Origin of the sequence: Sphingomonas sp. (genome assembly GCF_029239295.1) — a bacterium.
Lineage (GTDB): Bacteria > Pseudomonadota > Alphaproteobacteria > Sphingomonadales > Sphingomonadaceae > Sphingomonas.
The window spans coordinates 1-57671 of sequence record NZ_JAQZBC010000002.1 but is presented as its reverse complement, the minus strand read 5'-3'; the positions used below and the strand labels follow the sequence as shown (position 1 = coordinate 57671).

Below are 57671 nucleotides of genomic sequence, written 5' to 3'. Positions count from 1 at the left end.
AGGACACGCTGGGCGTCGTTCTGTTTCGCCGTACGACCAAGGGGCTGGAACTGACGCCCGAGGGCGAAGCCGGCCTGTCTGCCCTGCGCCACGGCTTTCTCCAGTTCGAGGAAGCGGTGCGGGCGATGCAGGCGGGGCAATCGTCCAAGTCGCTGACCATCGCCGCGCCGCGCGACCTGACGGAGAAGTGGCTGCTGCCGCGGCTGGCGACGATCGCCGAGCGCGACAGCGACCTGCGTTTCGTGCTGGTGACCGCCGACGTGGCGCCCGATTTCACCGAGGCCAATCTGGATATGGCGATCACCTGGGGCGAGGGCCCCGGCCTGCACGAAGGCGAGGCGATCGAGAGCGAGGGGATGGTGACGGTCGAGCGTCCCGGCGGCGGCGCGTCGGCGATCATTGCCTGGCCGGGCGACGGCATGGATGATGCGGCCGCACTGGTCCGGGTAGGCGACGCTGGGCTGGCGCTGGACGCCGCGGCGCGTGGACTGGGCCGGGCAACGGTGCCCGAGCTGCTCGCGTCGAGTGATATTGCATCGGGCAGGGTGGCATTGGTGGGTGAGCCGCGGCCGTCGCGATTGGGATATTGGCTGGTTGCCCCGCTGCCGCAGTGGCGGCAGCAAAAGGTCCAGACGCTGGTCGAGGCGCTGGCAGGTTGACCGACGGGATGAGGGCCGATCCGTTCGAGAGCGAGCGCCTGCTGATGCGGGCGCCGACGCATGACGACGCGCCCGCGCTGTACGAGGCATATCGCGACCAGGGTGTCATGCGCTTCTGGTCCAGCCCGCCGCATGAATCGGTGGCGGACACGATCGCTTATGTGACCCCGCACGTCGACGACCAGTGGCGCCAGTGGGTGATCGAGGAGCGTTCGAGCGGTCGCGCGATCGGTACGCTGGCGGCTGGCGAGCGGCGCCGCGGCGTGATGGAAATCGGCTACCTGCTGGCGCCGATTGCATCGGGCAAGGGATATGGCCGCGAGGCAGTCGGCGCGCTGATCGACCTGTTGTTCGCAGAAGGCGCACGGCGGGTGTTCGCCGATACCGATCCCGACAACAAGCGTTCGATCGCGCTGTTGCAGGACCTGGGTTTCCAGCGCGAGGGGCTGCTGCGCGCGGAATGGCACACCCATATTGGCGTGCGCGACAGCGTGATCTGGGGCCTGCTACGCGACGAGTGGCGGCCGTCTGCGTCGAGGAACACCGGGCGGGGGTGATCCCGCTACCCTGATGGCGTCAGGGGAGGGGCGGCTGACAGTCACCCAATGATGCGAGATGTCATTGTGCCGGCTCGCCGCGCCAGATCTACGTCACGGTCGTTCGGCGCACGCGCTGCGGTAATTTTGAGCCCCGACCCGCAGTCCCGTCTTGGACACTTCAGTCATAGTCGTCGCGCTGGAGCTGCCGGGTAGCCGTGCTGGGCATAGGCAATCACGACGGTCCGCGCCCGGCGTGGGCAGCCATGGGCCTCACCCAGCGCATTGTGCGAGCCGTGTTCTCACCGAGATAGCTGTGATCGAGCTGCGCGAACCGGCGCGTCCGGCTGGTTATGGTGGACGATGGTTCTTCGTCTGCTGGCGCTCTGCAAACGTCTGCGCAGGGTTGGCCTCGCCCGCCTGTCCAACAAAAAGCCCCGCCGGATCGCTCCGGCGGGGCTGATTGCATCAGGTTGATCGCGAGGATCAGTCGTTCAGATACTCGCCAGCAGCCTCGTCGCTGCCGTCGCCCGACGGGACGACGGTGGCGAGCGGATCGTCGCCGGTGCCGACGTCTTCACGCGGGCTACGCGCCTTTTCGGCGGCACGCAGCTCGTCCGCGCTCGACGGCGCAACGATCATCGCATCGGCCAGCTTCTTCTGCTGGGCACGAAGCGCCGCGTCGCGCGAGGAAGCCGCCACGCGCAGGCGGTTCATGCCGGCCCCAGTGCCTGCCGGGATGAGCCGGCCGACGATGACGTTTTCCTTCAGGCCCATCAGCGTGTCCTGCTTGCCCTGGACCGCCGCCTCGGTGAGGACGCGGGTGGTCTCCTGGAACGACGCGGCCGAGATGAACGACCGGGTCTGCAGCGACGCCTTGGTGATGCCGAGCAGGATCGGCTTGCCCTGGGCGGGCGCCTCGTTCTTGCCGAGCTTCGCGTTAACCTCGTCCATCTCCGCACGGTCCACCTGCTCGCCGGGGAGCAGGGTGGTGTCGCCGGCTTCGGTGATCTCAACCTTCTGCAGCATCTGACGAACGATCGTCTCGATGTGCTTGTCGTTGATCTTCACGCCCTGCAGTCGATAGACTTCCTGGATTTCCGACACGAGATATTCCGCGAGCGGCTCGATACCGAGCACCTCGAGAATGTCGTGCGGATCCGGGCTGCCGCCGATCAGGTTGTCGCCACGCTTGACGTAGTCGCCTTCCTGAACGTCGATCACCTTCGACTTCGGAATGAGGTATTCCACCACCTCGCCGCCGTCCTCGGGCTGGATGCCGATCTTGCGCTTCGCCTTATAGTCCTTGCCGAACACCACGCGGCCAGAGACCTTCGCGATGATCGCATTTTCCTTCGGCTTGCGCGCTTCGAACAGCTCCGCGACGCGCGGCAGACCGCCGGTGATGTCGCGGGTCTTGGCGGACTCGCGCGCAACACGGGCAACCACGTCGCCGGCATAGACAGTCGAATTGTCGTCCACCGAAAGCACTGCGCCCGGCGCCAGCATGTAGCGGGCGGATTCACCCGAACCCTCGTCGAGCAGAGTGATGCGCGGACGCAGATCCTCCTTCGACCGGCCAGCTGCACGATATTCGATCACGACGCGCTGGGCGATGCCCGTTGCCTCGTCGACCTGCTCGGTCAGCGTCTTGCCCTCGATGAGGTCCTGATACTTCACGGTGCCGCCGGTTTCCGTGATCACCGGCATGGTGAACGGATCCCATTCGGCGATGCGATCGCCAGCGCTGATGATGTGCCCGTCGTCGCACAGCACGTTCGCGCCGTACGGGATCTTGTGCACCGCCAGCTCGCGGCCATCCATGTCGACGATCGCGACTTCGCCCGAACGGCTGAGCACCACGCGGCGACCACGCTGGTCGACGATGATGCGCAGATCGCGATACTCGATCGTGCCGTCGACCGGCGCTTCGAGGTTCGACTGCTCGTTCAGCTGCGCCGCGCCGCCGATGTGGAAGGTACGCATCGTCAGCTGCGTGCCCGGCTCACCGATCGACTGCGCCGCGATGACGCCGACGGCCTCACCGATGTTCACCGGCGTACCGCGAGCGAGATCACGCCCGTAGCACTTGCCGCAGACGCCGATCTTGCTTTCGCAGACCAGCGGCGAGCGGATCTTGACGGCCTGAACACCAGTCGCCTCGATCTGCGCCACCATCGGCTCGTCGAGCAGGGTGCCGATCGGGATCACGACCTCGCCCGTCTTCGCCTCAACGATGTCCTCCGCGGTCGTACGACCAAGGATACGCTCGCCAAGCGACGCGATGACCGAGCCGCCCTGAACGATCGCCTTCATCTCCAGCGCGCGCTCGGTGCCGCAATCGTCCTCGACGATGACGCAATCCTGCGACACGTCGACGAGACGGCGGGTGAGGTAGCCCGAGTTCGCCGTCTTCAACGCCGTATCCGCGAGGCCCTTACGAGCGCCGTGGGTGGAGTTGAAGTATTCAAGGACGGTCAGGCCTTCCTTGAAGTTCGAGATGATCGGCGTTTCGATGATCTCGCCCGACGGCTTGGCCATCAGGCCGCGCATGCCCGCAAGCTGCTTGATCTGCGCCTGCGAACCACGCGCACCGGAGTGCGCCATCATGTAGATCGAGTTGATCGGCTTCTCACGGCCGGTCTCCTCGTCGATGCGAACGGCCTTGATCTCGTTCATCATCGAGTTCGCCACCTGATCACCGCAACGGCTCCAGGCGTCGATCACCTTGTTGTACTTCTCCTGCTGCGTGATCAGGCCGTCCTGATACTGCTGCTCGAAGTCCTTCACCTGATCGCGCGTTTCATCGACCAGCTTGGTCTTGTCCGGCGCAATGATCATGTCGTCCTTGCCGAACGAGATGCCGGCCTTGAACGCGTGACGGAAGCCCAGCGCCATGATCGCGTCGGCGAACAGCACCGTCTCCTTCTGACCGGTGTGACGATACACCTCGTCGATGACGTCGGTGACGTCCTTCTTGGTCAGCAGACGGTTGACGACGTCGAACGGCACCTTGTGGCTCTTCGGCAGGCACTCGCCGAGCAGCATGCGGCCCGGCGTGGTCTCGAAGCGCTTGAGGTACTGGTTGCCGTCCTCGTCGGTCTGCGGAACGCGGCTGATGATCTTGGTGTGCAGCGTCACCGAACCGGCGTTCAGCGCCTGGTGAACTTCCGACATGTCGGAAATCAGCATGCCCTGGCCCGGCTCGTTTTCCTTGAGCATCGACAGGTAATAGAGACCCAGCACCATGTCCTGCGACGGCACGATGATCGGCTTGCCGTTCGCGGGGCTGAGGATGTTGTTGGTCGACATCATCAGCACGCGTGCTTCCAGCTGCGCCTCAAGGCTAAGCGGTACGTGCACGGCCATCTGGTCACCGTCGAAGTCGGCGTTGAAGGCCGAGCAGACCAGCGGGTGAAGCTGGATCGCCTTGCCCTCGATCAGCACCGGCTCGAACGCCTGGATGCCCAGACGGTGAAGCGTCGGCGCGCGGTTCAGCAGAACCGGGTGCTCGCGGATCACCTCGTCCAGGATGTCCCAGACTTCCTTGCGCTCCTTCTCGACCCACTTCTTCGCCTGCTTCAGGGTCATGGACAGACCCTTGGCGTCGAGACGGGCGTAGATGAACGGCTTGAACAGCTCGAGCGCCATCTTCTTCGGCAGGCCGCACTGGTGCAGCTTGAGCTCCGGACCGGTCACGATGACCGAACGGCCCGAATAGTCGACGCGCTTGCCGAGCAGGTTCTGACGGAAGCGGCCCTGCTTACCCTTCAGCATGTCGGACAGCGACTTCAGCGGACGCTTGTTGGCGCCCGTGATCGTGCGACCGCGACGGCCGTTGTCGAACAAGGCGTCGACGGCTTCCTGCAGCATGCGCTTTTCGTTGCGGACGATGATGTCCGGCGCACGCAGCTCCATCAGCCGCTTCAGACGGTTGTTACGGTTGATGACGCGGCGATACAGATCGTTCAGATCCGACGTCGCGAAACGGCCACCGTCGAGCGGCACCAGCGGGCGAAGCTCGGGCGGGATGACCGGCACGACCTCGAGGATCATCCACTCCGGACGGTTGCCCGATTCCAGGAAGCTCTCGACGACCTTCAGCCGCTTGATGATCTTCTTGGGCTTCAGCTCGGACTTGGTGACGGCGAGCTCTTCGAGCAGCGCGGTCTTCTCGCCTTCGAGGTCCAGGCTCTCGAGCATGATGCGCACCGCCTCAGCGCCGATGCCGGCGGAGAAAGCGTCTTCACCATATTCGTCCTGCGCCTCGAGGAGTTCGTCCTCGGTCAGCAGCTGGAACTTCTCGAGCGGGGTCAGGCCCGGTTCGATGACGATATACGCCTCGAAGTACAACACGCGCTCGAGCTGCTTGAGCTGCATGTCGAGCAGCAGGCCGATGCGCGACGGCAGCGACTTCAGGAACCAGATGTGCGCGACCGGGGCGGCGAGCTCGATGTGGCCCATCCGCTCACGACGGACCTTCGAGACGGTAACCTCGACGCCGCACTTTTCGCAGACAATGCCCTTGTACTTCATGCGCTTGTACTTGCCGCACAAGCATTCGTAATCCTTGATCGGACCGAAGATGCGCGCGCAGAACAGGCCGTCACGCTCAGGCTTGAACGTGCGATAGTTGATCGTCTCGGGCTTCTTGATCTCGCCGAACGACCAGGAGCGGATACGGTCCGGGGACGCGATGCCGATCTGGATCTGGTCGAAGGTCTCCGTCTTGGCGACCGGATTCGCGAAATTCGTAAGTTCGTTCATTTTTCTACCTCTTCCCCCTCCAGCTCAGGCGGGAGGGGCTAGGGGAGGGATGGTCGATCGTCGGAGGTAGGTGGTTACTCGGCCGCTTCGGCCAGGTCGCCATCCTCCGCCTCTTCCATGCTCTTCAGCTCGACGTTGAGGCCCAGCGAACGCATTTCCTTGACGAGCACGTTGAAGCTCTCCGGAATGCCTGCCTCGAACGTGTCGTCGCCCTTGACGATCGCCTCGTAGACCTTGGTACGGCCGACCACGTCGTCCGACTTCACCGTCAGCATTTCCTGGAGCGTGTACGCAGCACCATAAGCCTGCAGCGCCCACACCTCCATTTCGCCGAAGCGCTGACCGCCGAACTGCGCCTTACCGCCCAGCGGCTGCTGGGTGACGAGGCTGTACGGGCCGATCGAACGCGCGTGGATCTTGTCGTCCACAAGGTGGTGCAGCTTGAGCATGTAGATGATGCCCACCGTCACCTTGCGGTCGAACTGATCGCCGGTACGCCCGTCGAACAGATCCGACTGACCCGACGGATCGAGACCCGCCAGCTCCAGCATCGCCGAAACGTCTGCCTCGACCGCGCCGTCGAACACCGGGGTGCCCATCGGGATGCCCGGCTTCAGGTTGTTCGCCAGCTCGATGATGCCCTGCGCATCCCGTGCGTCGATCTCGTCGACATAATGCTCGCCGTAGATCGTCTTCAGCCGCTCCTTGACCGCCTCGGGCATGGTGCCCGCGGTGGCATCCGGATTGGCCTCACGCCAGTCCTCGAGCTGCTGCGCGATCTGCTGACCCAGGCCGCGAGCGGCCCAGCCAAGGTGAGTCTCGAAGATCTGACCGACGTTCATGCGCGACGGCACGCCCAGCGGGTTCAGCACGAGATCGACCGGCGTCCCGTCGGCGAGGAACGGCATGTCCTCGACCGGCAGGATGCGGCTGATGACGCCCTTGTTGCCGTGACGGCCGGCCATCTTGTCGCCCGGCTGCAGCTTGCGCTTCACCGCGACGAACACCTTGACCATCTTCAGCACGCCCGGCGGCAGCTCGTCGCCACGCTCGAGCTTCTCGCGCCGATCCTCGAACTTCTCGCGGATCAGCTTGGCAGCCTCGTCATACTGCGTCTTCACCGCTTCGAGATCCGACTGGACCTTGTCGTCGGCGACCGCGAACTTCCACCATTCGTGACGGTCAACGCTGTCGAGCGTGTCCTGATCGATCACGGCACCCTTCTTGGGGCCGCCCTTCGGCACCGCGGTCGCGGTCTGGCCGATCAGCATGTCACGCAGGCGCGACCAGGTGGCACGATTGAGGATCGTGCGCTCGTCGTCCGAGTCCTTCTTCAGGCGCTCGATCTCTTCGCGCTCGATCGCCATCGCACGCTCGTCCTTGTCGATGCCGTGACGGTTGAAGACGCGAACGTCGACAATCGTACCGGCAACGCCCGGCGGAAGGCGAAGCGAGGTGTCACGCACATCGCTGGCCTTTTCACCGAAGATCGCGCGCAGCAGCTTTTCCTCCGGCGTCATCGGGCTTTCGCCCTTTGGCGTGATCTTGCCGACGAGAATGTCGCCCGGCTCAACCTCGGCACCGACGTACACGATGCCCGCTTCGTCGAGGTTGCGAAGCGCTTCCTCGCCGACGTTCGGGATATCGCGGGTGATGTCCTCCGGTCCCAGCTTCGTGTCACGAGCCATCACCTCGAACTCGTCGATGTGGATCGACGTGAACACGTCGTCCTTCACGATCCGCTCGGAGATGAGGATCGAGTCCTCGTAGTTGTAGCCATTCCACGGCATGAACGCGACGAGCGCGTTGCGGCCGAGTGCCAGCTCGCCGAACTCGGTCGACGGACCATCAGCGAGGATGTCGCCGGCGTTGACCACATCGCCCACCTTCACCAGCGGACGCTGGTTGATGCAGGTCGACTGGTTGGAACGCTGGAACTTCATCAGCGAGTAGATGTCGACGCCCGACTTGCCGGCATCGACCTCACCCGTGGCGCGGATCACGATACGGCTGGCGTCGACCTGGTCGACGATGCCGGCGCGACGTGCGGAGATCGCAGCGCCCGAATCGCGTGCCACCGTCTCTTCCATGCCGGTGCCGACGAACGGCGCTTCCGCCTTCACCAGCGGCACGGCCTGACGCTGCATGTTCGAGCCCATCAGCGCGCGGTTGGCGTCATCGTTTTCCAGGAACGGAATGAGCGATGCGGCGACCGAAACCAGCTGCTTCGGCGACACGTCCATGAGCGTGATCGTCTCAGGCAACGCCATGAGGAATTCGCCGGCCTGACGGGCGGAGATCAGTTCCTCAGTGAAACGGCCTTCGCCGTCGAGCTCTGCGTTCGCCTGCGCGACCGTGTGCTTCTGCTCTTCCATTGCGGAAAGGTACACGACCTCGCCGGTGACCTTGCCGTCGACGACGCGGCGGTACGGCGTCTCGATGAAGCCGTACTTGTTGACGCGAGCGAAGGTCGACAGCGAGTTGATCAGACCGATGTTCGGGCCTTCCGGCGTCTCGATCGGGCAGATACGGCCATAGTGCGTCGGGTGAACGTCGCGGACTTCGAAGCCCGCACGCTCACGCGTCAGACCGCCCGGCCCGAGCGCCGAAACACGACGCTTGTGCGTCACTTCGGAGAGCGGGTTCGTCTGATCCATGAACTGCGACAGCTGCGACGAGCCGAAGAATTCGCGGACCGCGGCGACGGCCGGCTTCGCGTTGATGAGGTCGTTCGGCATGACGGTGGACACGTCCACCGAGCTCATGCGCTCCTTCACGGCGCGCTCCATGCGGAGCAGGCCGACGCGATACTGGTTCTCGAGCAGCTCGCCCACCGAACGCACGCGACGGTTGCCGAGGTTGTCGATGTCGTCGATCTCGCCCTTGCCGTCCTTCAGGTCGACGAGGGTCTTCACGACCGCCAGAATGTCCTCGGTGCGCAGCGTCGTCACCGTGTCCTCGGCATCGAGGTCAAGGCGCATGTTGAGCTTCACGCGGCCAACCGCCGACAGATCGTAGCGATCCGGATCGAAGAACAGGCCGGCGAACAGCGATTCCGCCGTTTCGAGCGTGGGCGGCTCGCCAGGACGCATCACGCGGTAGATGTCCGACAGGGCCTGCTCGCGCTCTTCGGCCTTGTCGGCCTTCAGCGTGTTGCGGATCCACGGACCGGTGGTGACGTGATCGATGTCGAGCAGTTCGATCCGGTCGATGCCGGCGCGATCCAGCTTCTCGAGATTGTCCGGGCCGACTTCATCACCGGCCTCGACGTAGATCTCGCCCGTGCTCTCGTTGATGAGGTCATAGGCCGAATAGCGGCCGTAGATTTCCTCGGTCGGGATGAGGAGATCGGTCAGGCCGTCCTTGGCCGCCTTGTTGGCAGCGCGCGGCGTGACCTTGGTGCCCATCGGGAACACCACTTCGCCCGAGTTCGCATCGACGAGGTCGAACGTCGGCTTCACGCCGCGCCAGTTCTCGGCCGCGAACGGAATGCGCCAGCCACCCTCACCGCGCACATAGGTGACGCGGTTGTAGAAGTGGTTGAGGATTTCCTCGCTGTTGAGGCCCAGCGCATAGAGCAGCGCCGTGACCGGCAGCTTGCGCTTGCGGTCGATACGGACGTTGACGATGTCCTTGGCGTCGAACTCGAAATCGAGCCACGAACCGCGATACGGGATCACGCGCGCGGCGAAGAGATACTTGCCCGAAGCGTGGGTCTTGCCGCGGTCATGATCGAAGAGGACGCCCGGCGAACGGTGCATCTGGCTGACGATCACGCGCTCCGTGCCGTTGATGAAGAACGTGCCGTTCTCCGTCATCAGCGGCATGTCGCCCATGTAGACGTCCTGCTCCTTGATATCGAGCACCGAGCGGGTTTCCGTCTCGGGATCCACCTCGAACACGATGAGGCGAAGCGTCACGCGCATCGGGGCGGCATAGGTGATGCCACGCTGGCGGCATTCCTCGACGTCGAACTTCGGCGGTTCGAGTTCGTAGTTCACGAAATCGAGCTCTGCCGTGCCGGCGAAGTCGCGGATCGGGAACACGCTGCGCAGCGTCTTCTCGAGACCCGAGACGTAGCCGATCGACGGATCGGACCGCAGGAACTGTTCGTAGCTTTCGCGCTGCACCTCGATCAGGTTCGGCATCTGAACCACTTCGTGGATGTTGCCGAAAACCTTGCGGATGCGGCGCTTTGCGGTGCCGCCTTCGATCGCCTTGGTTGCCATGTAGCTGTCTGCCTTGGTCTAACTTGTCCGGGCGCAGGACAAGACGCGAAAAGGCCGCGCGTCATGTTCCGGCATCGGAACAAACGGCAGCCTTACAGCGTCTTATGAACCCACCTGCTCCAATCCGTTCGACATAGTGCGCGACGCCATGTCATTTCCCGAAGCTGTGGTAACCGCCCGGATATAGGTGGCGGGTCATTCTCCGTCAACCACCGCGCCACGGATCAGGGCGTTTCAGGCGAGTGCGCATGAGCGTCACCGCTGCAGGTGACGTCGTGTTCACCCGGCCTTGGCGTGAACTGGAAGAAGCCCATGCGACGCAGGGCTGCGGCGGCCTGCGCGCACGCTCGTTTGGCTAGCGGTCGTCTCCGACGTACAGGCGCAGGCGGGACAGTGATTCAGTTGCCCCGGGTTCAGGGTTGAAACGATAGCGCGATGAAGATGGCAGGGACGATGAAGAGGGGGCGCCTGGCGCTGGTGGCTAGCGCCTGGCTCGCCGGAGCGGCCGGCGTAGCGGTCGCTCAGGAGGTGCCACCCGGCACGGCGGACCTGGGTAACTTCAGCCTGCCCCCGTCGCGGCCGACGCCGACGCCCACCGTGGTGCCGGTCGGCCCAGCGAATGACGCGCCGCCGACCAATGCGCCCATCCCGGTCGTGCGCCCCGCGCCTCCAGCGCCGCGCGCCACGCCCACTGCGGCGCCGACCGCGCGAGCGACGCCCGCGCCCGTGCCGACTGCCACACCGACGCCGCGGACGAGTCCCAGCCCGCGGGCGACGCCGACCCCGACCGAGACGCCGACCGCCGCGCCGGTCCGCCAGAGCGATGAGCAGCCGGCCGCCCTCCCGACTCCTGACCCGATCGACGAAGCTTCACCTGCCGCGATCGCGACCACCACGTCTGAGCCATTGCCCGACGGACCTGTCGAGAATGCGGATCTGCCGGCGGCGGAGGAGCCAGCGCGCGTGCCATGGTTGTGGCCGGTACTGATCGGCCTGGGACTGCTGGCGATCGCGGCACTGTACCTGCGCCGCCGGCGATCCAAGGGGGAGGAAGCGGCCGTGGTCGACCGGGCCGGCGTTTTGCCTGCGCCTGAACCGGTTCAGCCAGCCGCGCCGAGTACGGCCCCAACCCCGGATGCCACTGCGGCGCCCGTCGCGGTGTCACCGCGGTTCCTGGATCGCGCGCAGGATGCTCCGCCGCCTCCCGCGCCGGCGCCGGCCGCGCGGCTCGACCTGGAAGTGCCGACGGTCAGCCGCGCAGGGCTCAACATGGTCACCGCCACTGCCGACGTGACGGTGGAGGTGCGCAACGTGTCGGACGTGCCTGCGCGCGGAGTTGCCGTGGAGATCCGCTTGACCAGTGCGCAGCCCGGCCAGGACGCCGTGCTCGCGGCGATGTTCGCCGAACCCATCGGCCGCCCTGCCGTGCCGCCGTTCGACCTGATGCCCGGCGAGTCGCGTCGGGTCCGCGCCGTCGCCACCATGCCCCGTGACGGCATCACCGTGCTGCAGGCGGGCGATCGTCCGATGTTCGTGCCGGTTGTCGCGATCCGGGCAGTTCATGGCGGAGGGCAGACGACGTCGGTTCACGCGCTGGGCATCGAGCGCGCCGGTCAGGCGAAGCTCGGCCCGTTCTGGCTCGATCAGCCGTCGCGCATGTTCGACACGATCGGCGTGCGGCCCCACACCGGCCGGTAAATGGGGCGCCGCCGGCCGCCGCTGACCTCAGCGGCGCTCGCGCGCTTCAGCTAAGCCAGGCAAAAGAAAAGGCGGCTTCCTTTGCAGGAGCCGCCTTTTCTTTGTGGTCGATCGCGGCAGGCTGGCCTGCCCGAGATCGGCCGACGGAGGTGCAGGCCGCGTGGCCCGCACCCCCGCGTTCGATTACTTAACCTCGACGGTCGCGCCAGCTTCTTCAAGCTGCTTCTTGACCTTCTCGGCCTCGTCCTTCGAGACGCCTTCCTTGATCGCCTTCGGAGCCGACTCAACGAGGGTCTTCGCTTCGGTCAGGCCCAGGCCCGTGATCGCGCGGACTTCCTTGATGACGTTGATCTTCTTGCCACCGTCGCCGGTGAGGATCACGTCGAACTCGGTCTTCTCTTCAGCGGCCGGAGCGGCGGCGCCGCCAGCTGCCGGAGCTGCTGCAACCGCTGCTGCGGCCGAGACGCCCCACTTCTCTTCGAGGAGCTTCGAGAGCTCAGCCGCCTCGAGGACGGTCAGTTCGGACAGCTGGTCAACCAGCGCGTTCAGGTCTGCCATGATATACTTCCTTTGAAACGTTCGAATGAAACGATGCTGCCTGAAGGATCAGGCGGCTTCCTTTTCCGAGTAAGCTGCAAGCACGCGCGCGATCTGCGCGGCGGGCGCCTGGGTGATGGTCGCGATCTTGGTGGCCGGGGCCACGATAAGACCGACGATCTTCGCCCGGAGCTCGTCGAGCGACGGCATCGTGGCGAGCGCCTTCACGCCCTCCACGTCGAGCTTGGTCGCACCCATGCCGCCACCGACGATCTCGAACTTGTCGGTCGTCTTGGCGAAGTCCACGGCCACCTTGGCAGCCGCAACGGGGTCGACCGAAGTCGCGAGACCGACCGGACCGGTGAAATATTCACCCAGACCGTCATAGTCGGTGCCATCGAGCGCGATCTTGGCAAGCTTGTTCTTCGAGACCTTGTAGACGGCGCCGGCCTCACGCATCTTCGTCCTCAGCTGCGTCGACTGCGCAACGGTGAGGCCGAGGTTGCGGGTGACGACCACCACGCCGACCTCGGAGAAGGTCTGCTTGAGTTCGGCGACGGCTGCGGCCTTTTGAGCACGATCCATGCCATTCTCCACACTTTGACCGCGGCCCGAAGGCTGCGGCCGGTTACGATCCGTCCGCACGAAACCGCGCGAACGGGTTGTCCAGCGAAGGGGAATGGGAAGCAGTCGCACGGCCCGGGATGATCCCGTGGGCGATGCGGCAAACCGAAGCACCGGGGCGCTGCGGCAAAATCCTGTCCCCGTCTCGGCGGGGAATTAAGGGCGCTGGGGCCCTCCCGCTGTCTCGGACGGCGTCACAGCCATCAAGGCCATGACAAGCGGCGGTCCCTAGCGGAAAACGCGCGCTGGTCAAGTGTCGTCAAACTACCATCGAAGTGCAATGGATCAGACGCGGTGGCGCCACGGGCGCGTCATCCATCCCCGGCAGAGGCACGGAAACGATCATGCCTTTGAGGGGAAGCAGAAGATGACCGATTCGCGTTTCGTCTATGATGACGGTGACATCGATACGAACGGCAGTGCCAACCAGCATCTCAACGACTTGATCGCGCGCCGCTATTCGCGCCGGCAGACGCTGCGCGGTGGCCTCACCGCAATGACCACGGCGGTATTCGGCGGCGTGTTGCTGGCAGGCTGCGACGACGACAGCGATCTGACGCGCGAGACGATCACCGTTTCGGCCGGGCAGGCGGCAACGACGAGCGCGGGCAAGACGGTTACGCTGCAGCGGACCGCCAGCAGCACGGCACAGTCGGTGCGGTGGACTCAGGTGAGCGGACCGCAAGTGACGCTGAACAACGCCGCCAGCGCGACGGCCACCTTCACCGCGCCAGCCGTCAGCGCCGCGACCCCGCTGGTGTTCCGCTTCACCGGCGCGACCGGGATCGGGGATACGGCGACCGCGGACACGACGATTACGGTCACACCCGCGACGCTGGACTTCGTGGCGGTGGCCAAGAACCGCAACGACCTGGTCACCGTCCCCACAGGCTATCTGGTCACCGTGCTGTATCGCATGGGCGATCCGATCAACGCCGCGACCCCGGCCTATGCCAATGACGGCACTGACGCCGATTTCGCCGCCCGTGCGGGGGATCACCACGACGGCATGAGCTTCTTCGGATTGGGAGCCACCGGGGCCGCGCGCGATGCGTCGGGGAGCACGCGCGGTCTGCTGGTGCTCAACCACGAGAATATCACCGAAAGCTACCTCCATCCGCGTGGCCAGACGACCACCGGCGGCGTCCGGCCCGAGCCAGAAGCGATCAAGGAGATCGAGGCACATGGCGTGTCGGTGATCGAAGTGACCCGCGGCGCCTCCGCCTGGAGCTATGTCCAGTCCTCGGCGCTCAACCGCCGTATCACGCCCAATACGCCGATGACGTTCAACGGCCCGGCGCGGGGCAACGCGCTGCTGCGAACCGTTTATTCCAAGGACGGAACGCAGGGACGCGGCACGATCAACAATTGTGCCAATGGCACGATGCCGTGGGGCACCTATGCCACCGCGGAGGAGAATTGGGCGGGCTATTTCCGCCGCGACCGGGGCGACGCAGCGGCGCGTACTGCGGCGGGGCGGACAAAGGAGAATGCCAGCCTGTCGCGCTATGGGATCAGCGAAGGACGCGCCGGCAATTACGGCTGGACCACGGTGACGCCGGCTGACCCGAGCAGCACCATCTTCCGCAAGTGGAATGCGACCGCCGTTGCCGATGCGGCGGCCGATGGTACGGCCGACTTCCGCCACGAGCCCTTCCAATATGGCTGGATCGTCGAGATTGATCCGTATGATCCGCGTTCGACGCCGCGCAAGCGCACGGCGCTGGGCCGCATGAACCATGAGGGTGTCGAGCCGAGCCGTATGATCGCTGGCGTCAAGCCCGCCTTCTACATGGGAGACGATGCGCAGAACGAATATATCTACAAGTTCGTGTCGAGCACGCCCTGGTCGGCCACCGACGCCAATGCCGCTGATCGGCTGGCGGTGGGCGACAAGTATCTCGACGCCGGCACGCTCTATGTCGCGAAGTTCAACGCCGATGGCAGGGGCCAGTGGCTGCCGCTGACCTTCGGATCGGGACCGCTGACCAGCGGCAATGCGACCTATCCATTCGCGGATCAGGCGGACGTGCTGATCAATGCGCGCCTTGCCGCGGATCTCCTGGGCGCAACGCCGATGGATCGGCCGGAATGGACCGCGGTGAACCCGGCGAATGGCGAGATGTATTGCACGCTCACCAACAATTCCTCGCGCAGCCCGTCGCGCACTGACGCGGCCAACCCGCGATCCTATGTCGATCCGCGCACCGACGGGCGCAGCAACAGCGCGGGCAACGTCAACGGCCATGTCATCCGCCTGCGCGAGAATGGCGACACGTCCGAAGCAACGGCTTTCACCTGGGACGTTTATGCCTTTGGTGCGGGCAGCGACCTGAACAAGGATACCATCAACCTGTCCGGGCTGGACGACAGCAACGACTTCTCCTCGCCCGACGGCCTGTGGTTCAGCCTGCCGTCCAATGTCGCGGGACAGGGGACGAGCCCAGTCATGTGGCTGCAGACGGACGACGGGGCCTTCACCGATGTTACGAACAACCAGATGCTGGCCGCGATCCCGGGCCGGGTGGGTGACGGCGGCGTAAAGACGGTGAACAACGCGACGCCGGCCGGCACCAGCACGGCGAGCACGCGGATCGGCAAGGCGCCGGGTGCGACGCTGAAGCGCTTCCTGGTCGGCCCGAAGGAGTGCGAGATCACCGGCATCACCTCGACGCCCGACGGTAAGGCGCTGTTCGTCAACATCCAGCATCCGGGTGAGAATGGCGGACCCGACAATATCACCTCGAGCTGGCCGGCCACGCAGAGCGGCACGGCGGCAGCGGCCAGCCGGCCGCGTTCGGCGACCATCGTGATCACACGCCAGGACGGCGGGCTAGTGGGGATCTGAGCCTTGGCGCCGCCCGCCCGGACGGGGCGGGCGGTCGCCGGTCGGCCTCGGCGGTCAGCGGTCCGTGCGGATCGCGCCGGCCTCGCGAACGGCGGCGAGTGTCGGCCAGCCATTGACGGCCATCAACAGATCCGCCTCTGCAAGGAGGCACTTCAGGACGTGGGCGCAGCCCTCTGCGCCGCCCAGTGCAAGCCCGTAGGAGTACGGCCGGCCCACCCCGACCGCATCGGCGCCGAGCGCGATTGCCTTGACCACATCAGTACCGGAGCGGATGCCCGAGTCGAACAACACCGGCACCCGGCCGGCGACAGCCCGGGCGACTTCGGGCAGCATGTCGATCGCCGCGATCCCGCCATTCGCCTGCCGCCCGCCGTGATTGGAAACATAGATGCCGTCGGCGCCGCTATCGATCGCGCGGCGCGCGTCCTCGGGATGACAGATGCCCTTCAGCACGATCGGCAGCTTCGTGATCGACTTCAGCCAGGCCATGTCGTCCCACGTCAGCACCTTGCCGAACGTCGCGCCCCAGGTGCCGATCGCGGTGCGCAGATCCTCCTCGGGCGCCTTGCCGCCGAGCATCTGGCGAAAGCGCGGATCGACGAAGTAATTCTGCAGCACATGGCCGCGAAGCTGCGGGAAGTTCGACGGGTTGAGATCGCGCGGCCGCCAGCCGGTGACCCAGGTATCGAGCGTGACGACGATCGCCTTGTACCCGGCGGCCTCCGCGCGCCCGACCAGGCTCTCCGCCAGTTCCTTGTCGCGCGGCGTGTAGAGCTGGAAGAAGGCCGGGGTCTCGCCGCAGGCGGCCTTCACGTCCTCCAGGGGATCGTTCGACAGTGTCGAGGCGGTCAGCGGCACGCCGGTGGCCGCCGAGGCCTGCGCCGCGGCCACGTCGCCATGCTGGTCCTGCGTCATCATGCCGGTGACGCCGATCGGCGCCATGAACAGCGGGGAGGGGAGCGTCAGCCCGAACAGCTCGATTGACAGGTCGCGGTGCGTCGCGTCCACCATCATCCGCGGCACCATCCCCCAATGGCGGAAGGCGCGTGCATTCTCGTCCTGCGTATATTCGTCTCCGCAGCCACCCTGGACATAGGTCAGCACATGCGGGGGCAGCGCAGATTGCGCGCGTTTTTCCAGCGTTGCGAAATCGACCGGATAGGTGGGGACGATGCCGGACAGGCCGGCGCCATAGATCTGGGTTTGCAGGTCGCCGTAATGCGGCATGGGCTACGCTCTCCTTTGGCCGCATTGTCGCGACCCAAAGGGCCGTTGTCACGCCTTGCCGGGAGAAAAGCGGTTAGCCGATAAGCTGCCGATATAGCCTTATGTAATCGTCCGCCATGCGCTCGACGCTGAACCGTTCGGCGACGTGGGCGCGGCAGGCGGCGCGATCGATCTCGCCGATCCGCTCGATTGCCTCGACCGCTTCGTCCACCGTATCGACGAGGAAGCCGGTGACGCCATGTTCGATCAATTCGGGCATCGAGCCGCGGTTGAACGCGATGACGGGGGTGCCGCAGGCCATTGCCTCCACCACGGAAAGGCCGAAGGGTTCGTCGAAGCCGATGAGGTGGAGGAGGGCGCTGGCCTGGCCGAGGGTGCGGATGCGTTCGTCGCCGCCGACGACGCCGCGGAAGACGACGCGGTCATCGTCGATGTGCGGCGCGACGTCGCGTTCGTGATAGTCGTGGTCCTGCACGAGGCCCGCCATGACCAGCCGCCTACCGGCCGCTTTTGCAGCGGCAATGGCCGCGTGCGGGCCTTTATCCGGGTGAATTCGGCCAAAAAAGAGCAGGTCCTGGCCACCAGCCGCGTCAAAGGGAAAATCGTCGAGCGGAATGCCGTGATGGATCGTCGCGGCATAGCTCAGCGACGGGTGGCGATCGGCGTCGCTGATCGAGACGTAGTGAACGTGATCGTCATAGCGCTGGTACACTGGCACGATCCGCTCGGAGGAAAAGCCGTGGATCGTCGTCAGCATCGGCGTGTCGATCAGCCGGGACCAGGCGAGCGGCATGAAATCGGCCTGGTTGTGGATGAGGTCGAAGTCGCCCGCGCGCTCAATGCAGTGTGCGATGTGCATCGCCTCCCACACCTTGGCGTCAAGGTGCGGCGGCTCCGAATAGCCGCGCGGCGCCACGCCCTCCATCTTTCCGGCAGTGTGCGAATTCTGCGTGGCGAAGAGCGTGACATCGACACCGCGCGCGACCAGCGCCTCGGTCAGCAGGCTCGTCACCAATTCCCACGGGCCATAGCCGGTCGGCGGCGTCGCCCAGGAGATCGACGACAACATGGCAATGCGCATCAGGTCAGCAGCTCCACGACATATCCTTCATCAGCATCGAGCGTGCCATCGAACGCGTCGCGCGTGCCGGTGGCGACGATGATCCGCCCCGCGCGCGCACCGGCGGGCAGCACGATGTCTTGCTGCCGGGCGCCAAGGTTGAGCACCACGAACACGCGCTCATCGCCCAGCCGCCGCTCATAGGCGAGCACGTCGGAGGGCGCCTCGTGCAGCGCCATGGCGCCGAGCGACAGTGCGCCGCTGGCACGACGCGCTGCGAGCAGGCGACGGTAGAGCCACAGCATCGAGGCCGGATCAGCCTCCTGCGCGGCGACATTACGGGTTGGCCAGTCCGGATGGAGCGGCAGCCATGGTTCAGCCGTCGAAAAGCCCGCGTGCGGGGAGGCGTCCCAGGCCATCGGCGTTCGCGAGCGGTCGCGGCCAAGGCCCATGCCGGGCTGGCGAAGATCCTGCGGATCGCGCACCCGTTCCGGGGGGATGTCGACCTTCCCGATGCCGATCTCATCGCCCTGATAAAGGGTCGGCGTGCCGCGCAGGGTGAGCAGCAGCATGGCAGCGACGCGCGCCTGCGCTTCCCCGATGCGGGCAGCGATACGCGGCGCATCGTGGCTGCCGATCACCCAATTGGGCCAGCCGTGTTCGGGGATCGCCGCGTCGTAGCTGGCGATCAGCGCGGCGAGCGTGTCGCGATCCCAGCGGTTCTCGATCAACTCGAAGTTGAAGGGGAGCTGCACATAGGGCTGATCCGGCGTGCCGTACCAACGCATCAGGCGATCGAGCGGAAGGAAGATTTCACCGACCAGCACAGTATCACCATAGCTGTCGGCAAGCTCGCGGAAGTGGCGCGCGATGGCATAGGCCTCGGGCTGGTCGGTCGAGTTGAGCTGGATGAGGCGAAGCTTCTCGGCCATCCCTTCGCGCCAATCGGGGTTGGGCGGATTGTCGGGCAGCCCCTCGGCCTTCACCAGGTGCCACAGCACATCGATGCGGAAGCCGTCGACACCGCGGTCAAGCCAGAAGCGCAGCACATCAGTCATCGCCTGCGCGACATCAGGGTTGCGCCAGTTGAGGTCGGCCTGTTCCTTCAGGAAGGTGTGGAGATAATATTGGCCAGTGGTGCGGTCGAGCTCCCATGCGGGGCCGCCCATGTCGCTGATCCAGTTGTTGGGCGGGCCGCCGCCGGGCGCCGGATCGCGCCAGAAATACCAGTCCCGCTTCGGATTGTCGCGGCTGGAGCGGCTCTCGACAAACCAGGGATGCTGGGTCGAGGAATGGTTGGGGACGAAATCGAGCAGCAGCTTGAGCCCGCGTGCATGGACCGCGGCGAGCAGGCGATCGAAGGCGGCGAGATCGCCGAACATCGGCTCGACGCCGGTATAGTCGGCCACGTCATAGCCGAAGTCCGCCATCGGCGAAGGGAAGATCGGCGAGAGCCAGATTGCGTCGACGCCGAGCGACGCGATGTGATCGAGATGCGCCTCGATCCCGGCGAGATCACCAATGCCGTCACCATCGCTGTCCGCAAAGGAGCGCGGATAGACCTGGTAGATGACGCCGCGCTTCCACCAGGGCGCAGCGGGGGTGCCCTCGCTCATGCCGGTCGTAACGCCCCGGCAATGGATGGGTTCACGCGGGCGATGCCGACGGCGGCAGCGGGCAACAAAAAAGGCCGGGGTTGCCCCCGGCCTCCTTTGTTACGCAAACTGAAAAGCCCGGATCAGGCCGAGGCGACTTCCGCCACGTCGATCTTGATGCCGGCACCCATGGTGCTGGAGATCGCGACCTTGCGGACGTACTTGCCCTTGGCGCCAGCCGGCTTTGCCTTGACCACCGCATCGACCAGCGCGTCGAAGTTCGCGCGCAGATCTTCGGCCGGGAAGCTTGCCTTGCCGATGCCGGAATGGATGATACCGGCCTTCTCGACGCGATACTCAACCTGACCGCCCTTGGCAGCCTTCACCGCCTCGGCGACGTTCATCGTCACAGTGCCGAGCTTTGGGTTCGGCATCAGGCCCTTCGGACCCAGAACCTTACCGAGACGGCCGACGATGCCCATCATGTCCGGGGTCGCGATGCAGCGATCGAAGTCGATCTTGCCGCCCTGGATGGTTTCCATCAGGTCTTCCGCACCGACGACGTCGGCGCCGGCAGCCAAAGCCTCTTCAGCCTTTGCGCCGCGAGCGAACACGCCGACGCGAACGGTCTTGCCGGTGCCCTTGGGCAGGGTGACGACGCCGCGGACCATCTGGTCAGCGTGACGCGGATCAACGCCGAGGTTCAGCGCGACTTCGATCGTCTCGTCGAACTTCGAGGTCGCACCCGACTTTGCGAGGCTGATCGCCTCGTCAACGCCGTGCAGCTTCTCGCGGTCGACCGTGATCGACTTCTGCTTCTTCGTGAGCTTCGCCATGTTCTTAGCCCTCCACAACCTGGAGGCCCATCGCGCGAGCGGAGCCTTCGATGATCTTCGTTGCTGCTTCGATGTCGTTGGCGTTCAGGTCCTTCATCTTGGCCTGAGCGATTTCCGACAGCTGCGAGCGCTTGATGGTGCCGGCCGAGGTCTTGCCCGGCTCCTTCGAACCCGACTTCAGGTTCAGCGCCTTCTTGATGAGGAAGGTCGCCGGCGGCGTCTTCGTCTCGAAGCTGAACGAGCGGTCAGCGTACACGGTGATGACGGTGGGGAGGGGCGAACCCTTTTCCATGTCAGCCGTCTGCGCGTTGAACGCCTTGCAGAACTCCATGATGTTCACGCCGCGCTGACCCAGCGCCGGGCCGATCGGCGGCGACGGGTTTGCAGCGCCGGCAGGCACCTGCAGCTTGATATAGCCTGTGATTTTCTTCGCCATGTCACTCTCTTTAAGTTTAGCGGTGGTCGCGGGCGCGTTGCCGCACCCTCCCGCAAGCGTTCCAGGGAATTACCTGGAAGAGCGCGCGCATAGCGGGATCGCGGGGGAAAAGCTAGACCCGCCGGGCCCCGCCATGCGCGCGCTTCCGGCGATCGATCAGGTCATCGCCATGAGGCTGGCATTGCCGCCCGCGGCGGTGGTGTTGATCGAGGTGGAGACCTCCTCCACCAGCCATTCGAGCCGATAATTGTTCGCCTGGGTGAGAACGATCGGCCCGTCGAGCGTGGCGATGCGCTGTTGCAGATCGCGGACGCGCGCCGCGTCTCCCTCGATCAGCGCACCGGCATAGGGGCCGTCCTTGCTCCAATCGTCGCTCCAGCGAACCCGGGCAGCGATGGGCGCGGGCAGATCGGTGCGCCGCGCGGCGTCCACCACCAGATCGTTACCGGTGGCGAGCGCGGCGGCGAGCTGCGCCATGAGTCCGGCGCTGGTTTGGGGCAGCAGCAGGATGCGGCCGCGCGGATGCAGCGCATAGAGGTTGCGCTCACCCACAGGGCCATCGAGTTCTGTCTCGAGCCCCAATGGGGAGGCGGCGGCGATCTCGCGCGCACGATCCGCTTCCGCCCCGTTCCCGCGACCCTCCAGCCACAGCGCCAGGTCACGCGTGGCGGCATCGGCAATGGTCGAGGTGCCGGCCGGCGCCTCGATCGGGCCGCGCACCAGCCGGCCGAGATACAGCGGCCCGCCGGCCTTTGGCCCGGTACCCGAAAGGCCACGTCCGCCGAACGGCTGCACCCCGACGATCGCACCGATGACGTTGCGGTTGATGTAGAGATTGCCCGCCTTCACCCGTGCGGTGACATGGGCGATCGTCTCGTCCAGCCGGGTGTGGAGGCCGAAGGTGAGGCCATAGCCAGTGGCGTTGATCCGGTCGATCAGCGCGTCGAGGCCGCTGCGCTTGTACCGGACGACGTGGAGCACCGGCCCGAACACCTCGCGCTGCAGCTCGGCGATGTCGGACAGTTCGATGATCGTCGGCGCGACGAAGGTGCCATGGGCGGTCTCGTCGGTTAGCGGCAGCGAATCCACCTTGTGGCCGCGGCTGCGCATTGCCTCGATATGGCGCGTGATGTTGGCTTGCGCCTCGGCAGTGATGACGGGTCCGATGTCCACTGCCAACCGATCGGTACGGCCGAGGCGCAGCTCCTGAAGCGCACCGCGCAGCATCGTGAGGATGCGGTCGGCGACTTCTTCCTGCAGGCACAGGACGCGCAGCGCCGAGCAGCGCTGGCCGGCGCTGTCGAAGGCGGAGGCAATGACGTCTGCCACCACCTGTTCGGCGAGCGCGGAGCTGTCGACGATCATCGCATTCTGGCCGCCGGTCTCGGCGATCAGCGGGATCGGGGTGCCCTCAGCCGAGAGGCGGGTGGCGAGTTCGCGCTGAATAAGGCGCGCGACTTCGGTGGAGCCGGTAAACATCACCGCCGCCGTTTCCGGCGCAGCGACCAGCGCGGCGCCGATCGAACCGTCACCGGGAACGAGCTGAAGCACGTCGGCCGGAACGCCTGCCTCATGCAGGATGGCGACGCCCTGCGCGGCGATCAGCGGGGTTTCCTCGGCAGGCTTGGCCAGCACGGTGTTGCCGGCGACCAGCGCGGCGGCGACCTGACCGGTGAAGATCGCCAGCGGGAAGTTCCACGGGCTGATGCAGGTCACGGTGCCGAGCGGCTGGTGCGCAGGGCCGAAGCTGCGCCGCGCCTGATCGGCGTAATAGCGCAGGAAATCGATCGCCTCGCGCACCTCACCGATCGCATTGGGGATCGACTTGCCGGCCTCGCGCACGGTCAGCCCGATGAGGTCGGCCATGCGCGTCTGCATTGTGTCGGCGGCGCGATCGAGGATCGCCGCCCGCTCGGCGGGGAGAACGGCGGCCCAGGCCGGGGCGGCGGCCGCTGCCGTGCGGGCGGCAGCGGTGGCTTGCGCGGCGCTCGCCTCTACGACGGTGCCGACGGTGTCGCGGTGGTCGGCAGGGTTCAGCACGGGGCGAGCGGTGCCCTGACCATCATTGGGGGCGGCGCGCCAGTCGCTGTGCGCGCCGGCCTGCATCGTTGCGGCAAGCGCCGCGAGCGCGCGTTCGTCGGCGAGGTCGAGGCCGTCTGAATTGCGGCGGCGGGGGTAGAGATCAGCCGGCAGCGCGATGGCGGCATGCTTCTGACCCGGCGTATCGCTGGCGCGGACGATCGCGACGGGGTCGGCGACGAGGTCGGCGATCGACACCTCCGGATCGGCGATGCGGTTCACGAACGACGAATTCGCGCCATTTTCCAGCAGGCGGCGGACGAGATAGGCGAGCAATGTCTCATGCGTGCCGACGGGGGCGTAGATGCGGCAGGGGCGGTTCAATTTGTCCGCGCCGACCACCTCGTCATACAGCGGTTCGCCCATGCCGTGGAGGCACTGAAACTCGTAATCGCCGATGGTGAAGTCCGGCCCGGCCATGGCGTGGACGGTCGCCAGCGTCTGCGCATTGTGGGTGGCGAATTGCGGGAACACGGCGTCGCGGTTCGCGAGCAGGCGGCGGGCGCAGGCGATGTAGGATACGTCGGTGTGGATCTTGCGCGTATAGACGGGGAAATCCACCTGGCCATCGACCTGCGCGCGCTTGATCTCGGCGTCCCAATAGGCGCCCTTGACCAGCCGGACCATGATCCGGCGGTTCGAGCGGCGAGCTAGGTCGACGATCCAGTCGATCACGAACGGGCAGCGCTTGCCATAGGCCTGGATGACGAAGCCGAGGCCGTTCCAGCCGGCGAGTGCGGGATCGAGCGACAGGCTTTCCAGCAGGTCGAGCGAGAGTTCGAGGCGGTCAGCCTCCTCCGCGTCGATGTTGAAGCCGATGTCATAGCCCTTGGCGATCAGTGCGAGGTCGCGGACCTTGGGCAGCAGTTCTGCCATGACCCGGTCGGCCTGGGCGCGGGCATAGCGGGGGTGGAGGGCGGAGAGCTTGATCGAGATACCGGGGCCGGCATAGACGCCGCGGCCGGCCGACGCCTTGCCGATCGCGTGGACCGCCGTTTCGTAATCGCGATAGTAGCGGTCGGCGTCGGCGGCGGTGGTCGCCGCCTCGCCGAGCATGTCGTAGCTGTAGCCGAAACCGCGCGTTTCGAGCGGACGGGCGCGTTTCAGCGCCTCGCCGATCGTCTCGCCGGTGACGAACTGTTCGCCCATCATGCGCATCGCCATATCAACGCCGCGGCGGATGACCGGCTCGCCCGCGCGGGCAATCAGGCGGGTGAGGGCAGCGGCAAGGCCGCGATCGTTGACGCTGCTGGTGAGCTTGCCGGTGACCACGAGGCCCCAGGTAGCGGCATTGACGAACAGCGAGCGGCCGTCGCCCATGTGGCTGCGCCAATCGCCGCCGGCGATCTTGTCCCGGATCAGCGCGTCGCGCGTGTCGTCGTCGGGGATGCGCAGCAGGGCTTCGGCGAGGCACATCAAGGCGACGCCTTCCTGGCTGGACAGGGCATATTCCTGCACCAGACCCTCGACGCCGGTGCCCTTGTGCTTGGCCCGCAGCGCCGTGATCAGCTTGGTCGCGGTGGCGAGGGCCTGCGCCTTCAGCGATTCCGGCAAGGACGCCTCATCGAGCAACGGGGCGAGCGCCTCGGGCTCCGACCGGCGGGTGGCAGCGGTGATGGCCGCGCGCAACGGGGTGGCGGGGCGGATCGGCGGGGCGAAATCGGCAAACAGCGGGGGGAGATCGGCCATGGTCTCAGTCCGGGAAGTTGAGGCCATAATATAGCGATGCGTCGTCGGGCGATCTGACTTATGATGGGCCATGCCGCAGGTCAGACGGTTTGTAGTTGAGGCACTTCATGGACGTTTCGCCTTCCGATCCCAATGAACTGGACCAGTTCGACCGAAAGATCATCCAGGTGCTGCGGGAGGACGGGCGGCTGTCCGTCACCGAACTGGCGAAGCGCGTGGGCCTGTCAAAGACGCCGTGCCAGGTTCGCCTGGGCCGACTGACCGATCGCAAGATCATTCGAGGGTTCCGGGCAGTGATCGATCCGGCCCGGCTGGGGCAGGGGCATGTCGCGTTCACCGAAGTGAAGCTGTCCGACACGCGCGAGGCGGCGCTGGAGGAGTTCCGCCGCGGTGTGCTGGCGATTCCCGAGGTGGAGGAGTGCCACATGATCGCCAGCCATTTCGATTATCTGCTGAAGGTGCGGACGGCCGACATCCGCAGCTATCGCGCGGTGCTGGGCGAGCGCATTTCGACGCTGCCGCATGTGGCGAGCACGTCGACCTATGTGGTGATGGAAACGATCCGCGACGCGAGCGGATAAGGCACCCGAAGGGCGGTGTTCAGGATGCCAGCTTCGCGGGCACCAGGCCCAGCACCGACATCAGCTTGTCCAGCGAATAGGGTTTGCGCAGCAGCGGGAAGCCGTGGTTTCCTTCTTCCGCCAGCACGTGGCTGTAGCCACTGGTCAGCACCACGCGGCAATGCGGCCAGCGGTGTTCCACTTCCTTCGCCAGATCGATCCCGCTCATGCCCGGCATCACGACGTCGGTGAATAGCAGGTCGAAGGCGCCGTCCGCCTCCTCCAGCAAGCGAAGCGCGGACTCGCCATTGGTGGCCCAGGTGGTCGACTGGCCCAGTTCCTCGAGCAGCGTGCGCGCGAAGCGACCAACCACTTCATTGTCCTCCACCATCAGGACACGCTGCGTCGGCAACGCATGACGCAGCGCGGCAGGCGTCAGTGGCTCCCGCGCCGGCGCCACGGCGGCGGCGCGAGGCAGGTAGATGGTGAAGGTGCTGCCCTGGCCCGGGCGGCTGCACACGCTGATCTCGCCACCCGATTGCTTGGCAAAGCCGTACGCCTGGCTGAGGCCGAGGCCAGTGCCACGCCCGATCGCCTTGGTCGTGAAGAACGGTTCGAAGATGCGGCCCTGTGTCTCCGCATCCATGCCGGTGCCGCTGTCGCTGATGTCGACGGCGACAAAATCACCCTCCACCGCGGCATGGCGGCGCACCGATGGGACATGGGTCGTATTGCGCGCGGTGATCCGCAGCACGCCGCCATCGGGCATCGCGTCTCGAGCATTGATCGCGATGTTGAGCACGGCGGACTCGAACTGATTGGGATCGGCGGTCACGCAGCCGACATCACCGGCGATCGTCACCTCCACCTTAACCGGGGATCCGACGGTGGTGGTGATCAGCCGCTCCAGGCCGAGCACGCGGTCACCTACCACGAAGGTCTCGGGTTCCAGCGGCTGGCGGCGCGCAAAGGCGAGCAATTGACCGGTCAGTTGCGCCGCGCGGTCGGCGGTCTCGGCAATGGCAGCGATATAGCGCTGCCGCTTTTCCTCGCTCTGATTGGGTAATTGCAGCAGATCGGCGGAGGATCGGATCACGGTGAGCAGATTGTTGAAATCATGCGCCACCCCGCCGGTCAGCCGGCCGATCGCCTCCATCTTTTGGCTTTGCGCCAGTGCCTCGCGCGCAGTGTCCAGTTCTTCCTGGGCATGGCGACGCTCCGTCACGTCGCGGGTGATTTTGGTGAAGCCGGTCAGCACGCCGGCATCGTCGTAGATCGGATCAATGACGACATGCGCCCAGAAGGTGCTGCCGTCCTTGCGCAGCCGCAGCGCCTCCTTCTCGAAGGTGCCGTGGGTCAGCGCGGCGCGCAGCGCCTTGGCCGGTTCTCCCTTCTCCCGGTCTTCGGGCGTGTAGAAGCGGGAGAAATGCGCGCCGATGATCTCGTCCGCGGTATAGCCCTTGATCGCCTGCGCCCCGGCGTTCCAGCTGGAGACGTTGCCGTCGGGATCGAGCATGTAGATGGCGTAATCGCGTACGCCCTGCACCAGCAGGCGGAATTGCTGCTCGCTGTTGAACAGCGCGCGTTCCGCGTCCTTCTTGTCGCTGATGTCGCGCGTGACCTTGGCATAGCCGATGATCGTGCCATCATCGTTGTGGACCGGATCGATGACGACGCTGGCCCAGAAGCGCGTTCCATCCTTTCGCATCCGCCAGCCCTCGGCCTCGAACTTCCCCTCGGTCGCGGCGGTCTGCAGCGCGCGCGCGGGCAGCCCGGTCGCGCGGTCTTCCGGCGTGTAGAAGCGGGAGAAATGCTCGCCGATGATCTCGTGGGCGCGGTAGCCCTTGAACCGCTGCGCCCCGGCGTTCCAGCTGACCACATGCCCATCGGCGTCGAGCAGATAGATGGCGTAGTCCCGGACCGCATCCAGCAGCAGCTGGGACCGGCGTTCCGTTTCCATTGCGAGCAGATGCTGGTTGGGGTTGCTGGTCATCGCCAGCCATGAACTATGGCGACCGTAACGATTGTGCAATACAAATGACTAGTCATTGAAACTGCACGGGAAAAGCGCGCTTTCGCCGGCAACGCTGTGGTCCATGGCCGGGGTGGGCGCGGCAATGTCACTAACCTATATTGCCGCGCCTCACCTGGGGCATGCTACTCGTTGCGGGTGAGCGAGGTCTTGCGCTCGATCGACTGATCGTTGGTCTGCCCCTTGTCGAGCGTGTCGGACGGGCGCCGCGCGTCGCCTTCCTTCTGATGCTCGGTCGACAGGTTGGGCCGCTTGGCCTCGGTGGTTTCACGCTTGTCCATGATCGCTCTCCTTATTCGGCGGCAACCGACAGCAAGGGCAATCGATCCGTCTGGCGCAGTTCCTCGGCGAACCAAGCGCAGGTGCGCGACAGCCCTGCTTCCAGCGGTACCAGCGGCGCCCAGCCGAGCATCGTCGTGGCGCGGGTGATGTCCGGCTTTCGCCGGCGCGGATCGTCGACGGGCAGCGGCTGGTAATGGACCTGCGCGGTGGTGCCGGTCATCGCGACAATGCGGTTCACCAGATCGCCGACGGTCAGTTCGTTGGGGTTGCCGAGGTTCACCGGCTCGGCCCCGACGGTGTCGCTGTCCATCAGCCGGATCAGCCCGTCGACCAGATCGCTGACATAGCAGAAGCTGCGCGTCTGGCTGCCATCGCCATAGACCGTCAGCGTATCGCTGGAGAGCGCCTGACAAATGAAGTTCGACACCACGCGGCCGTCGTCAGGGTGCATGCGCGGGCCATAGGTGTTGAAGATGCGCGCGATGCGGACGTCGGCACGGCCGAGCCGCGCGAAATCGAGCGCCATCGCCTCGGCTGCGCGCTTCCCCTCGTCATAACAGGCGCGCGGACCGGTGCAGCTGACTGCGCCGCGATAATCCTCGCGCTGCGGGTGCACCTCGGGGTCGCCATAGACCTCGCTGGTCGAGGTGAGGAGGAAGCGTGCGCCCGACTGTTCCGCGAGCCGCAGCAAGTGATCGGTCCCGACGACGCAGGTCAGCATCGTGTGTTCGGGGTCCGCCTGATAATGCGGGGGCGAGGCCGCGCAGGCGAGATTGTACACCCGCGTAATACGGCTGGTGAGATCGGTGACCGCAGCCGGCAGCTTCTCGATCACGTCCGCCTTGACGAAGCTGAAGCGCGGATGATCGAGCAGATCGTCGAGGTTGGTGGCGCGCGACGTCTGGAGATTGTCGAGGCACAGGACATGCTCGCCGCGTTCCAGCAGCGCCTGGCAGAGATGCGAGCCGATGAACCCGGCTCCGCCGGCGACGAGAGTGACGGGCGCGTCATTGGTGTCCATGCTGGTCGTGCTCCGGCGGGGTTGGGGGTTTGCCGCATCGATGAGATAGGTTTCGAGTTCAGCCGCGCGGTGCGGCGCAGTGTGGGCGGCCAGCACGCGCGCGCGGGCGGCGTGGCCGAGCGCCACGGCATCCTGGTCGAGCGCGGCGAGCGCCTGTTCGGTCGTGTCCGCGAGCATGATTTCGCTGCCCGGCGTGAACAGATCATCGATCCCGTCCCAGCGATCGGACAGGATCGGCGTGCCGCAGGCGCCGGCCTCGAACAGGCGGACCGAGGGCGACCAGCCGGCGGCAATCATGTCCGCCCGCGTGACGTTCAGCGTCATCCGCGACGCGCTGTAGAAGGCCGGATGATCGGCCGGCGGCAAGTGATCGATCCGGGTGACATTGGCCGGCCAGTCGATGTCATCGGGATATTGCGGCCCCGCCACGGCGAATTGCAGGTCCGGGCGGCGGCGCGCCGGCTCGATCAGCAAGCGTTCGAGCGTCGGCTGGCGATCAGGGCTGTAGGTGCCGAGATAGGAGAGCGCCCAGCGCTTGGCGGTGTCGAGCGGCTGGTACCGGTCGGCATCGACGGTGCAGTAGAGCGCGCGGGCGGCCTTCGCGCCGTATTGCTGCTCGATCCGGTCGAGCGTCGGGCCGCCGGTGAATGACAGATACAGGTCGAAGCCGGGGATCACATCGGGCGAGAGATATTCGAAGTCGCCGCGCTCCAGCTTCGCGAGCGTTACGGGCGTGTCGATATCGTAGAAGCCGGTAACGCCGGTGGCGGTCGCCTGCACGTAGCGTGCGACCTCAACGCCATCGGGGACATAGGAGCCGACAAGCACTGCGTCCGCGCTGGCGATCTCCTCGCGCCAGTTCTGCAGATCGGCGAGATCGGCATAATAGTCGAGCCGGCAGAAATCGGGATCGGTGAGGTCGCGCCGGTCGCCCTCGTACCAAGGGACGGTGCGTTCGAGGAACTGGATGTCATGCCCGCGCGCGGCAAGCCCGGACAGGAGCGCGCGCCAGGTGGTGGCGTGGCCGTTGCCCCAGGACGAGCCGAGGCTGAGACCAAGGACGACCAGCTTCATGCCGCCACCTGCTCAGCCGCTGCGTGGGTCCGCAGTAGATCATCGACCTGCTTGGCGCGCAGTTCATAGGTGTGCTCGGCAAGGACGCGGCGTCGCGCCGCGTCGCCGATGGCGCGGGCGCGTTCGGTGGTGAGACCGGCCAGCAGGTCGGCGACGTCCTGCCCGGTATGGGCGACGAGCACTTCCTCCCCGGGAATCAGGAATTGCTCAATGCCCTCCCAGTAATCGGTGATCAGGCAAGCGCCCGCACCTGCCGCCTCGAACACGCGCGTGGCGGGCGAAAAACCCACTGCCGCCATAGAATCGCGCGCGATGTTGAGCACGGCGCGCGGGGTGCAGTTGAACGCGTTGTGATCGGCGGTGCCGACATGGCCGAGGTGACGCACGTTGGCGGGCATATGCTTGTCGTGCCAGCCGCTGCCGCCGATCAGGAAGCGCTGCTCGGGAAGCGCAGCGGCAGCGGCGAGGAAAAACTGTTCCACGCGCGCCTCACGATCGGGCAGGCGATTGCCGAGGAAGGCGAGATCGCAGGCGAAACGATGATCGGGCGCGACCGGATGATGCGTTTCCGGGTCAACGGCGTTGTAGACCGGGATGCAGCGCGCGGCGCCGAGCGCCTCATAGGTCTCAACGACGGGCGGCCCTCCGCCATAGGTGAGCACCATGTCAAGCTGCGGCAGCGCCGCGCGGATGGGATGGGCAGGATCGGCGCGGATCTCGTCCAGCGTGGCCGCTGCGTCGACATCCCAGAAGATCTTGAGCGCGCCGGGGCGGGCATGTTCGACGATGCCGGCGATCAGTTCATCGTCGAACACGCCGACGCCGCTCGCCTTGACCACGACGTCGGCGTGGCGTGCCTCCGCCAGGACGGCGCGCAGCCCTTCCTGCGTAGCTGGATAGACCACCGAGGTTGCATATTCGGGCGGGTCGATGTCGCGGTTCGACTGGCGATCAAAGGCGTCGGGTTCGTAGAAGGTGATCTCATGCCCGTGCGCGGCGAGCCCCTTCAGGATGCCGCGGTAATAAGTGGCGGCGCCGTTCCAATAGGAGGACAGCAGGCTCGACCCGTAAAAGGCGATCTTCATGCGGCATCCTTTGTCTGTGCGGGCGTGTGCAGGCTGGCAACGATGGCCAGCAGCTGATCGACGCGGTGCGCGCAGGTGTGGCGCGCCTTGATCGTCGCGAGGCCGTGTTTGGCGAGCGACTGGCGCAGGCCAGCGTCGTCGCGCAGCACGGTGAGGTGGCGGGTCATCTCCGCGCCGTCTCGGGCGACCAGATAGTCGCGCCACGGGCTGAACAGGCCCTCGGCGTCGTCCCACGGCGCGGAGACCAAGGGGATGCCGCAGGCCAGCGCCTCGAACACGCGGATCGTGGGGATGCCGGGCAGGATGGTGGAATAGAAGCGCCGCGGCACGTGGACGGTGGCGAGATGCCGGGCGAAGATACCCGGCGCAGCGGCGTTGGGCGCCCAGCCGTGATAGCGCACGCCGTAGCGATCGAGCGTCGTCAGCGCTTCCGCGGGATAACGCACGCCATAGATGTCGAGCGGCAGCTTGGCCGCTTGCGCCGGCGCGAAGAGGAAGCGCTCCAGCTCATCGGTCCGCTCTCCATCGCCCCAATTGCCGATCCAGACGAGACCTTCGCGTTCGCCCTCCACCTCGGGCGGGTGAAAGCGGCGCAGGTCGGCCGCCTCGTGCCACGTCCAGACGCGCTTGCCCCAGCCCCAGCCGCGGTAGATCTCGCTCAGCGTCTCCCCGAAGGCGAGCACGCCGTCATAGCCCGACAGGTCGTAGGCGCGCATCGATTCGGGCTCACTGACCGCGCGATGATGCGTGTCGTGGAAGAGGAGCGTGTGGCGGGCGCCGCGTTTGCGCTGCTCGCCCAGCGCGGCGACCAGCGCATGATCGTTCCACTCATGCACGATGACGAGATCGGCGCCATCAGTCAGCTGATCGACCGGTGTGGTCGGATCATAGGTGCTGGCGGTGAGCTCTGGATAGCTGCTGCGCCACGCTGAGAGCCCTGCCTCACCATGATCGGCGAGCAGATTGGCGAGGCTCCACGCGCCCTCCGGCTCATAAGCAACGACATCATGGCCACGCGCGACCAGCTCGCTGAGCACGCCGCGCAGGAAGTGCGCATTGCCATGGTTCCAGCAGGAGGCGAGGCTGTGGGTGAAATAGATGATCTTCATGCGGCGACCCTCTCCCTGGTGCCGGCCGCGTATCCGGTGCTCGCCGCTGCTGCGGCGTCGGCGTAAATCCCGCGCATCGCGGTGGCGGTGGCGTTCACGGTGAAATGCGCGCCGCGCGCCAGCGCGGCGTCGGCGAGGCGGGTCCGCTCGGCATTATCGCCCATCACCTCGGCGATGGTATCTGCCCAAGCAGCGGGATCATCGCCGGCAACGAAGCGGGCGGCGCCGTCCCACAGCTCCCGAAAGGTGTCGATATCCGACAGGATCAGCGGGCAGCCGGCCTGCGCCGCCTCCAGCACGGCGAGGCCAAAGGGTTCGAACGAGGCCGCGGAAACGAAGACCGGCCGTGCCGCCAGCATGGCGGCGATACCGTCCGGCGTCAGTTCGCCAAGCAAGTGGAGATGCTCGACCGGTACGGAGGCGCCATGGGGCGCGCGGGTGGCGCCGGCGGCGTAGAGCGGAACCGCGAGGCGCCCGGCCGCGGCGTCCAGCAGCGGGGTGCGCTTTACCTCATCCCACAGGCGGCCAGCAGTGAAGGCGATCGGTCGCATCGGCGCGGCCTGCACCGGCGCGGGTGTTCGGCCGTTGTGAACTGCGAGGGGCGGTACCGTCAGGCCGTAATGGCGCGCGACCGTCCGCGCATAGCTTTCGCTCGGCGCCACGACGCGGGCGGCGCGGCGGAGCCCCTCCGCCACGAGCGCACGGTGCCAGCCAAAGCCGGGATCGAGCAGCGTGCCGGGCCGGGCAGCTTCCCACCAGGTGGAAACGCATCCATGGGCGACCGCCACCACAGGAAGATCGCCGGTCAGGCCGGCGGCCAGCGCCGGCTGATTGGCGTGGATCAGGTCAACGCGGTGACGGGTGGCGAGCGCGGCGATGGTGGTCGCCGCATGGCGCACGGCCACGGCATCGTCGGTCAGCCAGTCAAGCGGCTCGCCCGTATCGACGAGCGTAACGCCGGGTAGCGCCGCCACCTCCGCCCGCTGACCCTCGGATGCGGGGGGGCCGAGCACGGCAAGCACGGTTTCGATGCCAGCGGCAGCCAGCGCGCCGGACAGATCGACGGCGTAGCGCCAGACGCCGCCCACCGCATCGACCGTCATCAGGATGCGGCGCAAGCGATGCGTCACACCGCCACCTTCATCGCCGGGGGCTGCGACCTGCCGAGGGGAAGATTGCGTTCGGCGGATAGCCAGGCGGCCAGCCGGCGCAGGCCGGTGCGCCAGTCGGCCGGCGTGCCAAGCCCGAGCGCGGCATCGGCGGCGCGCCGGTCAGCGACGAAATAGCGCTGGTCGCCCGCGCGCCAATCGCCGAAGCGCAAATCAATCGAATGGCCGACGATTGCCTCGATCTCGGTCAGCAGCATGCGCAGGCTGACCGCATTGTCCGGCCCGCCGCCCAGATTGAAGACGTGACCGGCATGGCGATCGATCTGTGACCAGAGCGCGAGATAAGCGTCGACTGCGTCGCCCACCTCCAGGATGTCGCGCACCTGATGGCCGTCGCCGTAGATGTCGATCGCGCGCCCTTCGAGCGCGCGGATCAGGAAGTGCGCGACCCATCCCTGATCCTCGGTGCCCATCTGGCGTTCGCCATAGATGCAGCTCATCCGCAGGACGGCGCCCGGCACGCCGTAGCTGCGGGCATAATCCAGGACATATTGGTCGGCGGCACCCTTCGAACAGCCATAGGGCGTGTGGAAATCGAGCGGCCGCGATTCACCAATTCCGTAAGCGTTCACCAGCGGATCGACCGGCTGATAGCCGTTGGCGGTCTCGTCAAACGCCAGGTCGGCAAGATCGCCATATACCTTGTTGGTCGAGGCGAAGATCACCGCCGGCGCCTCAGGCGAAAGGCGCGCAGCCTCCAACACGTTAAGTGTGCCGGCGATGTTGATCGCGAAATCGTCGCGAGGGTCGGCAAGGCTGGTCGTCACCGCGACCTGCGCTGCCATGTGGAACACCGCCTGCGACGCTTGCACCGCATCGGTGATCGCGGCTTCGTCGCGGATGTCGGCGACACGCACGTCGATCAGATCGCCGTGGTTCGTCTTCAGCCAGTCGAGGTTGCGCTTCACGCCGTCTCGGACCAGCGCATCATAGACGATCACGCGGTGCCCCTCGCGCGCCAGCCGGTGCGCGATATTGCTGCCGATGAAGCCGGCACCTCCGGTGACGAGGATCGGGCGCTCGTCGCGCGCCTGAGGGGCAGCCGTCATGCGACGAGTCCGCGCTTCTCGAGCTCGGCGCGCGCCTGGCCGACGCGATCCTCGGCTGTCTGTTGCGCGACCCAGTCGGCCAGCACCGCCAATTCTGTTTCGAAATCGGCAGCGGCGCTGAAGCCCAATTTCTCTTGGGCCAGCGAGGTGTCGCAGAAACAGTGGCGGATATCGCCCACGCGTGCCTTGCCGACGATTTCCGGCGTTGCGTCATTCTGGCCCATCGCGCGGCCGAGCGCCTCGGCCACTTCGGTCACCGAGCGGTCGTGGCCCGAGCCGATGTTGAACGTGCCGCCGACCGCCTCCGGCAGGACGAGCGCGTCGGCAAAGGCGCGGGCGACATCGCCGACATGGACAAAGTCGCGGCGCTGCTCGCCATCCTCGAACACCATCGGGCGCTGCTTGTTGAGCAGCCGCGAGGCGAAGATCGCCAAGACGCCGGTATAGGGATTGGAGAGCGCCTGACCGGGGCCGTAGACGTTGAACAGCCGCAGGCAGACGCTTTCGATGCCGTAGGGCGCGCCCATGATATGGGTCGTGCGTTCCTGCACATATTTGTTGAGCGCATAGATCGAGGAAAGCGCGGGACGCTTCGTCTCGGGTGTTGCCACCGGGGTGAGTGGGCGGCCCTGCGCATCGGTCGGGTCCCACTGCCGCTGGCCGTCGCGGATCATCCCGCGTGCGGCATCCTCCACCAGCTGGCCATCGGCGTCACGATAAAGACCCTCGCCATAGATGCTCATCGAGGAGGCGGTAACGACGCGCCGGACGGGCTTGTCGATCAATCGTTCGAACAGCACCGCCGTGCCAACGTCGTTGACCGAGGTATAGCGTTCCACCTCGTACATCGACTGGCCGACGCCAACCTCGGCAGCAAGGTGAATGACGCTGTCGACCCCGTCGAGCGCCTTTGCCACCGCATCGCCATCGCGCACATCGGCGACGATCAGCTCGGCATCAGCCGACAGATTAGCCGGTCGGCCCCCGTCGCCGTGAACTTGCGGCAGGAGATTGTCGAGGATACGGATGCGGTGGCCGCGGCGAAGCAATTCTTCGGTTACGAAGCGACCGATGAAGCCGGCGCCGCCCGTGATGAGAACATGTTCGCTCATTGATCCCCGCTTCGCTTTTTATCTTGGATTTCCGCTCTCTTAGAAGCGCTCCCACCTCAGCTTGAACATCTTCATCTATGCTTGGTTCCGCTTGATTGCGGGTGCTCAACGACTTGTTGACTCAGATTAAGCAGTTTCTGCGGAACGCCCGACCGGACGGTCCGTTCAGCGTTGCATCTTCAACAAAGGTCGGTGTTCGGGGGCGGTGGCAGCAACGATCCATCTGGTGCGGCACGGCGCCCATGCCGAGGCGGGGCGGGTGCTGACCGGGCGGGGCAGCCCGCTCGGCCTGGCGCCGTCCGGGCTGGATCAGGCGCATTGGGCGTCAAAGCGCCTAACCAATGTGGTGCGGGTGGAAACAAGCTCGCAGCGGCGCACCAGCGAAACCGCCCGGATCATCGCAGCGCAGTTTGGACTGGGGGAGCCGCACGTGGTGCCGGCTCTGAATGAACTGGATTTTGGCCGCTGGACGGGCCGAGCGATCGCCGATCTGGCAGATGATCCCGATTGGATCGGGTGGAACAGCGAACGCTCCGTCGCGCAAATCCCCGGTGGTGAGCGGATGACCGACGCGGTCACTCGCGCGGTCGCGCACCTCGACATGCTGGGCAAGGCGAACTGGCCGGGGGGAATCGTCTGCGTGTCGCATGCCGACATCATCCGCGGGGCTGTCGCGCATTACCTGGGGCTGTCGCTCGACCGGATCCTGGCGTTCGATGTCGATCCGGGGTCGATCACCAGCCTGGTGGTGGGCGAGTGGGGCGGGCACCTGCTGGCGCTGAACGTTCACGCCGGATGACGCGCGCTCAGTCGCTGCTTTTCTCGTCCAGAAGGTCGAGCACCTGTTCGGGCGAGACGTCGCGCTTGATCTCGTCGATCTCCGGATCGCTCTCGGCGCCTACCTTTGCCGCGATCCGTTCGACGAGGCCGGCCAGCCGGGTCAGCTCATGTTCGGTGAGCAGCGAGATGTGCAGATCCAGGTCCCCGCGCCGATCGGCTGCCGCCGCCATCCGGTTCTGCGAGATGAGCACGAAGGTGGACAGGAAGATCGCTTCGACCGACGCCTCCATGGCGAGGACGACAAAGGTCGGATCGAATGGCGCGAGCCCGGGGATCCAGCCCAGGTTCCAGACGATCCACCCGCCGAAGAGCACCGCGTGGAGCAGGACGAAGCGCATCGATCCCGCGAACCGCGTGATCGTGTCGGCCACGCGATCGCCCAGCGGCGCGTCCTGGGCGTGCCGTTCGGCCCGTTCGGTCAGCCGCTCGATATTCTCGCGCAGCGTGCGGGTCATGTGCGCTTCGGCTGGCGCGCGCGGCGTTGGAGGCGACATATTGGCGATCATGCCGCGGCAGAACGCCGGGAACACCAACATCGATCACATTCGATCGGGCAAGGGACGAAAAAGATCGTGACGGAAATGATGCAGGCGGCGGTGCTCCAGGCGCCGGGAAAGATCAGTGTCGAGCAGGTGCCGGTGCCGCAGCCGGGACCGGGCGAAGTGCGTGTCAGGATCGAGGGGTGCGGCGTCTGCGCCTCCAATGTCGAGCCGTGGGAGGGGCAGCCATGGTCGAGCTGGCCGGGTGCGCCGGGCGGGCTGGGGCATGAGGCCTGGGGCGTCGTCGATGCGGTCGGGCAGGGCGCGGACGTGGCCGTCGGCACGCGTGTCGCCATGCTCTCCGAACGGGCGTTCGCCGGCTATGATGTTGCCCCGGCGGAGAAGGTCGTCCCGCTGCCCCCGGCGCTCGATGGGCAACCGTTCCCGGGCGAGCCGATCGCCTGCGCGGTCAACATCTTCCGCCGGTCCCAGATCGAAGCGGGGCAATGGGTGGCGATCATCGGCATCGGATTTCTCGGCGCAATTTTGACCAGGCTGGCCAGCGAGGCGGGCGCGCGCGTGATCGCGATCTCGCGCCGCGAGGAATCGCTCGATCTCGCGCGTCGATTTGGTGCGGAAGTGACGATCCCGATGATCGACCATTACAAGATCATCGGCGAAGTCGGGCAGCGGACCGGCGGCACGTTCTGCCCGCGAGTCATCGAGGCGGTGGGCAAGCAGTGGCCGCTCGATCTGGCCGGCGAGCTGATTGGATTCGGCGGGCGGCTGGTGATCGCCGGCTATCACCAGGATGGCCCACGCCAGGTGAACGTCCAGAACTGGAACTGGAAAGGGATCGACGTCGTCAACGCGCATGAGCGCGACCCCGCGGTTCAGCTGCGCGGCTTACGCGAGGCGATCGACCTGGTGGCAAGCGGCCGGCTCGATCCGACGCCGTTGTACACGGGTCGCTACTCGCTCGATCAGCTGGACGAAGCGCTCGTCGCGACTCGCGACAAGCCGGGCGGATTCGTCAAGGCGCTGGTGACCTTGGGGTGATTACGTAGCCGCTGTTGGGCACCCGTTCACATGCAGCGATCAGACCTTCGCCAGCGGACCTATTTTGTACGCGGCGGAAGCCTGCTGGAACGAAACGGGTCCGTACCGAAAGGCGAGGGAATCTCGCGATTCGCGCATGGCGGATTTTGCGCCGTTCCCATTTTATCTAGCAATTTCAGCCGATTGTGCGTTTTTCGACGCATTTGCGCGGGCGGCATAGAGTCAAGGCGGTATATTTCGAAAATGTGGCACGAGCCGGACTTGATCGACTCACGCGGCTGTTCCTAAACCCGTGTCAGTCGCCGCGGCCATCTGCCAGCGGCGCTCATTTGAACCATCGTCGTAGCCGACCGTGGCGGGGGCCACATCGGGGGACATTTTTGCTTTGTCGATCTGTGGCTGCGACCCGTGTCGCGGCCCGAGGAAGGGTGCGCGTGCCATTGTCACATAACCGAACTGCTGACGAAGGTACTGACCTCGCAAAGGCTTGGGCGCGGGTGCGCGCCAACCTGCGCGAGTCTGCCGGCGTCCGCCTGTTCGATCAGTGGCTGAAGCCGATGCAGCTCGACGAAGCAGGCGACCCGGATCGGGTGCGGCTGACGTTGCCGTCGGCCTTCGCCACGAACTGGGTCCGCAGCCATTATGCCGAGCGGCTGTTCCACGAGTTCCGCGCGATCATGCCCGACATCCGGTCGGTGGAGATCGAGACGGCGGCCGCACGCCCCGGTGCCGCAGTGATTGCGCTGGCGGCCGCGCCGGCCGCCGTGCCGGCTCCGGCACCTGTCGCGGCGACGCCGGGTATCGATTTCGAGCGTCCGGCGCTGGAGCCGCGCTACACCTTTGACCGGTTCGTCGTCGACGCGTCGAACAAGGTCGCATTCAACGCAGCCAAGCAATTGGCCAAGCCTGGCGCCGTCCGCTTCAGCCCGTTGTTCCTTCATGGCGGCACCGGGCAGGGCAAGACCCACCTGATGCACGCCATTGGCCATGCCTTCATGGCGGCGGTCCCCGGCGCGCGGGTGATCGCGATGTCGGCCGAGCGGTTCATGTTCGATTTCGTCGCCGCGCTGCGCGCGCGCGATACCTTTGCATTCAAGATCCGCCTGCGCTCCGCCGACCTGCTGCTGATCGACGATCTGCAGTTCATCGCCGGCAAGGACGCGACGCAGGAAGAGTTCTTCCATACGGTCAATGAGATCATGGGCGCTGGCAAGCGGCTGGTCATTTCGGCCGATCGCTCCCCGCAGGCGCTGGACGGCATCGAGCAGCGCATCATCGGCCGGATGGCGATGGGCCTCGTCGCGGACATCAAGCCGCCGTCGCTCGAACTGCGCCGTACGCTGCTCGACCGCAAGATCGCCGACATGCCCGACACCCGCGTGCCGGGTGACGTGCTGGACATGCTGGCCGGGCGGATCACCAACAATATCCGCGAGCTGGAAGGCGCGCTGAACCGGGTCATCGCCTATGCGCAGCTGACCGGCGAGACGCTGGATCTGGATTTTGCCATTGCCACGCTGGGCGACGTGCTGCGCGGCAGCCAGCGCCGCGTGACGATCGACGAAATCCAGAAGCGGGTGTCGCAGCATTTCGATCTGAAGCCGCTGGACCTGATCTCTGCACGCCGCGCGCGGGCGGTGGCGCGGCCACGGCAGATCGCCATGTATCTCGCCAAGCGGCTGACCACGCGATCGCTGCCCGAGATCGGGCGCAAGTTCGGCGGTCGCGACCATTCCACCGTGATCCATGCCGTGCGGCGGATCGAGGAATTGCGCGATACCGATGGCGATGTGGATAGCGCAGTGCGCGCGCTGATGCGCGACCTGGAAGCGTGAGCGCCTGATCGCGGGCGGAGCGCGCTGACGCCGCTCACCCCGCGCCAGAAATTCTCAGTCCGGCCAAACAGAAACCGCCGGCAGCGTCAGCGCGCTGCCGGCGGTTTCTTGTTGTTGATCAGACGTTGAAGCGGAAAAGCATCACGTCGCCGTCGTGGACGACATATTCCTTGCCTTCCTGGCGCAGCTTGCCCGACTCGCGCGCGCCCGCTTCGCCGCCGCATGCGACGTAATCGTCGAATGCGATCGTCTCGGCACGAATGAAGCCGCGCTCGAAATCGCTGTGGATCGCGCCGGCGGCCTGCGGCGCCTTCGACCCCGCAGGGATCGTCCAGGCGCGTGCTTCCTTGGGGCCGACGGTGAAGAAGGTCAGCAAGTTGAGCAGCTTGTACCCGGCGCGGATGACGCGGGCGAGGCCGGTTTCCTCCAGCCCCAGTTCGGACAGGAACTCGCCGCGATCCTCGGCCGGCATGGTGGCGATTTCCGCCTCGATCGCGGCGGAGACGACGACTGCCTCGGCGCCCTCGGCAGCGGCCTTCTCGAACACGCGCGCGGACAGCTCATTGCCGTTTGCGGCATGGGCCTCGTCGACGTTGCAGACGTACAGCACCGGCTTGGCGGTGATGAGCTGCGCCTGGGAGAAGACGCGTTCTTCCTCCACGTCCTTGGGCTGGGTCAGTCGGGCAGGCTTGCCCTCGCGCAGCAGCTCAAGCGCCTGGCCGAGGACGCTGGCGCCGATCTTGGCTTCCTTGTCGCCCTGCTGCCCCTTCTTGATGAGGTTGGGCACCCGCTTCTCCAGGCTTTCCAGGTCGGCGAGCATCAGCTCGGTCTCGACCGTCTCGGCATCGGCGATCGGATCGATCTTGCCCTCGACGTGAGTCACGTCGCCGTCCTCGAAGCAACGCAGGACATGGACGATCGCGTCCACCTCGCGGATGTTGCCGAGGAACTGGTTGCCCAGGCCTTCGCCCTTTGACGCGCCGCGCACCAGGCCAGCGATGTCGACGAAGGCGAGCTGTGTCTCGATGACCTTCGCCGATTTGGCGATCTCCGCCAGCTTCTGCAGCCGGGGGTCGGGCACGCCGACATTGCCGACGTTCGGCTCGATCGTGCAGAACGGATAATTCGCCGCCTGCGCCGCGGCCGTTTCGGTCAGCGCGTTGAAGAGAGTGGACTTGCCCACATTGGGCAGGCCCACGATGCCGCAGCGAAAACCCATGATAGATCCTTGAGATTAGGTGTTGCGGCGGCCTTAATGCGCGATGCCGCGCCACGCCAGCCTCACCGATGCAGGCGTTACCAGCGGTAGTTGAAGCTGACGCTGATCCGATCGGACTTTGCCGTGCTGGGCATCACCTCGTGGCGCAGCCAGCTTTCCCACAGGAAGATCGAGCCGGGGGCCGGCACCGCATGGACGAAGGTATCCTCGCGCGGCGGGGCGGCCATCATCAGCCCAAGGCGCGGATCCTCCAGCCGGAGCGCCCCGGCGCCGGGCGGCACGGTGACATAGATCGTGCCCGATACCACGCTGTGCGGGTGGATGTGGCCGCTGTGCGCGCCGCCGGGCTTCAGCAGATTGACCCACAGGCTATCCAGCTTGAGCTTGCGACCGCCGAGCTGGAATCCACAGGCCTCGGCAAAGCGCGCTACATGCCGATCGAGGTGCCGCTTCAGGTCGGCGAACGCCGGGTCACGCTGCGGCAGATCGTCGAGCGAGGCGTAGGAGGTATAGCCGCGATAGCCATGCTCCTTGGACCAGCGTCGCCCGGCCGTATCGTCGGCCGCCAACGCCCGAACCGATTCCTCCAGCTCCTCCAGCAGCGACGCGTCGCCGAGGTCAGCTTCGTAGAAATGGGTCGGGAATAACGAACGGACAGTCATGGCCGGGCGAGTAGGGCGCGCGGGCGCCCCTGCCAAGCGCAACGCGCCCGCTGCCCGCCCGGGCAGCGAATCGGGCGGCTCAGACCGGCGACCATTCGACCGGTTCCTCGCCCTCATCATCCGCCGCGACCTTCGCGTGGTCAGGGCCGATTGCCTCGAGCAGCTTGTCCAATACCCAGTCGACGCCGGTGCCGCTGGCGCCAGACAGCGGGATCACCTCGGCGCCGCTCGCCTCCTCCAGCTCCGCCGACAGCGCAGCGATCAGCTCGTCATCCAGGGTGTCGATCTTGTTCAGCGCAATGACGACCGGCTTGTCCTCCAGCCCGGCGCCATAGGCGTTGAGCTCCTCGCGCACGATGCGGTAGCTTTCGCCGACGTCTTCGTCATTGGCATCGATGAGGTGGAGGAGGACCCGGCACCGCTCGATGTGACCAAGGAAGCGGTCACCAATCCCTGCGCCTTCAGCCGCGCCCGCGATCAGGCCCGGGATGTCGGCGACGACGAATTCCTGGCCCTTGTGGCGCACCACGCCCAGCTGTGGCCGCGTGGTGGTGAAGGCATAGGCACCAACCTTTGCCTGCGCATTGGTCACCGCGTTGATGAAGGTCGACTTGCCGGCATTGGGCAGGCCAACCAGCCCGGCGTCGGCGAGCAGCTTCAGCCGCAGCCAGACCCATGCCTCCTCATTGGGCCAGCCGGTGCCGTGCTGCCGCGGTGCCCGGTTCGTGGAGGTCTTGTAGCTCGCATTGCCGCGCCCGCCATCGCCGCCGCGCAGGAACACTTCGCGCTGGCCCACCTCGGTCAGGTCGAGCAGCAGCGTGCGATCCTCATCGTCGGCCAGCACCTGCGTGCCGACCGGCACCTTGATGACCAGATCCTCGCCGCCAGCGCCGGTGCGATTCGATCCCGATCCGCCATGACCGCGCTCGGCGCGGAAATGCTGCGTATAGCGGAAATCGATCAGCGTATTGAGGCCGGCGACCGCTTCGAAGATGATGTCGCCACCCTTGCCCCCGTTGCCGCCGTCGGGGCCGCCATATTCGATGAACTTTTCACGGCGGAAGCTGACCGCACCAGGGCCACCCGAGCCCGAGCGGACGAAGATCTTTGCTTGATCGAGGAAATGCATGGGGAGCCGCTTAGCGAATTAGCAGGGGTAAAGCGACATGAACGGGCGAGGGGGCGCCATCATGCGCCGACCGTGTCCCAAAAGGCTGCATCATGAAGGGCGATATCATCCTGTTCCTGTTCTTCGTGCTGCTGGTGATCAACATCGCCACGGTGGCAGCCTTCCGGTCCGACAAGCGTCGCGCCGTCGCGGGGCAGCGCAGGATTTCGGAAGCCAATCTGCTGCAACTCGCCATGCTGGGCGGTTCGCCAGGCGCGCTGCTGGCGCGGCGACTGTTCCGGCACAAGACGCGCAAGGAGCCATTTTCGACCAGACTTTTGCTGATCGTCGCTATCCAGGCCGGTGCGGTGATCGGCCTGCTGATCGTCTAGCGGTCCGGTCGGCCGCGATCGGCCAGCAACATGCCGCGGGCCAGGTGGCGGGCGGTGTCGCGCGGCAGCCCAAGCGCCTTGGCCATAGGTGCGCCAAGCAGCGCATCGCCCAGCGCCATCAGCACGAGCTGAAGCGTTTCCTCACGAATCGGCGCACCGCCGTGATGGTCCTGCGCCAGATCCTCGACCAGATCGTGGATCGCCGTCAGAATGGGATCGAGCGCATTCTCGTTTCCGGAAAGGATCATCCAGCTGGCCAGGGCGCCGGCGCCGTTGCGGCCAAACGCGTCAAAGGTCAGGTCGACGACCTCGGCAGGATCCTCGGCCTCGCGGGAGCGGAGTACAGCCGCCTTGATCGTGCCGACGATGCGCGCCGCCAGATCCTGTATCAACGCCTTCTGCAGCCCCTCGGCCGAGCCGAAATGGTGAAGGAGGTTGGCATGGGTCCGCCCGATCCGCGCACCGACCGCTTTCAGGGTCACGGCCTGGGGACCGACCTCCACCAGCAGTTCGCGTGCCGCCGACAGCGCGGCGCTGCGCGACTCCTCGGGACTCATGCGACGGCGAAGCGGGGTCACGGACATCATCGGGCGTGTCGGCGCATCGGAAATGTTTTGCAATCCTTTGGTTTACGCAGCGGCAGGGCGGGCGGGGCGACGCACGGGAGGGCATCCGTCACCGCGCCACGCCATGGCACGAATCGCGCATTTCAAAGGCGGAAGGGAGCCGATCAGGCGGTCAGGCGGCGATCGCCATTCGGGTCGGCACCTCTTCGTCCTGCCCAAGGTCGAGTGCCATGACCGCGCTATCGACATCGCGCCCCTGCGCCACCGAATAGCTCGGCTCGCGCCGGATCTCGCGAAAACCGAGCTTCTCGAGCACGCGGCGCGAGGGCGCATTGTCGAGATGATGCCGCGCCTCGATCCGCCGCGCGGGCAGGGCATGGCGCGCCATGTCGACCACCGCACGCGCGGCCTCGGTCGCATAGCCGCGGCCCCAGGCCGTTGGTGTCAGCCAATAGCCAAGCTCCATCAACCCGCTGCCATGATCGGTCAGCGCGATGCCACCCACCATTTGCGGATAAGCGGCGTCATGCGTCAGGATCAGGAAGCGCGCGTCGGCCGCGCCGCGCGGCATGGACAGAAATGCCTCCGCATCGGCCTGCGTATAGGGCCAGGGTAGCTGCGCCAGCTTCATCGCCACCGCTTCGTGGGCGATCGTTTGGTGCAGGCTCTCGGCCTCTTCCGGCCATCCCGGCCGCAACGTCAATCTCTTCGTCCGCGCGAACATCTGCGCCCTCCTCGCCTGACGCGCCGCTAGCCGGGTCCGATGACGGGCCGGCGACAGCGCGATGGATTGAGGGAGCAATAAAAAAGGGAGCCTGGGCGGACCCGGCTCCCTTAATTGGTGGCTGGCCTCCCTGATGGAGGCTCCGGATCGCCCTGGTGGGCAACCCGGATGGTCGCCCGATGTTATTCTGCCGCCTCGGCAATCATGTCGACCGAACAGAATTTACGGCCGAGCTTACCGTCGTGGAATACCACGCGGCCGTCGACGAGCGCGAAAAGGGTGTGGTCCTTGCCGATGCCGACGTTGCGGCCCGGATAGAACTTCGTCCCGCGCTGACGCACGAGGATGTTGCCTGCGATCGCTTCCTGACCGCCGAACTTCTTCACGCCAAGACGACGACCGGCCGAATCACGACCGTTACGCGACGAGCCGCCTGCTTTCTTATGTGCCATGGTGCTTGCTCCTTACGCTTCGCGTTATGCCTGCGCGCCGATCGACACGATCTTCAGGATCGTGTGATTCTGGCGGTGGCCATTGCGGCGGCGATAGTTGTGACGGCGGCGCTTCTTGAAGACGATGACCTTCTCGCCCTTGGCCTGCGCGATGATCTCGGCAGCGACGGTGAGTCCGTCGGTCGGCTTCAGCTCCGAACCTTCGCCGGCCAGCAGTACGTCGCTCAGCGTGACGGAGGCGCCGGCATCGCCCTCCAGCTTCTCGACGACGATCTTGTCTCCGGCGGCAACGCGATACTGCTTGCCGCCCGTGCGCACGACTGCGAACATGGCCTGACTCTATCCAAATGCTTGTGCCCGGTCCGGATTGCCGGGCCAGGAGGAAGGGCGCAGCTAGGAGAGTCGCGCCGGTTTGTCAACGCCGCACAGGGGCGTCGACGGCAATTACCCCTGATCAGCGTTCAGTGGCGGTGCTCACGCCGTAACAGGTAGCGACCCTCGCTCAGCCCCGTGAAGAGGCCGGGGATCGCCGGGTGATCGACCGGCTCGTCGCTGGCGTCATGCACCAGATTCTGCTGGCTGACGTATGCGACATAGGTCGATTCGGCGTTCTCCGCGAGCAGATGGTAGAACGGCTGGTCCTTGTTCGGCCGGATCCCCTCTGGAATCGACTGATACCATTCCTCGGTATTCGCGAAGACCGGATCGACGTCGAACACCACCCCGCGAAAATCGAGCATGCGGTGACGCACGATGTCTCCGATCGAGAAGCGCGCATGCGCAATCGTCGGCGGTGCCGGCGCATCGGTGACCGACACGGAGGTGACCGACAGGGACGTCGTCGACAAGGAACTGGGGGCAGAAGGCATGATACCAATCTAGTGGTTGTTGCGCGCTGCACAAGCAGCCGCTTGCGCAATGCAAACAAGCGCGTTAGAGGCGCCGCCTTCGACCGCCGGTTCGCGCTTTATTGCGTTGGCCGGACCCTCGCGGAGAGGTGCCAGAGTGGTCGATTGGGACGGTCTCGAAAACCGTTGTGCCTTTACGGGTACCGTGGGTTCGAATCCCACCCTCTCCGCCACTTTCTTTTATTTGTGACCGTCCATTCCTTCGCCTGTTCGGGCTCCCGACACAGCGCGGGGGAACGCCCGAAATCGGGTTGGTCCCCCACCGCCATGATCCTTCCTTCTATCGGTTCTCCCTCAGTTGGCATTCGCCAGGGAACCGGCGTACGCTGCCGCGATGTGGAGAGGGGTCCCCCGCCGCTGCGATCCGGTCCCCTCGCTTACGGGCGGGCACGATTGCGGTTTTCGCCGGGGTAACGGGCGCTGGATCGCCCTGGTCACAGCCGCCACGCTATGCAGCGCCCCCGCCGCCATGGCCCAGCCGGTCGCGATGAGCTTCAGCGCGGCGCTTGAGCGATCGGACCGGGTGGCGCCGGCCCTGGCCGCCGCCAAACATGCCCAGAACGCCGCGCGGCTCACCGAAGAATCGCTGTCCACGCTCAACCGCCCGATCGTCACCGTCTCGGCGCAATATGTCGAATATCAAAAGACGCTGTCGCTGGACCTCACCGGTCCCCGCCGCGACGCGCTCGACAGCACGAACAGCTTCCTGAATTCGATCCCCGGCTCGGTCGCGCCAGAGTTCCAGGCAATCGCTGCCGACGTCGTAGGCCGGATTTCGCAGGCGCTGCCGGGCCTGTTCTCCGCTTTGCCGAGCGAATTGTCCTACCGCTTCCGGCAGGACGTGTTCCGCCCGACGGTGCAGGGGATCCTGCCGATCTACACCGGGGGGGCCATATCGGCGATCAAGCGGGGCGCGGAGGCGGGGACCGCGCTGAGTGAAGCGCGCGCGCGGTCGGCGCGCGATCTGACGCAAGTAAATCTGATCCGCGCCTATTTCGGCCAGCTCGCCGCCGCCTCGCTCGAGGATTCGACGCGGCAATCGCTCGAGGCGCTCGATGATCTGCTGTCCGATGCGGTGAAGCTGGAGATGGCGGGCTTCATCCCGCGTGCGCGGCGGCTGGAGGCGCAGGTCGCCCGCGACGCTGCCGAACGGCAATATGAGCGCGCAGTTTTGGCGCATGACAGCGCGCGCAGCGACCTTGCGGGGCTGCTCGAGGTGGAGGGCGTGACGCCCACGACGTCCTTGTTCGTACAGACAGCGCCGCTGCCTCCATCGAGTGAGTTCCTGGGCGGCGAAGACGACCTGCCGCAAACGCGTGAGGCGGATGCGGCCAAGGCGGTGGCGCGCGCTGGCGTCGATCTGGCGAGGTCGCGTCAGCGGCCGCAGGCGTTCGCGTTCGGCGAATACAATCTCAATCGTTCCAACGCCTTGCCGGTGGAGCCGGATTGGATTCTGGGCGTCGGCGTGCGTTACACGCTGCTCTCCAATGTCGGGCGGTCGCAGGCGGTTGCGGCTGCCCGCGAGCAGGAGGCCGCCGCCGACGAAACCGCGCGCGGCGCGCGGCAGACGAGCCGTACGGCAACGTTGCGCGCGTGGAACCTGGTGGAAAGCGCGCGCCGATCCTTTGTCTCGCTCGACAGCAGCCTCGCAGCGGCGACCGAGAATTTGCGCGTCCAGCGGATCAGCTTCCGCGAAGGGGAGGGAACCGTGACGGAGGTAACGGGGGCAGAGGCGGCGCTGGCGGCGACGCGTACGCAGCGGGTGGCCACGGCGTATGAATATGATCTCGCACTTGCCGCGTTGCTGACCGCGGCGGGGCGTCTCGACTCTTTTCCGGGCTATCTGGCAGCGGCCAACGTCCGGGTCCCGATCTTGGCGACACGATGAACGATCGGCCTGCTCCGGAGACGGCGAGCGCGGACGAAGCGCCTCCCGCGCGGCGCACGCGCTGGCTGCTGTGGGGCGGCCTCGCCGTCGTCGCCATTGCCGTCGCGATCGGCCTGTGGCTCGCCAGCCGCCCCGCTGCCCCGCCGTTGCAGGGGGAGGTCGAGGCGGAGGAGGTCAACGTCGCCACCAAGGCACTGTCGCGGCTCAGCCGAATCATGGTGTCCGAAGGAGATCGTGTGCGGCGCGGCGAAGTGCTCGCCATCCTGAATGCCCCGGAGGTGGAAAGCGGCGCGCAGCAGGCTGACGCCGCGCTGGAAAGCGCCCGCGCCTTGCAGGAAATCGCCGACCAGGGCGCACGCGAACAGGACATCGCGGCGCTGCGGGCGAATTGGGAGGCGGCCAAGGCCACCGCGAACCTGGCTGCGACGACCAGCCGCCGTGTCGACAGCCTCTACCAGCAGGGCGTGGTGGCAGCGCAGCGACGCGATGAGGCGCGCGCGGCGATGGTGTCGAGCGCGCGGATCGCGGAAGCGGCCAGGCTGCAATATGAGAAGGTCGCCGCTGGCACGCGCAAGGAAAACAAGGAAGTCGCCGCCGCGCAGGTCCGCTCGGCGCAGGCGCTGGTGTCCGCCGCCACCGCGATGCAGCGCGAGACGCAGCTCGTCTCGCCGATCGACGGGGAAGTGTCGCGGCGGCTGGTGCAGCCGGGCGAGATCGTCAGCCCGATCCTTCCCGCCATCCAGCTGATCGCGATCGATCGCCCATGGGTGACCGTCAACATTCAGGAGGATGATTTCAAGGGCATGACGCAGGGCCGCGTGCTGCGCGGCTCGATCCCCGCGCTCGGCCAGACGGTCGATTTTCGCGTCACCAACATTGCGCCGCAGGGCAGCTACGCGACCTTCCGCGCCACGCGGCAATCGTCGGGCTATGACGTCCACGCCTTTGCCGTGAAGCTGGAGCCGACGCAGCGCGTGAAGGGGCTGCGCCCCGGCATGAGCGTCCTGTTCGACTGGCCACAATGAGCGTCTTCGCGGCGTCCTTCAGGCAGGAAGCCGCGCGGATCGCCCGCACACCGGTCGATCTTCTCCTGTTGACGCTGTTCCCGCTCGCCATGCTGGGATCGATGGCGGCGATGATGTGGGGCGGTACGCTGACCAATCTGCCGGTCGTCATCGTCGATCAGGACGGCGGGCCACTCGCCCGCACCATCACGCGCAACATCGATGCCACGCCCTATCTGGAAGTAGTCGCGCAGACGCCGCAGCGGGCCGAGGCACTGGCCATGGTCCGGCGCGAACAGGCCGTCGCCTATATGGTCATCCCGAAAGGCGTCGGCACGCGGTCGTCGACCGACCCGCCGATTACCGTGTTCTACGAGGCGGTATTCCTGTCGACCGGCTCGGTCGCCTCCACCTATCTGCGGCTCGTCACCACGGCGACCTTGCTATCCCAAGCGCCGCGCAACCTGGGGGTCACGGGGGCATCGGTCGCCCAGCGTACCTTGCCGACGATCCAGATCACGCTGCTCGGCAATCCGACGCTCAGCCTCGAATGGTTCCTGGGCATGTTGATCGGGCCGAGCATCCTGCATCTGGTGATCGCCATTTCGTGCATCGGCTCGCTCGGCCTGCTGATGCGTGACAAATCGTTCGGCGCGTACGTCCGCGACACGCGGGCACCGGTGGCCGCGCTGTCGGGACGGCTGGCGGTTCATGTCGTGGCCGGCATCCTCTGGGCCATCGCCTGGCTGCTATGGATGACGCTGGCGCGCGGCTATCGCCCAGAAGGGAGCGTGGCGCTGATCGTGGTCGGCTTCGTGCTGTTGTTCATCGCGACCGCAGCAATCGGCCTGCTGTTCATCGCGGTGACGAAGGAAGTCGGCACCTCCTTTTCCGGGGCGGTCATCGTCGCCGGCTCGGCGCTCGCCTATTCCGGCGCGACGCTGCCGCTTAGCGGCGGGCTCTGGTTCGCGCAGGACTGGAGCAAGGTGTTGCCGCTCACCCATTTCATCATGCTGCAGATGGACCAGTTGATCGGTGTCACCGCGCGCGCGGATCTGACGCCGATGATCGCGCTGCTGCTCTATCCGCTGATCGGCGGCACGATCGGCATGGTGCTGGTCCTGCGATCGAAACGCCCGGCATGAGCTTCATCGGCGCGATCGAACAAACGCTGCTGCGCATCCTGCGCACGCGCGAGTTGCTGATGCTCGCGATCGTCTCCGTGCTGTTCTACGCCTTTTATTACCCCACGCCCTATCAGCAGCAGACCGCGACCGACATCGCGCTGGTGGTGGTGGATGCGGATCGCTCGCCGCTGTCGCGCGCTCTGGTGCGTCACCTGTCGGATACCCGGGCCGTCTTTGTCGTGGTGGAGACGGGCAATCTCGGCGAGGCGCGAGAGCTGGTCCGCGCGCGCCAGGCGGACGGCGTCTTGTACCTCGCCCCGCACCTGCAACAGCGCGTCCTCTCCCGCGGCGGCGGGACCGGCATCGCACTGTGGCTGAACGGCGCCTATTTCGTGCGGGCAGAAGCGATCGGGGAGACTCTGGCCGAGGTGGCGCTCGATACCGTGAACGAGCTGGCCGACGCGGTGCCGGCAATCGCGCGGCAGCGCGCGCCCGAGGTGCTGGTGCAGCCGATCTTCACCACCGGCGGCTACCGTGACTATGTCTTTCCGGCGGTCGCCAACATCATCCTGCAACAGACGTTGCTCGCGGCGTCGGCGCGGTTGGTGGCGGATCGCCGCCAACGCGGCTGGACGCTGATGCGGCGGGCGGAGGCGTTGGGCATGCTGGTGGCCGCCGCCATCATCGGGACGCTGGCGTCGGGCTTCTACTTTGGCTTCGTCTATTGGGTGCAGGGTGTGCCGCGCGGCGGCAACATGCCGGGGCTGCTCCTCGCGATCCCGCTGTTCGCCGTTGGCGTCGCGAGCCTCGGCATGCTGCTCGGCAGCCTGTTCCGCACCGGTGACGATGCGCTGAAGGTGCTCCTTCCCACGTCGCTGCCGCTGCTGTTCCTGGGGGGCTTCGCCTGGCCGCTCTACGCGATGCCGCAATGGCTCGCGACCGCGGCATGGCTGTCCCCGGCGACCCCCGCAACGCACCTCTTCATCCGCTTCAATCAAATGGGTGCCACTCTGGCAGAGGCGTGGGGGCCGTTCTGCGTGATGGCCGGGCTGGCCGTTTGCTATGCCGCGGCGTTTCTGTGGCGGGTGCGACGGCTGAACAGGGCAGCGGCCGCCAAACAATAAGGCGCGCCGCTCGGGGGACGAGCAGCACGCCTTTCAGGTTTGGGAAGGTGGGAAAAACGGTTGCGCTTCTGACCATCGGTATCCGCAGACGCCGCCCTTGCGGGGGCAGCGCCTGCGAACAGTGGCGGATCAGAAGTTCACGCGCGCCCGAACGCCGTAGCTCTGCGCGTCGTTCAGGAAGCGGATGTTGAGCGCGGAGCCCACCAGCGCCTTGGTCGAGGCCTGCTGGTCGGTGAAGTTCGTCGCCCAAGCCTCAAGCCGGTAATTGCCCAGCGTGTAGCCGACACCCAGGTTCAGCGTGGTGTAGCCGGCCTGGCGATCCGGGAAGCCCGCCTGCAACGCGTTCTGGCGCTCGCCATCGAGGAAGACGATGTCCCGCTCGTTGAACTGCGACAGGAAGTAGGACGAACGATAGTTCAGCAGCGCCTGCCAGTCGAAGCGGCCGGCCCCGATGTTGAACCACTGTGCCAGCTTCACGCTGACGTTGAACTTCGACGCCAGCGGCAGACGGTTGCCCGTCAGGTCGATGAGCGGCGATTCGCCCGTCTCGTTGTTCTGCCCGCGCGCGTCGGCCACCGTGCCGCGCGTGATCTTGGTGTCCAGGAACGCGACATTGGTGTCGAGCGAGAAGTTGCCCGGCAGGTTGAAGCGCGCCTCGGCCTCCAGACCATAGATGCGCGAGGCACCGATGTTGCGGTTCACCAGCGAGTAACCGTTGCAGACCGGCGGGGTCTGCGTCTGATCAAGGTTGATGCAGGTCAGGTCCTGGAACACCTGGTCCTGATAGTCATAATAGAAGCCGGTCAGGTTCAGATACGCACGGCGGCCGAAGAGGCTGAAGCTGTTGCGCGAACCGGCCTCGAACACCGTCAGGTTTTCCGGCTTGAACGTTTCGGGAATCGGCGATGTCTGGAACGTGTCGTTGAACCCGCCCGACTTATGGCCGGTCGACACCTTGGCGTAGAGCATGTTGTCCGACGTGACGTCATATTCCAGCCCGACGCGATAATCGACGAAGTTGAACTTCGCCGAGCCGCGCTGCTGCCCCGGGATAGTCAGATTGGCATAGCTGAACCCACCGTTGGTACCCGTCGGGCAGGTGACGAAGCCATTGTCGATGTCCGGCCGGGTGAAGCAGGTGCCGTTCGGGTTGGTGCCATTGGCGATCGAGCCGATCTGCTGGATCAGCGTGTCGCGCGCGCCCGGCGTCTTGATCCCCTCGATCAGGAACTGCGCATATTGCTGCGGCGTGGTGAGGCCGGAAACGTTGAAGTTCGGCCGGTCGAGCAGCGCGGGGCTGAAGCCCTCGGTGCCCAGACGCGTGCTGACGCAGCATGCGTCGTCCGCGCCGCCCAGCGTCAGCGCCCAATTGCCGCCGATGCCGTACCGCGACTTCTTTTCGTCGGTGTAGCGGATGCCGCCGATCACGCGCAGGCGATCGGTAATGTCATAGGTGCCGTCGGCGAAGAAGGCGAAGCTTTCGCCGTCGACGTCCGGCATCGTGAATTCGGTGCCCGAATAGCAGCAGTAACCGCGATCGGCGACGGCCATGTAACCGACCTGCTGCTTCTCCTTGAAGTAGAAGCCGCCCAGGTTCCAGCGCAGCGCCTGATCGGAATCGGCGCTGGCGCGCAGTTCATAGACCTGGCTCTGCGAACGGGTCTGCCAGAAGTTGTTGGAGAAATTGTCGAACTGCACCGTCGAATAATCGCGGCCGTTCCACGCGATGCTCTCGCTGCTGGCATTGACCTGCATGAAATCAACCGAGCGATAGCTGCCGGTCGCCTCGACCGAGAAGGTGTCGAAGCGATAGCCGATCTTGCCCTGGACGCCCCAGAGCTCGTTCTCCATGTCGCCCTGCTGGCCGCGATAGACGACCTTGCGCAGGTCGAGCTGCTCGGCGCGCAGCCCGGTCGCCTGGACCGCGGCGAAGATGTTCGCGCCCGGATAGCCGGTGCCGGTTTCCTTGCCGTAATCGCCGATCACCGAGAAGGAGAGGCGGTCGGTCGGCTCCCAGCGTAGCGACAGACGGCCAGCGTAATTTTCCTCAAGGCCGGCCGGCTTCAGGCGGCTCGCCTGCGGATCGGGCGAGGCGTTCTTGAAGCCATAGTCCTTGTTCACATAATAGCCGGCGACACGCGCGGCGAAATTGTCGCCCAGCGGGACGTTCAGCGCGCCTTCGGCGGCATAGCTGTCGCGATTGCCATATTCGGCCTGGGCATAGCCGCTGACGCGGTCGAACTGCGGCTTGGCAGTGATGATGTTGAGCGTGCCGGCCAGCGCGTTGCGGCCATAAAGCGTGCCCTGCGGCCCCTTGTTCACTTCGACCCGTTCCAGATCGTAGAACATCAGGCCCAGGCCGCGCGGACGCGGGATATAGGAGCCGTTGAGGTGCGGTGCGGCGCCCGGATCGCCCAGCTCGGTGTTGTTCGACGAGCCGACGCCGCGAATGAAGATCTCGATATTGCCTTCCTGGTTGGCAATGTTGAGCCCCGGCACGGCCACGCCCAGGTTGCGGACGTCGGTAATACCGCTCTTGCGCAGGTCATCGGCACTGAGCGCCTGCACCACGCCAGACACGTCCTGCAGATTCTGTTCGCGACGGTTGGCGGTAACGACGATGTCGTCGCTGCCCTGCTCGATTGCCAGCGGCGAGGTCGGACTGGTCGACTGGTCCTGCTGCGGGGTTTCGATCACCTGCGCGACGGCCGGCATTGCGGTGCCGGACAGAAGAAGCGCAGCCAATGGCAAATACTTGTTCTTTGTCATGGTAACTCCCTGAGACGTTTTGTTTTTTATTATTGGTTGTTGTTCGGGCATGCGGTGCCCGCGCCGTTCGCCTGCACGAGCCGCGCGCGAGAAATCGTCAGGTCGAGCGTGCCGTCCGTGGTCAGAGAAAGCGGTGCCGTGACCTGGCGCATGTCGGCACCGGCCTTGGCGAAGCAGGAAAGCGGAACGGTGATGGTGGTCCACGCGCCGGGTTTCGCGGCACGCAGCGCGTCCGTGATCGGCACGTCGCCGGTGCAGGTCGCACCGCATGCGACGCCCGCGGTCACCGTGCGGCTGGGCGCGCCATCCACCTTGAGATCGATCTGGACGGCGAGCGCACCATTGGTCTCGCGCATCAGATCCACCGGCGCGCTGTCGACGAACGCTGCCACGGCCTTGCCGCGACCGGTCCAGGTCAGGCGGACGCTGTCTTCCTGCGCGCGGCGGTCGGCGCCGCGTGCGGTGATGAGGTCGGGCCCCGGATTGGGGGACAACTCGCCCGGCGCGCCGATCAACAGCCGCCGGCCGGCGCCTGGCCGCCCGGCATCGAACAGGATCGTGCGGTCGCCGCTGGCCAGCGTCGCGCGCTGTTCGGGCAGCGGCGCCAGGTCGCCGCGGTCCTTCAGCGTCAGGCCAAAGCCATAAGGGAACAGCGGATTATAGTCGGTGTCGCCAACGTTGACCGCAGTCTGATCTGACGTGCGCGGCCAGCTGTACGGCAGCTTGCCGCGGAAATCGGCCTTGCCGAACAGTACGTCTGCCACGCCGCCGCCCTCGCTGCCCGGCAGCCACGCCGCGACAAAGGCGTCGGAGGCGTTGAGGTACGGGTTCACCCATAGCGGACGACCCGACAGGAACACCGATACGGTCGGAATGCCGGCCGCCTTCAACCGCTTCAGCAGCGCCAGATTGTCCTGCGCATCGTCAAAGCCGACGTCGGCGCGATCGCCCTGGAATTCGGCATAGGGATCCTCGCCGAACACCACCACGGCAACATCGGGCTTCTGTGTGAACTTGCCGTCCGCCGCGAGGTCGACGGTCGCGCCGACGCCCTTGGCCACTTCGCGCACGCCTTCGGCAATGGTCTGCGCGTTGGGGAAGTCGGCGCGGTTAGTGCCGGTGCCCTGCCAGGTCAGCGTCCAGCCGCCGGTCTGCTTGGTCATGTTGTCCGCGCCGTCGCCGGCCAGCAGGATGCGCGCGCCCGGCTTCAGCGGCAGGACGCTGCCGGCGTTCTTCAGCAGGACCAGCGACTGGCGCACTGCCTCGCGCGCCACGGCGCGATGTTCGGCACTGCCGAGGAGGTCATACTTGCCGGCGAGCGGGCGGGTGGAAGGCTTGCCCGCCTCCATCAATCCGGCGCGTACCTTCACCCGCAGGATACGGCGCACCGCATCGTCGAGGACGGTCTTGGGCAGCCGGCCGTCCTTCGCCTGCGCCAGCGTATTGTGCCACAGCCCCTTCCAGCTGTCGGGCGCCATCGCCATGTCGAGCCCGGCGGTGAACGTCTGGTAGCAATTGTCGGGCTTGCAGCCATCGACCTGGCCATGGCCGTTCCAGTCGCCGACCAGGAAACCGTCGAAGCCCCAGCGATCCTTGATCACGCCGCGCAGCAGCGATCGGTTGCCGTGCATCTTGGCGCCGTTCCAGCTGGAAAAGCTGACCATGATCGACTGCACACCTGCCTCGATCGCGGGGATATATGGTGCGGCGAACAGGCGGCGCAGCGTCGCCTCGTCGGTACGCGCGTCGCCCTGGTCCTTGCCGCCGGCGGTGCCGCCATCGCCGAGGAAGTGTTTGGCGGTGGCGATGATGTGCCCGCCCCGCAGCCAGTCGGGGTCGCCAACCTTGCCCTGCAATCCCTCGATCAGCGGGCGCGCATAGGCGGTGGCGATTTCGGGATCCTCGCCGAACCCTTCATAGGTGCGCCCCCAGCGATCGTCGCGCACCACGGCCAGCGTCGGCGCAAACGTCCAGTCGAGGCCGGTGACACGCATTTCCGTGGCCGTTACTTCGCCGATCTGCCGCATCAGCTCGGGATTGCGCGTCGCGCCCAGCCCGATGTTGTGCGGAAACAGCGTCGCGCCCACGACATTATTGTGGCCGTGAACCGCGTCCGAGCCCCAGATCACCGGAATGCGCGGCAGCTTGCCGCTCGGCCGCATCGACGCTTCATAGAAAGCATCGGCGGCGGCGATCCAGGCCGGCGCGGTCACGTGGTGCCCGTCGCCCGGCTTGGAATTGCCGCCATTCAGCACCGAACCCAGATGGTAGCGATAGACGTCTTCCGGCGTGACGCTGGCGATATCGGCCTGCACGACCTGGCCGACCTTTTGCTCCAGCGACATGCGGCGCAGCAGATCCTCGACGACCTTCTCGACCTTGGCATCGCGCGTCGCGGGCAGGGCAGGGGTCGCCCAGCTGGCGGGATTGGCGGTGGTGCTTGCCGGCGTTGCGGACGCGGCCTGAGGCTGAGCGGTTTGGGCGTGCGCAGTGGCACCGACCATGGCAACCGCCAACGCGATATAGCCCACGCGATCCAGCACTTTCAGCACGTCCATCCCCTCAGCAAAACCACGATGCCCGGACGCCGTGCTGCCGGCGTCTGCGGGACGGCGTCTTGACAGCGTTGTCTAAACAGCTGTTTGGCAACGTTGTCAATTTTGAAGTCGGTGCTGGCGATCCCGCCAGGTGCGGATGCCTTGTCTGGGGCGGCACAAGGGGTACGGTGCCCCGCGTGACATGATCGCGGCGACACGGGCACTGACGGATGGCGGCACGACACGGCATACGGCCGGCGCGCCAAGACATAATCACTGACGGCCTCGGCCGGGGATGGGGTTTCAGGGATCCGATGGCTGACGGCAGGGGGCAGGGACGGGCGACCATCACCGACGTGGCGGAGCGATCCGGCACTTCGATCAAGACGGTGTCACGCGTCTTCAACGATGAGCCGTTTGTCCGGCCTGAAACGCGTAAACGCGTCCTCGATGCGGCAGCCGCGCTCGATTACCATCCCAACATGGCGGCGCGCAGCCTGGTTCGGGGCCGGTCGTTCCTGATCGGCCTCTTCTACGAGAACCCCAGTCCCAACTATGTCGTGGACTTGCAGACGGGGGCGCTGGATCGGCTACACGACGAACGGTACCGCCTGCTGCTCTTCCCATGCGAGAGTGCGCGCGTTGTCTCAGGCAAGCTGTTGCAACTGGCGCGGACCTCGGGGGTGGAGGGGATCGTGCTGGCGCCCCCGCTGGGCGACGATCCCCATACGGTGAACGAACTGGTCGAGGCGCGGATACCCTTTGTCCGGATCGCGCCGACCACCGCGCTCGATGCCTCTCCGACCGTGGGGATCGACGATCGGGCCGCGGCGCGGGAAATGACCGACCATCTTCTGTCGCTCGGTCACCGGCGGATCGCCTTCGTGCAGGGGGATCCCGCGCACCCATCCAATACCCAGCGGCTGGAAAGCTTCCGCGCGGCGATGGCCGCGGCGGGGGCGACCGTCGAAGAGCGGTTGATCGAGCAGGGGAATTATACCTTCGAATCCGGGCTTGCCGCCGGGCGCCGGATCTTTGCCGATCGTCAGCGCCCGACGGCCGTCTTTGCTGCGAACGACGACATGGCGGCGGGCGTGGTGGTTGCCGCAAAGGAGGCGGGGCTCGACGTGCCCGGCCATGTATCGGTCGCCGGGTTTGACGACAGTCTGATCTCACGGGTCACATGGCCGCAGCTCACCACGATCCATCAGCCGACCTATGACATGGCGCACGCCGCCACCGATGCATTGCTCGCCGTCATAGAAAAGCGTCCGATCAAGCAGGCGGTCAGGCTGGAGCATCAGCTGCTCGTGCGTGGATCTACCGGACGAACGACGCCACTCTGACCGTACGGCCGTCCCGCGATGGTTCGAGGCCGTTTTTCTCCAGCACCAGGCCGGCCTTCGCCAAAGCCAGCCCAGATTCGCCCCGGGGCCCAAGACGATTCGACCGAGGCGAAATCCCGCAACTCGCGACGGAGACGGACCAAAACCGGCGGAAAACCGTTGTTTTTGAGGGTGAGTGTAGGAAAGTTGTAAAAAGTGTTTGACGGGTAGGTTGGGTCCTCCTAGATGGGTGTCACCGCAGCGGTGGCCCGGACGGGTTGCTGGAGTGGTTAGCGAAAACAAGGCGCCATGGCCGCCCCGGTAAAAGGGGGTTAGCTGA

At 66.1% G+C, this 57671-nt stretch carries 43 protein-coding genes and 1 tRNA gene (1 of these 44 running past the window's edge); 15 read left to right on the top strand and 29 right to left on the bottom strand.

Features of this window, described 5'->3' with window-relative positions:
- On the top strand, positions 1-659 hold the 3' portion of the coding sequence (locus tag K0S66_RS01865; RefSeq protein WP_301073395.1) for a LysR family transcriptional regulator. It extends 133 nt beyond the left edge of the window; only the last 659 of its 792 coding nucleotides appear in the window; its start codon lies off the left edge, out of view; the stop codon is at positions 657-659.
- Complete coding sequence (locus tag K0S66_RS01860) at positions 656-1216, top strand: GNAT family protein (protein ID WP_301073394.1); 561 nt, start codon at positions 656-658, stop codon at positions 1214-1216. Before K0S66_RS01865 ends, K0S66_RS01860 begins: the two co-directional genes overlap by 4 nt.
- A 465-nt stretch (positions 1217-1681) precedes the next feature.
- On the opposite strand, the gene rpoC is transcribed toward K0S66_RS01860, so the two are convergent.
- Together rpoC and rpoB are read right to left on the bottom strand one after the other, a co-directional pair.
- Complete coding sequence (gene rpoC / locus K0S66_RS01855; protein WP_301073393.1) at positions 1682-5962, bottom strand: DNA-directed RNA polymerase subunit beta'; 4281 nt, start codon at positions 5960-5962, stop codon at positions 1682-1684.
- Positions 5963-6036: 74 nt separating this feature from the next.
- The gene (rpoB, locus tag K0S66_RS01850; RefSeq protein ID WP_301073392.1) at positions 6037-10191 is read right to left on the bottom strand and encodes a DNA-directed RNA polymerase subunit beta; all 4155 of its coding nucleotides are present in this window, start codon (positions 10189-10191) and stop codon (positions 6037-6039) included.
- Between the two features lie 441 nt (positions 10192-10632).
- Between rpoB and K0S66_RS01845 the strand changes: the two genes are divergently transcribed.
- A complete protein-coding gene (locus K0S66_RS01845; RefSeq protein ID WP_301073391.1) occupies positions 10633-11889 on the top strand; it encodes an LPXTG cell wall anchor domain-containing protein in 1257 nt (418 codons plus the stop codon).
- A 183-nt stretch (positions 11890-12072) separates the two neighbouring features.
- On the opposite strand, the gene rplL is transcribed toward K0S66_RS01845, so the two are convergent.
- Positions 12073-12447 (bottom strand): 50S ribosomal protein L7/L12, encoded by a 375-nt coding sequence (rplL, locus tag K0S66_RS01840; protein WP_301073390.1) that lies wholly within the window; start codon positions 12445-12447, stop codon positions 12073-12075.
- A gap of 48 nt (positions 12448-12495) precedes the next feature.
- A complete protein-coding gene (rplJ, locus tag K0S66_RS01835) occupies positions 12496-13011 on the bottom strand; it encodes a 50S ribosomal protein L10 (protein WP_301073389.1) in 516 nt (171 codons plus the stop codon).
- A gap of 406 nt (positions 13012-13417) precedes the next feature.
- Here rplJ and K0S66_RS01830 point away from each other — a divergent pair, with 406 nt between their 5' ends.
- Positions 13418-15898: an alkaline phosphatase PhoX gene (locus tag K0S66_RS01830; protein WP_301073388.1), complete on the top strand. Its 2481-nt coding sequence runs from the start codon at positions 13418-13420 to the stop codon at positions 15896-15898.
- A 54-nt stretch (positions 15899-15952) separates the two neighbouring features.
- Here K0S66_RS01830 and K0S66_RS01825 read toward each other — a convergent pair whose 3' ends face one another.
- The 6 genes from K0S66_RS01825 to putA form a co-directional block, all read right to left on the bottom strand.
- Entirely contained in the window at positions 15953-17125 is a 1173-nt protein-coding gene (locus K0S66_RS01825) for an alpha-hydroxy-acid oxidizing protein (protein WP_301073387.1), read from the bottom strand.
- A gap of 73 nt (positions 17126-17198) precedes the next feature.
- Entirely contained in the window at positions 17199-18206 is a 1008-nt protein-coding gene (locus K0S66_RS01820; protein WP_301073386.1) for a glycosyltransferase family 4 protein, read from the bottom strand.
- Positions 18206-19801, bottom strand: a complete 1596-nt coding sequence (locus tag K0S66_RS01815; protein WP_301073385.1) for an alpha-amylase family glycosyl hydrolase — start codon at positions 19799-19801, stop codon at positions 18206-18208. Before K0S66_RS01815 ends, K0S66_RS01820 begins: the two co-directional genes overlap by 1 nt.
- Before the next feature lie 122 nt (positions 19802-19923).
- A complete protein-coding gene (gene rplA, locus K0S66_RS01810; protein ID WP_301073384.1) occupies positions 19924-20616 on the bottom strand; it encodes a 50S ribosomal protein L1 in 693 nt (230 codons plus the stop codon).
- Positions 20617-20620: 4 nt separating this feature from the next.
- The gene (rplK, locus tag K0S66_RS01805; protein WP_301073383.1) at positions 20621-21052 is read right to left on the bottom strand and encodes a 50S ribosomal protein L11; all 432 of its coding nucleotides are present in this window, start codon (positions 21050-21052) and stop codon (positions 20621-20623) included.
- A gap of 156 nt (positions 21053-21208) precedes the next feature.
- Positions 21209-24820: a trifunctional transcriptional regulator/proline dehydrogenase/L-glutamate gamma-semialdehyde dehydrogenase gene (gene putA / locus K0S66_RS01800; RefSeq protein WP_301073382.1), complete on the bottom strand. Its 3612-nt coding sequence runs from the start codon at positions 24818-24820 to the stop codon at positions 21209-21211.
- Positions 24821-24927: 107 nt separating this feature from the next.
- On the opposite strand from putA, the gene K0S66_RS01795 reads away from it, so the two are divergent.
- Complete coding sequence (locus tag K0S66_RS01795) at positions 24928-25401, top strand: Lrp/AsnC family transcriptional regulator (RefSeq protein ID WP_301073381.1); 474 nt, start codon at positions 24928-24930, stop codon at positions 25399-25401.
- Between the two features lie 19 nt (positions 25402-25420).
- Here the strand turns inward: K0S66_RS01795 and K0S66_RS01790 are convergent, their stop codons facing one another.
- The 8 genes from K0S66_RS01790 to K0S66_RS01750 form a co-directional block, all read right to left on the bottom strand.
- On the bottom strand, positions 25421-27373 hold the full coding sequence (locus K0S66_RS01790; protein WP_301073380.1) for a PAS domain-containing sensor histidine kinase: 1953 nt from the start codon (positions 27371-27373) through the stop codon (positions 25421-25423).
- A 164-nt stretch (positions 27374-27537) separates the two neighbouring features.
- The gene (locus tag K0S66_RS01785) at positions 27538-27693 is read right to left on the bottom strand and encodes a hypothetical protein (protein ID WP_301073379.1); all 156 of its coding nucleotides are present in this window, start codon (positions 27691-27693) and stop codon (positions 27538-27540) included.
- An 11-nt stretch (positions 27694-27704) separates the two neighbouring features.
- Entirely contained in the window at positions 27705-29789 is a 2085-nt protein-coding gene (locus tag K0S66_RS16735; protein WP_366520765.1) for an NAD-dependent epimerase/dehydratase family protein, read from the bottom strand.
- Positions 29786-30874: a glycosyltransferase gene (locus K0S66_RS01770; RefSeq protein ID WP_301073378.1), complete on the bottom strand. Its 1089-nt coding sequence runs from the start codon at positions 30872-30874 to the stop codon at positions 29786-29788. Before K0S66_RS01770 ends, K0S66_RS16735 begins: the two co-directional genes overlap by 4 nt.
- Positions 30871-31983 (bottom strand): glycosyltransferase, encoded by a 1113-nt coding sequence (locus K0S66_RS01765; protein ID WP_301073377.1) that lies wholly within the window; start codon positions 31981-31983, stop codon positions 30871-30873. The genes K0S66_RS01770 and K0S66_RS01765 overlap by 4 nt, the downstream gene beginning before the upstream one ends.
- Positions 31980-33113: a glycosyltransferase family 4 protein gene (locus tag K0S66_RS01760; protein WP_301073376.1), complete on the bottom strand. Its 1134-nt coding sequence runs from the start codon at positions 33111-33113 to the stop codon at positions 31980-31982. Before K0S66_RS01760 ends, K0S66_RS01765 begins: the two co-directional genes overlap by 4 nt.
- Positions 33110-34201, bottom strand: a complete 1092-nt coding sequence (locus K0S66_RS01755) for an SDR family NAD(P)-dependent oxidoreductase (RefSeq protein ID WP_301073375.1) — start codon at positions 34199-34201, stop codon at positions 33110-33112. The genes K0S66_RS01760 and K0S66_RS01755 overlap by 4 nt, the downstream gene beginning before the upstream one ends.
- Positions 34198-35313 carry an NAD-dependent epimerase/dehydratase family protein gene (locus K0S66_RS01750; RefSeq protein WP_301073374.1) on the bottom strand — a complete coding sequence of 372 codons (1116 nt, stop codon included), beginning with the start codon at positions 35311-35313 and terminating at the stop codon, positions 34198-34200. Before K0S66_RS01750 ends, K0S66_RS01755 begins: the two co-directional genes overlap by 4 nt.
- A gap of 205 nt (positions 35314-35518) precedes the next feature.
- On the opposite strand from K0S66_RS01750, the gene K0S66_RS01745 reads away from it, so the two are divergent.
- Positions 35519-36112, top strand: coding sequence for a histidine phosphatase family protein (locus tag K0S66_RS01745; RefSeq protein WP_301073373.1), 594 nt, complete (start codon positions 35519-35521; stop codon positions 36110-36112).
- A 7-nt stretch (positions 36113-36119) separates the two neighbouring features.
- Here the strand turns inward: K0S66_RS01745 and K0S66_RS01740 are convergent, their stop codons facing one another.
- Complete coding sequence (locus K0S66_RS01740; RefSeq protein WP_301073372.1) at positions 36120-36689, bottom strand: DUF1003 domain-containing protein; 570 nt, start codon at positions 36687-36689, stop codon at positions 36120-36122.
- A 45-nt stretch (positions 36690-36734) separates the two neighbouring features.
- Between K0S66_RS01740 and K0S66_RS01735 the strand changes: the two genes are divergently transcribed.
- Positions 36735-37691, top strand: a complete 957-nt coding sequence (locus K0S66_RS01735) for a zinc-binding dehydrogenase (protein ID WP_301073371.1) — start codon at positions 36735-36737, stop codon at positions 37689-37691.
- Positions 37692-38125: 434 nt separating this feature from the next.
- On the top strand, positions 38126-39526 hold the full coding sequence (gene dnaA, locus K0S66_RS01730) for a chromosomal replication initiator protein DnaA (protein ID WP_301073370.1): 1401 nt from the start codon (positions 38126-38128) through the stop codon (positions 39524-39526).
- Between the two features lie 118 nt (positions 39527-39644).
- Here dnaA and ychF read toward each other — a convergent pair whose 3' ends face one another.
- From ychF to obgE, 3 genes are all read right to left on the bottom strand, one after another.
- Complete coding sequence (gene ychF / locus K0S66_RS01725) at positions 39645-40745, bottom strand: redox-regulated ATPase YchF (protein WP_301073369.1); 1101 nt, start codon at positions 40743-40745, stop codon at positions 39645-39647.
- Positions 40746-40822: 77 nt separating this feature from the next.
- Positions 40823-41407 (bottom strand): TIGR02466 family protein, encoded by a 585-nt coding sequence (locus tag K0S66_RS01720; RefSeq protein WP_301073368.1) that lies wholly within the window; start codon positions 41405-41407, stop codon positions 40823-40825.
- A gap of 79 nt (positions 41408-41486) precedes the next feature.
- Positions 41487-42536, bottom strand: a complete 1050-nt coding sequence (gene obgE / locus K0S66_RS01715; RefSeq protein WP_301073367.1) for a GTPase ObgE — start codon at positions 42534-42536, stop codon at positions 41487-41489.
- A gap of 92 nt (positions 42537-42628) precedes the next feature.
- Here obgE and K0S66_RS01710 point away from each other — a divergent pair, with 92 nt between their 5' ends.
- A complete protein-coding gene (locus K0S66_RS01710; RefSeq protein WP_301073366.1) occupies positions 42629-42907 on the top strand; it encodes a DUF1294 domain-containing protein in 279 nt (92 codons plus the stop codon).
- Here the strand turns inward: K0S66_RS01710 and K0S66_RS01705 are convergent.
- From K0S66_RS01705 to hspQ, 5 genes are all read right to left on the bottom strand, one after another.
- On the bottom strand, positions 42904-43491 hold the full coding sequence (locus K0S66_RS01705; protein ID WP_301073365.1) for a helix-turn-helix domain-containing protein: 588 nt from the start codon (positions 43489-43491) through the stop codon (positions 42904-42906). The two genes, K0S66_RS01710 and K0S66_RS01705, sit on opposite strands and share 4 nt — an antisense overlap.
- Positions 43492-43645: 154 nt before the next feature.
- Positions 43646-44197, bottom strand: a complete 552-nt coding sequence (locus K0S66_RS01700) for a GNAT family N-acetyltransferase (RefSeq protein WP_301073364.1) — start codon at positions 44195-44197, stop codon at positions 43646-43648.
- A gap of 182 nt (positions 44198-44379) precedes the next feature.
- Positions 44380-44649: a 50S ribosomal protein L27 gene (gene rpmA, locus K0S66_RS01695; RefSeq protein ID WP_046406357.1), complete on the bottom strand. Its 270-nt coding sequence runs from the start codon at positions 44647-44649 to the stop codon at positions 44380-44382.
- Between the two features lie 24 nt (positions 44650-44673).
- Positions 44674-44979 (bottom strand): 50S ribosomal protein L21, encoded by a 306-nt coding sequence (gene rplU / locus K0S66_RS01690; RefSeq protein ID WP_066780773.1) that lies wholly within the window; start codon positions 44977-44979, stop codon positions 44674-44676.
- A 131-nt stretch (positions 44980-45110) separates the two neighbouring features.
- A complete protein-coding gene (gene hspQ / locus K0S66_RS01685) occupies positions 45111-45482 on the bottom strand; it encodes a heat shock protein HspQ (RefSeq protein ID WP_301073784.1) in 372 nt (123 codons plus the stop codon).
- A gap of 158 nt (positions 45483-45640) precedes the next feature.
- Between hspQ and K0S66_RS01680 the strand changes: the two genes are divergently transcribed.
- The 5 genes from K0S66_RS01680 (at position 45641) to K0S66_RS01660 (ending at position 50700) form a co-directional block, all read left to right on the top strand.
- Positions 45641-45730: transfer RNA gene (locus K0S66_RS01680), tRNA-Ser, on the top strand.
- Positions 45731-46026: 296 nt separating this feature from the next.
- Positions 46027-47445 carry a TolC family protein gene (locus K0S66_RS01675; protein WP_301073361.1) on the top strand — a complete coding sequence of 473 codons (1419 nt, stop codon included), beginning with the start codon at positions 46027-46029 and terminating at the stop codon, positions 47443-47445.
- Positions 47442-48470, top strand: a complete 1029-nt coding sequence (locus K0S66_RS01670; RefSeq protein WP_301073360.1) for an efflux RND transporter periplasmic adaptor subunit — start codon at positions 47442-47444, stop codon at positions 48468-48470. Before K0S66_RS01675 ends, K0S66_RS01670 begins: the two co-directional genes overlap by 4 nt.
- The gene (locus tag K0S66_RS01665) at positions 48467-49594 is read left to right on the top strand and encodes an ABC transporter permease (RefSeq protein WP_301073359.1); all 1128 of its coding nucleotides are present in this window, start codon (positions 48467-48469) and stop codon (positions 49592-49594) included. The genes K0S66_RS01670 and K0S66_RS01665 overlap by 4 nt, the downstream gene beginning before the upstream one ends.
- Positions 49591-50700, top strand: a complete 1110-nt coding sequence (locus K0S66_RS01660; RefSeq protein ID WP_301073358.1) for an ABC transporter permease — start codon at positions 49591-49593, stop codon at positions 50698-50700. Before K0S66_RS01665 ends, K0S66_RS01660 begins: the two co-directional genes overlap by 4 nt.
- A 129-nt stretch (positions 50701-50829) precedes the next feature.
- Here the strand turns inward: K0S66_RS01660 and K0S66_RS01655 are convergent, their stop codons facing one another.
- Entirely contained in the window at positions 50830-53469 is a 2640-nt protein-coding gene (locus K0S66_RS01655; protein WP_301073357.1) for a TonB-dependent receptor, read from the bottom strand.
- A gap of 29 nt (positions 53470-53498) precedes the next feature.
- Positions 53499-56021: an exo 1,3/1,4-beta-D-glucan glucohydrolase gene (locus tag K0S66_RS01650; protein WP_301073356.1), complete on the bottom strand. Its 2523-nt coding sequence runs from the start codon at positions 56019-56021 to the stop codon at positions 53499-53501.
- A gap of 299 nt (positions 56022-56320) precedes the next feature.
- On the opposite strand from K0S66_RS01650, the gene K0S66_RS01645 reads away from it, so the two are divergent.
- The gene (locus tag K0S66_RS01645; RefSeq protein WP_301073355.1) at positions 56321-57352 is read left to right on the top strand and encodes a LacI family DNA-binding transcriptional regulator; all 1032 of its coding nucleotides are present in this window, start codon (positions 56321-56323) and stop codon (positions 57350-57352) included.
- Positions 57353-57671: the final 319 nt, after the last annotated feature.

Bases quoted from the DNA above. Each gene is read 5' to 3' on its own strand.
- rpoC (WP_301073393.1), bottom strand. From the start codon at position 5,962: ATGAACGAACTTACGAATTTCGCGAATCCGGTCGCCAAGACGGAGACC.
- rpoB (WP_301073392.1), bottom strand. From the start codon at position 10,191: ATGGCAACCAAGGCGATCGAAGGCGGCACCGCAAAGCGCCGCATCCGC.
- K0S66_RS01845 (WP_301073391.1), top strand. From the start codon at position 10,633: ATGGCAGGGACGATGAAGAGGGGGCGCCTGGCGCTGGTGGCTAGCGCC.
- rplL (WP_301073390.1), bottom strand. From the start codon at position 12,447: ATGGCAGACCTGAACGCGCTGGTTGACCAGCTGTCCGAACTGACCGTC.
- rplJ (WP_301073389.1), bottom strand. From the start codon at position 13,011: ATGGATCGTGCTCAAAAGGCCGCAGCCGTCGCCGAACTCAAGCAGACC.
- K0S66_RS01830 (WP_301073388.1), top strand. From the start codon at position 13,418: ATGACCGATTCGCGTTTCGTCTATGATGACGGTGACATCGATACGAAC.
- K0S66_RS01825 (WP_301073387.1), bottom strand. From the start codon at position 17,125: ATGCCGCATTACGGCGACCTGCAAACCCAGATCTATGGCGCCGGCCTG.
- K0S66_RS01820 (WP_301073386.1), bottom strand. From the start codon at position 18,206: ATGCGCATTGCCATGTTGTCGTCGATCTCCTGGGCGACGCCGCCGACC.
- K0S66_RS01815 (WP_301073385.1), bottom strand. From the start codon at position 19,801: ATGAGCGAGGGCACCCCCGCTGCGCCCTGGTGGAAGCGCGGCGTCATC.
- rplA (WP_301073384.1), bottom strand. From the start codon at position 20,616: ATGGCGAAGCTCACGAAGAAGCAGAAGTCGATCACGGTCGACCGCGAG.
- rplK (WP_301073383.1), bottom strand. From the start codon at position 21,052: ATGGCGAAGAAAATCACAGGCTATATCAAGCTGCAGGTGCCTGCCGGC.
- putA (WP_301073382.1), bottom strand. From the start codon at position 24,820: ATGGCCGATCTCCCCCCGCTGTTTGCCGATTTCGCCCCGCCGATCCGC.
- K0S66_RS01795 (WP_301073381.1), top strand. From the start codon at position 24,928: ATGGACGTTTCGCCTTCCGATCCCAATGAACTGGACCAGTTCGACCGA.
- K0S66_RS01790 (WP_301073380.1), bottom strand. From the start codon at position 27,373: ATGACCAGCAACCCCAACCAGCATCTGCTCGCAATGGAAACGGAACGC.
- K0S66_RS01785 (WP_301073379.1), bottom strand. From the start codon at position 27,693: ATGGACAAGCGTGAAACCACCGAGGCCAAGCGGCCCAACCTGTCGACC.
- K0S66_RS16735 (WP_366520765.1), bottom strand. From the start codon at position 29,789: ATGAAGCTGGTCGTCCTTGGTCTCAGCCTCGGCTCGTCCTGGGGCAAC.
- K0S66_RS01770 (WP_301073378.1), bottom strand. From the start codon at position 30,874: ATGAAGATCGCCTTTTACGGGTCGAGCCTGCTGTCCTCCTATTGGAAC.
- K0S66_RS01765 (WP_301073377.1), bottom strand. From the start codon at position 31,983: ATGAAGATCATCTATTTCACCCACAGCCTCGCCTCCTGCTGGAACCAT.
- K0S66_RS01755 (WP_301073375.1), bottom strand. From the start codon at position 34,201: ATGACGGCTGCCCCTCAGGCGCGCGACGAGCGCCCGATCCTCGTCACC.
- K0S66_RS01750 (WP_301073374.1), bottom strand. From the start codon at position 35,313: ATGAGCGAACATGTTCTCATCACGGGCGGCGCCGGCTTCATCGGTCGC.
- K0S66_RS01740 (WP_301073372.1), bottom strand. From the start codon at position 36,689: ATGTTGGTGTTCCCGGCGTTCTGCCGCGGCATGATCGCCAATATGTCG.
- K0S66_RS01735 (WP_301073371.1), top strand. From the start codon at position 36,735: ATGATGCAGGCGGCGGTGCTCCAGGCGCCGGGAAAGATCAGTGTCGAG.
- ychF (WP_301073369.1), bottom strand. From the start codon at position 40,745: ATGGGTTTTCGCTGCGGCATCGTGGGCCTGCCCAATGTGGGCAAGTCC.
- K0S66_RS01720 (WP_301073368.1), bottom strand. From the start codon at position 41,407: ATGACTGTCCGTTCGTTATTCCCGACCCATTTCTACGAAGCTGACCTC.
- obgE (WP_301073367.1), bottom strand. From the start codon at position 42,536: ATGCATTTCCTCGATCAAGCAAAGATCTTCGTCCGCTCGGGCTCGGGT.
- K0S66_RS01710 (WP_301073366.1), top strand. From the start codon at position 42,629: ATGAAGGGCGATATCATCCTGTTCCTGTTCTTCGTGCTGCTGGTGATC.
- K0S66_RS01705 (WP_301073365.1), bottom strand. From the start codon at position 43,491: ATGTCCGTGACCCCGCTTCGCCGTCGCATGAGTCCCGAGGAGTCGCGC.
- K0S66_RS01700 (WP_301073364.1), bottom strand. From the start codon at position 44,197: ATGTTCGCGCGGACGAAGAGATTGACGTTGCGGCCGGGATGGCCGGAA.
- rpmA (WP_046406357.1), bottom strand. From the start codon at position 44,649: ATGGCACATAAGAAAGCAGGCGGCTCGTCGCGTAACGGTCGTGATTCG.
- rplU (WP_066780773.1), bottom strand. From the start codon at position 44,979: ATGTTCGCAGTCGTGCGCACGGGCGGCAAGCAGTATCGCGTTGCCGCC.
- K0S66_RS01675 (WP_301073361.1), top strand. From the start codon at position 46,027: ATGGCCCAGCCGGTCGCGATGAGCTTCAGCGCGGCGCTTGAGCGATCG.
- K0S66_RS01670 (WP_301073360.1), top strand. From the start codon at position 47,442: ATGAACGATCGGCCTGCTCCGGAGACGGCGAGCGCGGACGAAGCGCCT.
- K0S66_RS01665 (WP_301073359.1), top strand. From the start codon at position 48,467: ATGAGCGTCTTCGCGGCGTCCTTCAGGCAGGAAGCCGCGCGGATCGCC.
- K0S66_RS01660 (WP_301073358.1), top strand. From the start codon at position 49,591: ATGAGCTTCATCGGCGCGATCGAACAAACGCTGCTGCGCATCCTGCGC.
- K0S66_RS01655 (WP_301073357.1), bottom strand. From the start codon at position 53,469: ATGACAAAGAACAAGTATTTGCCATTGGCTGCGCTTCTTCTGTCCGGC.
- K0S66_RS01645 (WP_301073355.1), top strand. From the start codon at position 56,321: ATGGCTGACGGCAGGGGGCAGGGACGGGCGACCATCACCGACGTGGCG.